This window comes from Vibrio sp. 10N.261.55.A7 (genome assembly GCF_002877365.1).
In the GTDB taxonomy this organism is placed as follows: Bacteria; Pseudomonadota; Gammaproteobacteria; order Enterobacterales; family Vibrionaceae; genus Vibrio.
Window position 1 is genome coordinate 1 of sequence record NZ_MCWZ01000334.1, and the last position, 57,671, is coordinate 57,671.

At 45.3% G+C, this 57,671-nt stretch carries 57 protein-coding genes (1 of these 57 running past the window's edge); 41 read left to right on the plus strand and 16 right to left on the minus strand.

All coding sequences use genetic code 11. From position 1 onward, the window contains the following. From BCU12_RS22015 to BCU12_RS22025, 3 genes are all read left to right on the plus strand, one after another. A partial coding sequence (locus BCU12_RS22015) for a TRAP transporter small permease subunit (RefSeq protein WP_102406751.1) occupies positions 1-435 on the plus strand: 435 nt, incomplete at its 5' end. Between the two features lie 9 nt (positions 436-444). Continuing rightward, entirely contained in the window at positions 445-1,728 is a 1,284-nt protein-coding gene (locus BCU12_RS22020; protein ID WP_102406753.1) for a TRAP transporter large permease, read from the plus strand. Between the two features lie 56 nt (positions 1,729-1,784). Then, positions 1,785-2,570, plus strand: coding sequence for an HAD-IIB family hydrolase (locus BCU12_RS22025; RefSeq protein WP_102406756.1), 786 nt, complete (start codon positions 1,785-1,787; stop codon positions 2,568-2,570). Positions 2,571-2,698: 128 nt separating this feature from the next. On the opposite strand, the gene BCU12_RS23370 is transcribed toward BCU12_RS22025, so the two are convergent. Then, positions 2,699-2,839, minus strand: coding sequence for a hypothetical protein (locus BCU12_RS23370; protein WP_157939898.1), 141 nt, complete (start codon positions 2,837-2,839; stop codon positions 2,699-2,701). A 105-nt stretch (positions 2,840-2,944) separates the two neighbouring features. Here BCU12_RS23370 and BCU12_RS22030 point away from each other — a divergent pair, with 105 nt between their 5' ends. The 9 genes from BCU12_RS22030 (at position 2,945) to BCU12_RS22070 (ending at position 9,656) form a co-directional block, all read left to right on the plus strand. Next, entirely contained in the window at positions 2,945-3,826 is an 882-nt protein-coding gene (locus tag BCU12_RS22030) for a DMT family transporter (RefSeq protein WP_102406882.1), read from the plus strand. Positions 3,827-4,096: 270 nt separating this feature from the next. Beyond that, on the plus strand, positions 4,097-5,050 hold the full coding sequence (locus tag BCU12_RS22035) for an L-lactate dehydrogenase (RefSeq protein WP_102406758.1): 954 nt from the start codon (positions 4,097-4,099) through the stop codon (positions 5,048-5,050). Between the two features lie 122 nt (positions 5,051-5,172). After that, entirely contained in the window at positions 5,173-5,949 is a 777-nt protein-coding gene (locus BCU12_RS22040) for an MBL fold metallo-hydrolase (protein ID WP_102406760.1), read from the plus strand. A gap of 376 nt (positions 5,950-6,325) precedes the next feature. Next, on the plus strand, positions 6,326-6,517 hold the full coding sequence (locus BCU12_RS22045) for a YqaE/Pmp3 family membrane protein (protein WP_102406762.1): 192 nt from the start codon (positions 6,326-6,328) through the stop codon (positions 6,515-6,517). Between the two features lie 261 nt (positions 6,518-6,778). Further along, the gene (locus tag BCU12_RS22050) at positions 6,779-7,339 is read left to right on the plus strand and encodes a VOC family protein (RefSeq protein WP_102406764.1); all 561 of its coding nucleotides are present in this window, start codon (positions 6,779-6,781) and stop codon (positions 7,337-7,339) included. A gap of 126 nt (positions 7,340-7,465) precedes the next feature. Next, complete coding sequence (locus BCU12_RS22055) at positions 7,466-8,056, plus strand: Crp/Fnr family transcriptional regulator (protein WP_102406766.1); 591 nt, start codon at positions 7,466-7,468, stop codon at positions 8,054-8,056. A gap of 60 nt (positions 8,057-8,116) precedes the next feature. Then, positions 8,117-8,563: an isoprenylcysteine carboxylmethyltransferase family protein gene (locus BCU12_RS22060; protein ID WP_102406768.1), complete on the plus strand. Its 447-nt coding sequence runs from the start codon at positions 8,117-8,119 to the stop codon at positions 8,561-8,563. A 348-nt stretch (positions 8,564-8,911) separates the two neighbouring features. Then, the gene (locus tag BCU12_RS22065) at positions 8,912-9,280 is read left to right on the plus strand and encodes a VOC family protein (protein WP_241909893.1); all 369 of its coding nucleotides are present in this window, start codon (positions 8,912-8,914) and stop codon (positions 9,278-9,280) included. A 91-nt stretch (positions 9,281-9,371) separates the two neighbouring features. Beyond that, complete coding sequence (locus tag BCU12_RS22070) at positions 9,372-9,656, plus strand: YciI family protein (RefSeq protein WP_102406772.1); 285 nt, start codon at positions 9,372-9,374, stop codon at positions 9,654-9,656. Positions 9,657-9,838: 182 nt separating this feature from the next. On the opposite strand, the gene BCU12_RS22075 is transcribed toward BCU12_RS22070, so the two are convergent. Then, entirely contained in the window at positions 9,839-10,357 is a 519-nt protein-coding gene (locus BCU12_RS22075; RefSeq protein WP_102406774.1) for a lipocalin family protein, read from the minus strand. A gap of 410 nt (positions 10,358-10,767) precedes the next feature. Between BCU12_RS22075 and nirB the strand changes: the two genes are divergently transcribed. The 9 genes from nirB to gndA all read left to right on the plus strand — a co-directional run bounded on the left by nirB (position 10,768) and on the right by gndA (position 21,268). Continuing rightward, positions 10,768-13,341, plus strand: coding sequence for a nitrite reductase large subunit NirB (gene nirB, locus BCU12_RS22080; RefSeq protein WP_102406776.1), 2,574 nt, complete (start codon positions 10,768-10,770; stop codon positions 13,339-13,341). A gap of 15 nt (positions 13,342-13,356) precedes the next feature. After that, positions 13,357-13,680 carry a nitrite reductase small subunit NirD gene (nirD, locus tag BCU12_RS22085; RefSeq protein ID WP_102406778.1) on the plus strand — a complete coding sequence of 108 codons (324 nt, stop codon included), beginning with the start codon at positions 13,357-13,359 and terminating at the stop codon, positions 13,678-13,680. 121 nt (positions 13,681-13,801) lie between these two features. After that, positions 13,802-14,650: a formate/nitrite transporter family protein gene (locus BCU12_RS22090; RefSeq protein ID WP_102406780.1), complete on the plus strand. Its 849-nt coding sequence runs from the start codon at positions 13,802-13,804 to the stop codon at positions 14,648-14,650. Between the two features lie 332 nt (positions 14,651-14,982). Then, positions 14,983-15,753, plus strand: coding sequence for a uroporphyrinogen-III C-methyltransferase (cobA, locus tag BCU12_RS22095; RefSeq protein ID WP_102406782.1), 771 nt, complete (start codon positions 14,983-14,985; stop codon positions 15,751-15,753). A gap of 396 nt (positions 15,754-16,149) precedes the next feature. Then, a complete protein-coding gene (locus tag BCU12_RS22100; RefSeq protein ID WP_102406784.1) occupies positions 16,150-17,166 on the plus strand; it encodes a TRAP transporter substrate-binding protein in 1,017 nt (338 codons plus the stop codon). A gap of 116 nt (positions 17,167-17,282) precedes the next feature. Continuing rightward, on the plus strand, positions 17,283-17,840 hold the full coding sequence (locus BCU12_RS22105; protein WP_102406786.1) for a TRAP transporter small permease subunit: 558 nt from the start codon (positions 17,283-17,285) through the stop codon (positions 17,838-17,840). Further along, positions 17,833-19,152, plus strand: a complete 1,320-nt coding sequence (locus BCU12_RS22110; protein WP_102406788.1) for a TRAP transporter large permease subunit — start codon at positions 17,833-17,835, stop codon at positions 19,150-19,152. Before BCU12_RS22105 ends, BCU12_RS22110 begins: the two co-directional genes overlap by 8 nt. Before the next feature lie 103 nt (positions 19,153-19,255). Further along, positions 19,256-19,756 carry a gluconokinase gene (locus BCU12_RS22115; protein WP_102406790.1) on the plus strand — a complete coding sequence of 167 codons (501 nt, stop codon included), beginning with the start codon at positions 19,256-19,258 and terminating at the stop codon, positions 19,754-19,756. Further along, positions 19,757-21,268 (plus strand): NADP-dependent phosphogluconate dehydrogenase, encoded by a 1,512-nt coding sequence (gene gndA, locus BCU12_RS22120; protein ID WP_102406792.1) that lies wholly within the window; start codon positions 19,757-19,759, stop codon positions 21,266-21,268. It begins immediately after the preceding gene. A gap of 66 nt (positions 21,269-21,334) precedes the next feature. On the opposite strand, the gene BCU12_RS22125 is transcribed toward gndA, so the two are convergent. The 9 genes from BCU12_RS22125 to gntH form a co-directional block, all read right to left on the minus strand. Further along, positions 21,335-21,961, minus strand: a complete 627-nt coding sequence (locus BCU12_RS22125; protein ID WP_102406794.1) for a LysE family translocator — start codon at positions 21,959-21,961, stop codon at positions 21,335-21,337. A gap of 107 nt (positions 21,962-22,068) precedes the next feature. Next, positions 22,069-22,524, minus strand: coding sequence for an NUDIX domain-containing protein (locus BCU12_RS22130; RefSeq protein ID WP_102406796.1), 456 nt, complete (start codon positions 22,522-22,524; stop codon positions 22,069-22,071). 75 nt (positions 22,525-22,599) lie between these two features. Further along, positions 22,600-23,139 (minus strand): hydrolase, encoded by a 540-nt coding sequence (locus BCU12_RS22135; protein ID WP_102406797.1) that lies wholly within the window; start codon positions 23,137-23,139, stop codon positions 22,600-22,602. Between the two features lie 55 nt (positions 23,140-23,194). Continuing rightward, on the minus strand, positions 23,195-23,677 hold the full coding sequence (locus BCU12_RS22140) for a GNAT family N-acetyltransferase (protein ID WP_102406799.1): 483 nt from the start codon (positions 23,675-23,677) through the stop codon (positions 23,195-23,197). Further along, positions 23,674-24,213, minus strand: a complete 540-nt coding sequence (locus BCU12_RS22145; RefSeq protein ID WP_102406801.1) for a GNAT family protein — start codon at positions 24,211-24,213, stop codon at positions 23,674-23,676. Before BCU12_RS22145 ends, BCU12_RS22140 begins: the two co-directional genes overlap by 4 nt. Before the next feature lie 35 nt (positions 24,214-24,248). Further along, complete coding sequence (locus BCU12_RS22150; RefSeq protein ID WP_102406803.1) at positions 24,249-24,671, minus strand: VOC family protein; 423 nt, start codon at positions 24,669-24,671, stop codon at positions 24,249-24,251. A gap of 233 nt (positions 24,672-24,904) precedes the next feature. Further along, positions 24,905-25,420 carry a hypothetical protein gene (locus BCU12_RS22155; protein ID WP_102406805.1) on the minus strand — a complete coding sequence of 172 codons (516 nt, stop codon included), beginning with the start codon at positions 25,418-25,420 and terminating at the stop codon, positions 24,905-24,907. A 127-nt stretch (positions 25,421-25,547) separates the two neighbouring features. After that, complete coding sequence (locus tag BCU12_RS22160) at positions 25,548-26,072, minus strand: hypothetical protein (RefSeq protein WP_102406807.1); 525 nt, start codon at positions 26,070-26,072, stop codon at positions 25,548-25,550. Positions 26,073-26,190: 118 nt separating this feature from the next. Next, entirely contained in the window at positions 26,191-27,810 is a 1,620-nt protein-coding gene (gene gntH / locus BCU12_RS22165) for a guanitoxin biosynthesis MBL fold metallo-hydrolase GntH (protein ID WP_102406809.1), read from the minus strand. A gap of 274 nt (positions 27,811-28,084) precedes the next feature. On the opposite strand from gntH, the gene BCU12_RS22170 reads away from it, so the two are divergent. From BCU12_RS22170 to BCU12_RS22180, 3 genes are all read left to right on the plus strand, one after another. Next, positions 28,085-28,924 carry a LysR family transcriptional regulator gene (locus BCU12_RS22170; protein ID WP_102406811.1) on the plus strand — a complete coding sequence of 280 codons (840 nt, stop codon included), beginning with the start codon at positions 28,085-28,087 and terminating at the stop codon, positions 28,922-28,924. Between the two features lie 136 nt (positions 28,925-29,060). After that, positions 29,061-29,777 (plus strand): hypothetical protein, encoded by a 717-nt coding sequence (locus BCU12_RS22175; RefSeq protein WP_102406813.1) that lies wholly within the window; start codon positions 29,061-29,063, stop codon positions 29,775-29,777. A gap of 70 nt (positions 29,778-29,847) precedes the next feature. Continuing rightward, positions 29,848-30,285, plus strand: coding sequence for a glycine zipper family protein (locus BCU12_RS22180; RefSeq protein ID WP_102406815.1), 438 nt, complete (start codon positions 29,848-29,850; stop codon positions 30,283-30,285). Between the two features lie 12 nt (positions 30,286-30,297). Here BCU12_RS22180 and BCU12_RS22185 read toward each other — a convergent pair whose 3' ends face one another. The 3 genes from BCU12_RS22185 to BCU12_RS22195 all read right to left on the minus strand — a co-directional run bounded on the left by BCU12_RS22185 (position 30,298) and on the right by BCU12_RS22195 (position 33,252). Then, entirely contained in the window at positions 30,298-30,495 is a 198-nt protein-coding gene (locus BCU12_RS22185) for a CPXCG motif-containing cysteine-rich protein (protein WP_102406884.1), read from the minus strand. A gap of 162 nt (positions 30,496-30,657) precedes the next feature. Next, complete coding sequence (locus BCU12_RS22190) at positions 30,658-31,770, minus strand: outer membrane protein transport protein (protein WP_102406817.1); 1,113 nt, start codon at positions 31,768-31,770, stop codon at positions 30,658-30,660. 81 nt (positions 31,771-31,851) lie between these two features. Next, positions 31,852-33,252 carry a DUF1254 domain-containing protein gene (locus BCU12_RS22195; RefSeq protein WP_102406818.1) on the minus strand — a complete coding sequence of 467 codons (1,401 nt, stop codon included), beginning with the start codon at positions 33,250-33,252 and terminating at the stop codon, positions 31,852-31,854. A 240-nt stretch (positions 33,253-33,492) separates the two neighbouring features. Here BCU12_RS22195 and BCU12_RS22200 point away from each other — a divergent pair, with 240 nt between their 5' ends. The 5 genes from BCU12_RS22200 (at position 33,493) to BCU12_RS22220 (ending at position 40,555) form a co-directional block, all read left to right on the plus strand. Further along, positions 33,493-34,647 (plus strand): anaerobic sulfatase maturase, encoded by a 1,155-nt coding sequence (locus BCU12_RS22200; protein WP_102406820.1) that lies wholly within the window; start codon positions 33,493-33,495, stop codon positions 34,645-34,647. An 11-nt stretch (positions 34,648-34,658) separates the two neighbouring features. Further along, the gene (locus BCU12_RS22205) at positions 34,659-35,555 is read left to right on the plus strand and encodes a LysR family transcriptional regulator (protein ID WP_102406822.1); all 897 of its coding nucleotides are present in this window, start codon (positions 34,659-34,661) and stop codon (positions 35,553-35,555) included. A gap of 153 nt (positions 35,556-35,708) precedes the next feature. Next, positions 35,709-37,247 carry a sulfatase-like hydrolase/transferase gene (locus tag BCU12_RS22210; protein ID WP_102406824.1) on the plus strand — a complete coding sequence of 513 codons (1,539 nt, stop codon included), beginning with the start codon at positions 35,709-35,711 and terminating at the stop codon, positions 37,245-37,247. 62 nt (positions 37,248-37,309) lie between these two features. After that, positions 37,310-38,692, plus strand: a complete 1,383-nt coding sequence (locus tag BCU12_RS22215) for a DUF1254 domain-containing protein (RefSeq protein WP_102406826.1) — start codon at positions 37,310-37,312, stop codon at positions 38,690-38,692. Between the two features lie 258 nt (positions 38,693-38,950). Then, complete coding sequence (locus tag BCU12_RS22220; protein WP_102406828.1) at positions 38,951-40,555, plus strand: ABC-F family ATPase; 1,605 nt, start codon at positions 38,951-38,953, stop codon at positions 40,553-40,555. A 93-nt stretch (positions 40,556-40,648) separates the two neighbouring features. Here BCU12_RS22220 and BCU12_RS22225 read toward each other — a convergent pair whose 3' ends face one another. Next, positions 40,649-43,117 (minus strand): diguanylate cyclase, encoded by a 2,469-nt coding sequence (locus tag BCU12_RS22225; RefSeq protein ID WP_102406830.1) that lies wholly within the window; start codon positions 43,115-43,117, stop codon positions 40,649-40,651. A 270-nt stretch (positions 43,118-43,387) separates the two neighbouring features. Between BCU12_RS22225 and BCU12_RS22230 the strand changes: the two genes are divergently transcribed. From BCU12_RS22230 to BCU12_RS22285, 12 genes are all read left to right on the plus strand, one after another. Next, on the plus strand, positions 43,388-44,284 hold the full coding sequence (locus tag BCU12_RS22230) for a helix-turn-helix domain-containing protein (protein WP_102406832.1): 897 nt from the start codon (positions 43,388-43,390) through the stop codon (positions 44,282-44,284). A gap of 202 nt (positions 44,285-44,486) precedes the next feature. After that, positions 44,487-46,655, plus strand: a complete 2,169-nt coding sequence (locus BCU12_RS22235) for a TonB-dependent siderophore receptor (RefSeq protein WP_102406834.1) — start codon at positions 44,487-44,489, stop codon at positions 46,653-46,655. Between the two features lie 151 nt (positions 46,656-46,806). Beyond that, positions 46,807-47,529, plus strand: coding sequence for a siderophore ferric iron reductase (locus BCU12_RS22240; protein ID WP_133153912.1), 723 nt, complete (start codon positions 46,807-46,809; stop codon positions 47,527-47,529). After that, positions 47,522-48,289 carry an ABC transporter ATP-binding protein gene (locus BCU12_RS22245; RefSeq protein WP_102406837.1) on the plus strand — a complete coding sequence of 256 codons (768 nt, stop codon included), beginning with the start codon at positions 47,522-47,524 and terminating at the stop codon, positions 48,287-48,289. Before BCU12_RS22240 ends, BCU12_RS22245 begins: the two co-directional genes overlap by 8 nt. Further along, the gene (locus BCU12_RS22250) at positions 48,283-49,278 is read left to right on the plus strand and encodes an iron-siderophore ABC transporter substrate-binding protein (RefSeq protein WP_102406839.1); all 996 of its coding nucleotides are present in this window, start codon (positions 48,283-48,285) and stop codon (positions 49,276-49,278) included. Before BCU12_RS22245 ends, BCU12_RS22250 begins: the two co-directional genes overlap by 7 nt. Before the next feature lie 14 nt (positions 49,279-49,292). Beyond that, positions 49,293-51,302, plus strand: coding sequence for a Fe(3+)-hydroxamate ABC transporter permease FhuB (gene fhuB, locus BCU12_RS22255; RefSeq protein ID WP_241909894.1), 2,010 nt, complete (start codon positions 49,293-49,295; stop codon positions 51,300-51,302). Between the two features lie 454 nt (positions 51,303-51,756). Further along, positions 51,757-52,548: a DUF3450 domain-containing protein gene (locus tag BCU12_RS22260; RefSeq protein ID WP_102406841.1), complete on the plus strand. Its 792-nt coding sequence runs from the start codon at positions 51,757-51,759 to the stop codon at positions 52,546-52,548. A gap of 23 nt (positions 52,549-52,571) precedes the next feature. Further along, on the plus strand, positions 52,572-53,945 hold the full coding sequence (locus BCU12_RS22265; protein ID WP_241909896.1) for a MotA/TolQ/ExbB proton channel family protein: 1,374 nt from the start codon (positions 52,572-52,574) through the stop codon (positions 53,943-53,945). Beyond that, entirely contained in the window at positions 53,945-54,478 is a 534-nt protein-coding gene (locus BCU12_RS22270) for a MotA/TolQ/ExbB proton channel family protein (RefSeq protein WP_102406845.1), read from the plus strand. Before BCU12_RS22265 ends, BCU12_RS22270 begins: the two co-directional genes overlap by 1 nt. Next, positions 54,475-54,879 carry a biopolymer transporter ExbD gene (locus tag BCU12_RS22275; RefSeq protein WP_102406847.1) on the plus strand — a complete coding sequence of 135 codons (405 nt, stop codon included), beginning with the start codon at positions 54,475-54,477 and terminating at the stop codon, positions 54,877-54,879. The genes BCU12_RS22270 and BCU12_RS22275 overlap by 4 nt, the downstream gene beginning before the upstream one ends. Further along, positions 54,879-55,502: an energy transducer TonB gene (locus tag BCU12_RS22280; protein WP_102406849.1), complete on the plus strand. Its 624-nt coding sequence runs from the start codon at positions 54,879-54,881 to the stop codon at positions 55,500-55,502. The genes BCU12_RS22275 and BCU12_RS22280 overlap by 1 nt, the downstream gene beginning before the upstream one ends. 8 nt (positions 55,503-55,510) lie before the next feature. Next, a complete protein-coding gene (locus tag BCU12_RS22285) occupies positions 55,511-56,710 on the plus strand; it encodes a hypothetical protein (protein WP_157939899.1) in 1,200 nt (399 codons plus the stop codon). Positions 56,711-56,818: 108 nt separating this feature from the next. On the opposite strand, the gene BCU12_RS22290 is transcribed toward BCU12_RS22285, so the two are convergent. Continuing rightward, on the minus strand, positions 56,819-57,671 hold the 3' portion of the coding sequence (locus BCU12_RS22290; RefSeq protein WP_102406852.1) for a mechanosensitive ion channel domain-containing protein. The gene runs 767 nt beyond the window's last position; only the last 853 of its 1,620 coding nucleotides appear in the window; its start codon lies off the right edge, out of view — the gene reads right to left on this strand; its stop codon occupies positions 56,819-56,821.

Genomic DNA, 57,671 nt, shown 5'->3' on the forward strand with positions numbered 1-57,671 from the left:
TCAATCACCATACTGGTTGTGATCGTCAACGTAGTACTGCGATACGGATTTGGTTTTGTTGTCCCGTGGAGTGAAGAGCTGTCTGTCATCTGCTTTTTATGGGCAGTGTATTTGGGTATTAGCTCTTGTTATAAGCATAAGCTGCACATGGGTGTCGACGTAATAGTCGCTATGTTGCCAAGTCAGGCGAAAACACCTTTTAAGCTGTGTGTGTCGGTTTTTCTACTCGCGCTGAATATCTTAATGTCGGTGCTTAGCTATCAGTACCTAATGCTTTCAAACAAAGTGACCCCAGTGATGGGCATGTCTTATTTTTACATCAACGGTGTATTGCTCCTTTGTTTCTCTTTAATGGCTATCCACACAGTGAAATTCATTGTGGATGATGTCGCTTTGCTCAGAAGTGACAATAAGCTTCGACGTTTAGATAAGTAGGTTTTGTTGATGGAAAGCTATCTGCCGATCATTATTCTTTTTGTTTTATTCTTACTCAATGTGCCCATTGCGTTTTCATTGATTGCGTCTTCAATGGTGTACTTCCTTTTTCTCAACGATTCGATTCCCGTCAGCTTAGTCATGCAGCGTTTCATTAGCTCGGCTGAATCCTTTCCTCTGCTCGCAATCCCGTTTTTTATAATGGTGGGATCTGTGATGAATTATGCGGGGATCAGTCGAAGTTTGCTCGCGTTTGCCGATTCGATGATAGGCCATAAAACTGGAGGCTTAGCGCAGGTTAACGTAGCGTTAAGTACCTTGATGGGCGGAATTTCCGGCTCTGCCAATGCAGATGCCGCGATGCAATCCAAAATTCTCGCACCTGAAATGACTAAGCGTGGTTATGATCTCCCGTTTACTGCCGCAGTGACCGCCGCGTCTTCAAGTATTAGCCCGGTGATTCCTCCCGGCATTAATCTGATCATTTTTGCGTTGCTGGCCAATGTGTCTGTGCATCAAATGTTTATTGCCGGTTATGTTCCTGCGTTCTTGATGGCTTTATCACTGATGGTGACCATTGCGTTTATCGCACGAAAGCGTAAATACAAACCTTCTCGCTCAGAGCCTGCTTCTGCAAAAGAGCGTTTTCATTACTTTTTAAAAGCCGTGCCTGCCTTATTGATTCCATTTGGCATCATTTTAGGTATGCGTTTTGGCCTGTTCACGCCAACAGAAGCCGGAGCCATTGCGGTTCTCCTGTGCGTGATCATTGGCGCATTTGTTTATCGTCAGCTTGGTTTCAAACACATTCCGCTGATTATGCGTGAAACCGTGCAAGGGACAAGCAGCGTCATGTTCATCATCATCGGTGCCATGGTGTTCGGTTATTACATGACCCTAGAACAGATCCCACACAATGTAGCGGCCGCATTAATCGAATTAACAGACAACAAGCTGGTGTTGTTACTGCTCATCAACGTTTTGCTGCTTGTGGTTGGAATGTTTATTGAAGGGGGCGCGGCGATGATCATCTTGACGCCACTATTGCTTCCCGCTGTTTTGAACTTAGGGGTAAACCCTGTTCACTTCGGCATCATTGTTATCGTCAACATAATGATAGGTGGGGTAACACCACCATTTGGTTCGATGATGTTCACCGTGTGTTCCATTTTAAAGGTTCGCATGGTTGATTTTGTAAGAGAGGTTGCGCCGTTATTGTTAGCGCTGCTTACGGTATTGATGCTGCTGACTTTCTCAGAAAGCCTAGTCATGTTCTTGCCGAATTTGCTTTAGCTTAATGACGAAAAGCGAAGTGAAGATAAGTTAATTTTAGAGTTTGAGGTGTCGTAATGAATTCGGTAGCGAATGAGTTAAACCAAGATTGGAAACAGATAGACTGGGTAATGACTGACGTGGACGATACCCTTACGTGGGAAGGTCGTTTACCGCCAGAAACCTTGATAGCCCTACAAAAATTACGCGACGCCGGCAAGAAAGTCGTCGCGGTAACAGGGGCATGTGCCGGTTGGTGTGATCACATCGCCCAACTGTGGCCGGTGGATGCGGTACTGGGTGAAAATGGTGCGTTCATCATGGAGAAGAAAGAGGGCTATTTAACGCTTCGTTCCGATGTTCCACTAGAGGCGATCCGTTCGCAGCAAGACAAGCTTAAAGAGCAGGTACTTGAGATCTTGACTGACTATGCGGATCTAGGGCTAACGCTTGATCAGTCGTATCGCTTGTGTGAAGTCGCGATTGATATTGGACAGAATCGCCCACGAGTCGAAGAGAGTGTCATTGAAGAAGTGGTGGCCAAAATTCATGCGCTTGGCGCACACGCAACCGCGAGTTCTATTCACATCAATGCGTGGTATGGCGAACACTCCAAAAAAGCCACGACGATGGCGTTTTTGGCTGAGAAAGGATTGTCTACCGAACAGATACTGGAACGGGCCTGTTATGTGGGTGATTCAATGAATGATCAATTTATGTTTGAAGTGATGCCGCGCAGTGTCGGGGTGGCGAATATCAAACACTATTGGTCTCGCTTAGCCCACCATCCATCGATTGTGATGGACAAACCGGGTGGGTATGGTTTTGCGGAATTTACAGAGCAGTTGCTCGCATTGAAATAGCGTTTGACTGCTTAGCTTGTCGAATGAAGAGGCGATGGTTTGAATGACCGTCGTCTTTTTCTTTATTGGTCGCCACACTTTCTTTATTGGTCGCCACGCTGCCTAGAGAACTGTGACTTAATTTTAGGTTAGCTGTCGCGAATGATGGTTAACAGCAATACAATGACGGCGAATGCATTTGTCCGTTTAATGTAAGAGTGATGACGGTACAAAATAATTGAAAACTCGGTGTAAAGTTGGTCGAATCTAGCCAGTAACTTTGGCATCATAGCCCGTACTTTGTCTTCGCTATTTTACATCAGCGGATACCCGAATTATTGAAGCTGACATGCCTAACTCAACACAGGCAACCTTCCTCTGTCGCCCGAGCGTGTATATTGAACACAGAACATAAATCCGCCTTAATTCTCATATTCACCACCATTCTTGCTGCGTTCGGCTGGATATTTTCAAAGGAAGCGATTCAAGGCTTACCGCCGTTTGCATTCATTGGTTTCAGGTTCTTGCTAGCGTCATTATGTCTATTGCCTTTTTGCTACAAACCTTTGTTCAAGGCCAAATTAAAAGACATTGCTTCTGCTGCCATGGTGGGTTGCCTATTAGCGGGCGCAATCATGAATTGGATCTACGCCATTTCAATCAGCGACACATTAGGCGAGGGCGCTTTCATCGTTAGTCTTTCAATGTTGATCGTTCCTCTGGTGGGGTGGCTGCTATTTAAAGAACGCCCTCAGCGTGCGTTTTGGGTATCGTTGCCCGTCGCCATGATTGGCCTGGCGTTCTTGTCGTTATCGGGAAGTTGGCAGCAATCGAGCAGCCAGTTTTTCTTCATTGGTTGTGCAACCATGCTCGCGCTGCACTTTAATGTGAATAGAAAATACGCTCAGACGTTACCTGTGCTGTTGCTCACCACGATTCAATTGTTCGTTGTCGGCTGCCTAGTGACGCTGTTTTCGTTGCTGACAGAAGATTTCCCAAGCGTTATTGCGCCGTCAATATGGGGTTGGTTTGCGCTAAGTGTGGTACTCGCGACAAGCCTTCGTTACGTCATGCAAACGCTGGGGCAAAAAAGCACGCCTGCTGCCACAGCAGCACTCATTATGATATTAGAGCCCGTTTGGACGGTTATTTTAAGTATCCTTTGGTATGGCGAACAATTGTCATTGGGTAAGCTGATAGGGTGCGGATTCATTCTACTGGCGCTTATCCTATATCGAACTCAAGGTCGCCTGTTTAACGTGTTCAAACGCGCTTAATCTTGCAATCTTGCTTACGCTAACTTTGCCTAGCGCTCGCTAAGTAGGGTCAAAAAAGTTGGCTTAGATTCGTTTTAGTCGGCTTTAAATCGCGAGGCTTCCCTAGCACGGCAGAGGATTTGTCTGCTGAGGTTCGCTATATTCCAATTTTAAATACAAATTCAGCACATAATTCTTAATTTATTTTTATTCGCAAAATAAAGTTAGCGTTGTTGATGTCCCTATTAGTAGACTAGATTTATACGTAGTAGTTTAAATCAAGGAATGACGATGAAAATAGGTGTGATAGGCGCAGGTGCCGTGGGTGTTGGGATCTGTAATTATCTGTTGACACTGGGCAGTGTTAGTGAGCTGGTGGTACTAGACCAAAATCTAGAACGAGCTGAAGGAGAGGTGCTTGATTTTCGCCACACGGCGGCTCTGACCTTTTCGAAGAACACACACATAGTCGGCAGTGACGATTACTTGTCTCTCATTGGTGCTGATATTGTCGTTATTACCGCGGGTGCACAAATCAAACAAGGGCAAACCCGCATGGATTTGGCTGAGATTAATGCCAAAATTGGTGTTGATATCGCTCAGCAGGTTAGCCGAGTCGCACCAAACGCAACATTGATTGTGGTGAGTAATCCATGTGACATTGTCACTCATTTCATTGTAAAGAATACTGACTTCGCGGCAAATAAAGTCATCAGCAGTGGCTGTGTGATCGACACTGCACGGTTAATGTCGATTGTTGCGAGTCGAGTGAACCTAGACCCGAAGAATGTCTTTGGCTACGTACTCGGAGAGCATGGTAGCAACTGTTTCACGCCTAAAAGCCTAATCAGCATTGCGGGTCAACCTGCCGATTATTATTGCGACACCAACCACCTTGCTCGAATTGACGCTGATGAATTACTTGAGTCAGTCAAACATGCTGGCTATGAAATTTTCAAACGTAAACAGAACACTACTCATGGTATTGCCGCGAGCGTGTTCCGAATCATCCAATCGATAAAAATAGACGAACGCTCTGTTCTTCCCATTGCAACCATGATTAGCGGTGAGTATGGGTTAAATGACGTTGTCATGAGCTTGCCGACCATTGTGGGGAAAAACGGTCGTGAATCGGTTTTGATTCACCCATTCACCTCAGAAGAGTTAACCGTTCTAGAAAGTATCGCTGAAACGATCCTGCAAGACGTAGTATCTGTGGCGAAAGCGACAGGCTTGGAACGCTAATAACGGTTTACTGACCAGCGTGAAATTCTGCATCCCTTGTTTTGTCATAGCGCCTTTTGCGTGCTACGTTATCTCTGGTCAGATGAGTTTCTGGCAAGGAGATCGACAGACAAGGGAATGTTTTGAAATTACACACATTGAAAGGTTACATTCAAGCCATTTATTTGGTGGAATACCCAGACAAATTGATGCTATTGGATGGTGCCAGCCGAGCCGATATACCCAAGATTAAAGATTACATACAGCTTGAATTGCAAAGGCCGCTAAGTGATTTAAAGCTTGTAGTCGTTACCCACATGCACCCTGACCATGCAGGCGCTGCTCACTTGTTGCGTAAAGAGATCGGTTGCCAACTCGCTTCCGCAGATAAAGAAAAAGATTGGTATTCTGGGTTTGATGGACTAGCCATGCATTGGACTGATTTGGCTTTAGCAAAGTGGATGGCCAATCGTATGGGTTCGAGAAAGTCGGCTTTGTGGTATCCGCGTCAGTTGAACCCAGATTACAAATTGTCTGACGGAGATGCCATTCCTCACTTTGAAGATTGGCAAGTTCTTGAAACCCCTGGCCATACTGATCGCGACCTGTCGGTCTATCACCCTGAAAGTCGCACCGTTTACGTTGGTGATTTGATGGTGAACGTGAAAAAGAGATTGATAGCGCCGTTTCCTATCTTTCATCCCAATCAGTATCGCCAGTCGGTTAAACGCATTTTTGATCTGCATTGCCACTCTGTACTGGCCGCACATGGTGGTGAAGTGGCATTTGATGACTCTGCTTATCAACACCTTATAGATACCGCACCACGTCGCCCAATTACGCACTGGCGAGTGACGAAAATCAAATTGAAAGGCCTGTTTCGTTCTATCTTCCTATTTAAAAAGAAGAAACCGTCATAGTCACTCGGCGCTCTTGCTGGGTATGATTGCCTCGTAAATACGTCCGGCATACCCAAATCACATAGTCACCATTTAAGTTTCATACTCTCTACCTTTCTGGAGGAGTTAAAGGGATTAATGCCGTATTTTACAACATGAACAACTGGATGAATCACATAACCTATTAATATATCTTGAGTTGTTTAAAAGGTTTAGGAAGATAGGTGGAAAGGCGTTTTGGAACAGTTCTGTATAACAAATGTTGTTCGACTCGCCGCTCACGAAATTGGAAGCACAGAATAATATGATGTGTGCTTCCAAGAGTGATCTAGATTTATTGATAGTAGGCAGTGCCTATTGATTGTATAGAATTACAAATTTTAATAAGGAAACTCAAATGAGACTTATACTTGCGATACTTTTACCTTGGTTGCAGTTCTTTACCATTGGAAAGCCAATAGCTGGGATTATATGTTTGATATTACAAATCACAGTTATAGGCTGGATACCAGCAGCAATTTGGTCGGTATATGCATTAAGTCAGTACAAGACAGATCAGAAAATAAAAAGTGCTTTGGGTGAAGAATAATTTGTAAAACAACGCGTGAAGTGCAACCACTAACGCGTCAGGAACTGGCCACTATAAAGTAGGGAATGGGTTCATCTCTGATGAAATGGAATCATTTGGAGACTATCAAGCAGCAATAGAATGGCTAACTGATCAACACAACAACGTTTAATTCGGACGCCCAACATTTGGCGCTTTATGGCCAAGGTTGGGTTTTGTGTTTTCGATGGAATGGTTTAAGTTAGGTGGCAGTGTGATTCACCACTTAGCAGGAGCTTTAGGATGAAAACAGCAATTGAAGATAAGCATGTCTTCCCAAATATGCGGCTCAGCCATATTGAATTGTATGTCGAAGATTTAGTTAAAATGGAAGACTTCTATACGGATCAACTAGGCTTTGTCGTCACTGATCGCGGGGAAGGTCAAAACGGCATGGTGTTTCTAAGCCGCAGCCCTGAAGAGCATCATCAGGTTGTTCTAAGCCCAATTCAATTGCGGCGCTCACAAGAAAGCCCTGTCGATCATATCTCTTTTCGAGTAAATGCAATCTCTGAACTGAGAACTTTTTATTCCTCTTTAAAGGCGGCTTCTGAAATCAGTTTACAGACTGTTTCACACGGCACGACTTGGTCTATTTACTTCCGCGATCCGGAAAACAATCGATTTGAAATTTTCACTGATACGCCTTGGTATGTTCATCAGCCTTGTAAATTTACAGTGGATCTAGATTTGGCTGATGAAGATCTCATGCGTTTTACTGAGAATGAAATCATGAATAGGCCCGGTTTTTCTCTGGCGAGTGACTGGAAAACGTCACATAAAAAGAACTTGGAAGTTTGTTAGTACTGAATGGTGGAAGCGGCTTAACTGTGGCGTTAACGTTGCCAAAGTATGGTTTGAGGTGTGTGTTCAAATGCACGCCCAAAACAACGGAATATACTCGCCTGCATTACTGCACGAGATGAAAATATGAAAAATACGAATGAGCAGTTGTTGCTCAATACTTTCTCTCAGTTAGTGCCTTTCTCACACGAAGACATGGCACTCGCTTTGCCGTTCTTCACGTTTCAGGATTACCTCCCGAAAGAATACATCTTTTCTAGTAACGAAGTTGTGGCCGATGTTCACTTTGTTCTCGAGGGAGTGGGTCGGTATTTTTACATTGATGAGGATGGCAATGAGCGCAATAAATCCTTGGTCAGAAAGGGCGGCGCTTACGCGAGTATTAGTTCAATAGTGGAGGGCAGCCCGAGTCCTTTTTTTGCGCAGGCTATTACACAGACGCGAGTGGCTTCGGTCAATTATGAGCATTTGGTGGAGCTGTCGAGAATCAATACTCAGTGGGGAGACTTCGTACGCAAGATGTTTGAACGCTTAGTCCTGAAGAAGGAGAAGCGAGAGGCTGGGTTTCTTATGTTGTCGGCAAAAGAGCGTTATCAGCACTTTCTCATCGAGTTTGGTGACGACAGCCTGCACATCCCCCTTCGTCACGTGGCGATGTATTTAGGGATCACCGACGTTACATTATCGCGCGTTCGCCGAGAAATGGGCTTAACATAGGTTAAGGTAACCACGATATAGAGTCGATATGCTCGAGTTTTCTCTGACTGGAGCTACAACATGAAAAAAATACTGCCACCGTTTCTGTTTGTACTATTTGTTTTTGCAATGGGCTTAACGTGTTGGTGGACGGGCTCAAACCATCAATTGCCTTATCCGTATTATCTATTGGGCGTCCCCATTGTTATCGCAGGGCTTGTCCTCGCAAAATCAGGTAAGAAGCTGTTTATAGAAAGAAATGTTAACGTAATGACGTTTAACGAACCCACAGGTTTAGTGACAGACGGGGTCTTCAAATACACTCGAAATCCTATGTATTTGGGCTTTGTTATCGCCATGCTTGGTTTTGCGGTCATCATGGGGGCGAGTCTGTCGTCGTTTCTGTTGACGTTTGTGTTCTTTGTTATCACCGACCGATGGTATGTCTTGTTTGAAGAAAAAATGATGAGCGCCAAATTTGGTAAAGACTATGAAGCGTATTGTCAAAATGTGCGCCGTTGGATCTAACGTATAACGCTCTAACATATCAAGCTCTAATGCATAACGTGCTAGTGCATATACCTTCCCGACCCTGACCTACTTCCTATAGATATCGATTTGGCTGTGGGCTCGTTGTCGCAGTAATTAGTCACACTCGTATTTAGGTACATTAGTGCTGTACAGAAAAGCACGACATGAATTATATCTATAGGGAGTAAATTGCGGCCAACAACTGGCTTCGGTTGACCATGGAAGCGTGGCACTTTCTAGTCTCATGAATGAGCGAAAAGTTTGTAGTGGAAGAGGTTTGTTTAGTTCAGTAGGCAGGTCAGTGCGCATCTTAACTAACGTAGAGTGACATTAACAAAGAGGTATATGATGAGAATTATAACCAATATATGTTCAAGTGACCTTGCGACAAGCAAGCAGTTTTACATCGACTTACTTGGGCTAAATGTGAAATACGACAGTGACTGGTACGTACAACTTTGCTCGCCAGACGATCCCAATATTGAGTATGGCCTCATTCAACAAGATCATGAAATAGTGCCAGAAGAATTCCAACAACCTCCAGGTGGCGTGTATGTGACGTTCGTCGTGTCTGATGTTGAAAGCGTTTATGCTCGTGCGATTGAAATGAAGTTGCCGATAGTTAAAGAGCCGACGAATGAATTTTATGGTCAACGTCGGTTTCTCACAAAAGATCCGAGTGGCTGTTTAATCGATGTAAGCTCACCTTATTAACGGCTGATAAACGAATAGATATCGCGCTTCGCCAGTATCGCTGAAACCAAGTATTGCTGAAACCAAGATTGACCAATAAAAAGGGCCACGTATGTTTATTGTTTCTTTGAGTTACCAAGTCCCTCTAGAAGAGGTTGACCGTTTTGTTCCAGAGCATATCGACTATTTGAACGAGCAATATGCTCTGGGGCACTTCATCTTATCTGGGCGGAAAGAGCCAAGAACAGGGGGCGTTATTCTCTCTACGATACAAGATCGCCGCCAACTGGATGATGTACTCGCGCTAGACCCATTCCACCGTGAAGGGATAGCAAACTATGAGGTGACAGAGATGGTACCCGCGAAAGCCTCTGAAGAACTGGCGTTTCTTGTATAGGTAGTTGTGCATTAGGAGCCAGCAATGATTGAACGATACGGATTCATTGTGAAAGCGGAGAACTACAATTCCAACAGGATAGTACCACTTTAGAGACCTCTGGCTTTTCGACTACAGTGGCGGGTGTCAGCAACGATGAAGAAGCGATGCTCGTCGCCTCAGCTCTCATAATGAGTGGGTGGTCAGTTGAATGGAAAAATCATATCGTCAGAGCTGAATCCCGCTTTTTCAGCGATCCGCAAATACTTATTCATTTTGTGCTGAGGAAGATCGTTGGTTCGTGATAACAACCAGAATTCATCGGCGCCACTTGCGACCATCGCCGTTGAATAATCGTCCTCAATGTAAAATACCACGTAACTTCCATAGAAAGGCCCAGAGAACGAGACATGCAGATGACCGACATCCTCTTCTTTAGCGGGTCTCGCTTTGCCGATAGCTTCTTTCCACTGATGAGATTCCTCACTCCACCCGCTATTCACCACGGTAATGGTGCCATCGTCATCAATGGAATATTGCGTTCTCGTGTGGGTTAATCCTTGTGCAAAGGTGTGATCTAACCTGGCAACTTCGTACCAGGTGCCCATATAGGCGGCAAGGTCAAATTCTTCAACCGGCAATAAGTAGCGAGAAATACTGCTGCATCCAGCGAGAAACGTACTCAGTAAACTAATGATGACGGAAATCTTAAGTGCTTTCATTGTTAACTCCTTGACCGCTGACCTCGATAGTCAAAATAGGATGCATATTTAGCGCCAGATCTGTACGTTTTCTGCTCGATTTATTTGTTTTATTTCGATTCCTGTTTTCACAATTATTCATATAACTTGTCATTTAATAACACAAATAAACGGAATGGATGTAATTTTATGACATAGATGTAATGAAGTTTTGGTGAATAGGTTAATAATTATGGTGAAAATAATACCCATAATGCTTGGAGGCCTATTTAGTATGTCTTTTGAGCTATTGTTGTACCCCTTTAGGGTAGTTTGAATTCGTAATTGATTTACATCATATGTTAATTTTCTTTCATAAATGACAATGCACTCAGTTAAGCAGCCAGGCATGAATTGACTTGGGTGCGAAAAATTAACCGCCAGGAATTGTTATGAGCAAGATGAAGCTAGTCGTAATCGGTAATGGGATGGTCGGCCATCGCTATATCGAAGATTTGGTCGAGAAAACTGATGTGTCTAATATGGATATCACGGTTTTTTGTGAAGAGCCCCGCGTCGCCTATGACCGTGTCCACCTTTCTTCTTATTTTTCACACCACACTGCAGACGAACTTTCTTTAGTGAAAGAAGGCTTCTATGAGAAGCACGGCATTAATATGCTGATCGGTGAACGTGCTATCAACGTAAACCGAGAGAAAAAGACGGTTTATTCAAGCACTGGTCGTGAAATTCAATACGACAAACTGATTCTTGCAACAGGTTCATACCCATTTGTTCCACAAATCAAAGGTAACGAGAGCAAAGACTGTTTCGTGTATCGCACGATTGAAGATCTAAAAGCCATCGAAGCGACGGCGAAGAACTCAAAATCTGGTGTTGTTATTGGTGGCGGACTACTTGGCCTTGAAGCGGCGGGTGCACTGAAAGCATTGGGCGTGACAACGCACGTGGTAGAGTTTGCTCCTAAGTTAATGGCTGAACAGCTCGACCAGGCGGGTGGCGATCAACTTCGTCAGAAAATTGAACGCATGGGCGTGAAAGTACACACCAGCAAAAATACGCTAGAAATTGCGGCTGAAGGGGAAAGCGCTCGTAACGTGATGCGATTTGCAGACGGTACTGAGCTAGAGACTGACTTCATCGTATTCTCTGCGGGTATTCGTCCACAAGACAAACTGGCTCGTCAGATGGGGTTAGGTATTGCGCCTCGCGGTGGTATTGAAATTAATGACAATTGCCAAACCACAGACAAAGACATCTACGCAATTGGTGAGTGTGCGTCATGGAACCAAACGTTCTACGGCCTAGTGGCGCCGGGTTACAAAATGGCGACAGTCGCGGTTGACCATGTAGTGGGTAGCGACAGCACATTTGAAGGTGCTGACATGTCTGCGAAGCTGAAGCTTCTAGGCGTGAAGGTTGGTTCTATTGGTGATGCGAACGGTCGTACTCCTGGTTGTAAGAGCTACGTTTACCAAAACGAAGAGCAAGAAGTTTATAAACGCCTAATCGTGTCTGAAGACAACAAGAAACTCCTTGGTGCGGTCATGGTGGGCGATACGTCTGATTACGGCGATCTTCTTCAGCTTATGTTGAACGAAATCGACTTGCCAGAACACCCAGATGCCTTGATTCTTCCTGCACACGCTGGCGCCGAAAAACCAACACTTGGCGCAGACTCATTACCTGAATCCGCGGTTATCTGTTCTTGTTTCGATGTAACCAAAGGAAAGATCGCTCAAGCGGTTGCTGAAGGTCATCACACAATCGGCGATATCAAAGCGGTTACTGGTGCAGGTACTGGCTGCGGTGGTTGTATTCCACTTGTGACGTCAGTGCTAAATGCTGAACTTGCGAAAGCAGGCGTGGAAGTGAAGAACGACGTGTGTGAGCACTTTGCTTATTCTCGTCAAGAGTTGTTCCACCTAATTCGTATTGAAGAAATCAAAACGTTTGACGAGTTACTAGAGAAATACGGTAAAGGTTACGGTTGTGAAGTTTGTAAGCCTCTAGCGGGCTCTATTCTTGCTTCTTGCTGGGGTGAGCACATCTTGAAGCCTGAGTTGGTGAAACTGCACGACACGAACGACAACTTTTTAGGTAACATCCAGAAAGACGGCACGTACTCTGTCATTCCTCGTATGGCGGGTGGTGAAGTGACACCTCAAGCGCTAAGCGTTTTAGCTGATGTGGCTGCGGAATACAACCTGTATACCAAAGTGACCGGTGCACAACGTATTGGTTTATTTGGTGCTCAAAAAGACGACTTACCAGCAATCTGGAAGAAATTGGTTGCCGCGGGTTACGAAACGGGTCAAGCGTACGCAAAAGCACTGCGCATGGCGAAAACCTGTGTAGGTTCAACTTGGTGTCGTTACGGCGTTCAAGATTCCGTTGGCCTAGGTGTCATGATCGAAAACCGTTACAAAGGCATCCGTACTCCTCATAAGATGAAGTTTGGTGTGTCTGGTTGTACTCGTGAGTGTGCTGAAGCGCAAGGTAAAGATTTGGGTATCATCGCGACAGACGCAGGTTGGAACATGTACGTATGTGGTAACGGTGGTATGAAGCCTCGTCACGCAGACCTACTAGCCGTAGACCTTGACCAAGAAACGCTACTTAAATACATCGACCGCTTTATGATGTTCTATATTCGCACCGCTGCGCCACTGCAACGCACATCGGTATGGATGGAAAATCTAGAGGGTGGGGTAAATTACCTACGCGAAGTGATTGTTGATAACAAACTAGGCATCAACGACCAACTTGAAGCTGACGTAGCGAAACTGGTTGAAGAATTCCGTTGTGAATGGACGGATACGATTAACGATGACGCACAACTGAAGCGCTTCTCGCACTTCATCAATGCGGATGTCCGTGATGAAAATGTTGTATTCGTTACTGATGGCCGTGAACAGCATCGACCAGCAACGTATACAGAAAAGAACCCTGAAGCGGTAGCTGCGAAACATCAAGGCGACATCATTCACGTAGAAACAGTGTAGTTGGGAGACAACATCATGGCATTTACTAAAGTTTGTAAAATCGAAGACATTGTTCCTGGTACCGGCGTTTGTGCATTGGTTAGCGGTGAGCAAGTTGCAATTTTCCGCCCAACAAAAGCGGAAGAAGTATTCGCGATCAGCAACACTGACCCGTTTTTCCAATCCAACGTGTTATCTCGTGGTTTAACGGTAGAGCACCAAGGTGAGCTTTGGGTAGCAAGCCCGCTGAAAAAGCAGCGCTTTAACTTAGTTACCGGCGTTTGTATGGAAAATGAAGAGTTCAGTGTTAAAGCGTATAAAGCGCGAGTGACAAAGGGTTCGGTAGAGATTGCGGCTTAACGCGAATTAATACGCATCTGCGAGCAAAGATTTGATAGTTCAAGGGTTCTAGCCTCCCAAAATGGCTAGAGCTCTTTCCTATCCAATTTTAACTTTTAAATTTATATTTAGGGACATAAACATGAATGATCTAAAACCTGCTGAATTCGTTCAAACCATGATCGATGTTGGTGAAGCAAAGGTGAAAACCAGTACTCGTGATCTGCTTTTACGCGGCGTCATGGCTGGTATCATTCTTTCCTTGGCTGTTGTCGTGGCAATCACAACGATCACGCAAACAGGAATAGGCATTGTTGGCGCATTGGTGTTCCCAGTGGGCTTCTGTATTTTGAGCTTAATGGGCTACGATCTTGTTACGGGTGTGTTTGGCTTAGCGCCATTGGCTAAATTTGAAAATCGCCCAGGCATCACTTGGGGTCGTGTTTTACGTTGTTGGGGCCTTGTGGGTCTTGGTAACCTGATTGGTTCATTGATTGTTGCTTTCTTAATTGCACTTTCATTCACGATGAATTTCAGCGTTGAACCTGGTGCGGTTGGTCAAACGTTTATTAAAGCAGCCACGGCTCGTACGGTTGGTTTTGAAGAGTTAGGCGCGAACGGTTGGATCACGTGTTTTGTGCGCGGTATTCTTTGTAACCTTATGGTGTGCCTAGGTGTGATTGGTAACATGACAGCACGTACTGTTGCTGGAAAAATTGCAGCAATGTGGCTGCCAATCTTCATCTTCTTCGCATTGGTATTTGAACACGCGGTTGTAAACATGTTCCTATTCCCACTAGGCATGATGCTAGGTGCTGACTTCGGTATCACAACATGGTTAAGCTACAACCTAGTGCCAACTATCTTAGGTAACTTAGTGGGTGGCTTACTGTTTACTTGTATTCCGCTTTACCTGACTCATGCTAAAACTGCGCCAGCACTGTCAAACGACACGGCTGAAAACATGGCGCCAGCGTTCGAAGCGAAGTAATCCAATCTGTTGGCCTGCATGTGATGTGTTGGCCAAGAGTCTAGATAGTTTGTTTAGAAAAAAGCCCTGAGTCGTATTACTTGGGGCTTTTTCATGGTCAAAATAATCGCATAATTGTTATATAAAAAACGCTTATAGAAGATTTAGTTATAAATACTGCAATCTTTTTCCTAATTAATGCTGATGTTTAGACACAACAACTGATAATCTTAGTTCCATAAGTTGTAGGGGCTTTATGGAAATAAGCCTCATTATAAAATTCATTTTATTGGCGTTAAAACGGCTCGACTATGAAGCAGTAACGACAATAGAACTTTTGCTAGGAGCACCGCATGTCAGACGTTTTTCATTCCAGTTCTTCTGCTCACCCTTCTGGTTTTGTGTCATTAGTAGGCTCAGGGCCTGGTGATCCAGACTTACTAACCGTTAAGGGCCATCGAGTGATTTCACAAGCTGAGGTTGTGGTGTATGACCGTCTGGTTTCGCCAGAAATTCTCGCCATTGCCAAAGAAGATGCAGAAATGATTTATGTTGGCAAGAAAGTGGATTTTCACTTTGTTCCTCAAGATAAAATCAACCAACTGTTGGTCGATAAAGCCAACGAGGGCAAAAAGGTTGTTCGCCTAAAAGGCGGGGATCCGTTTATCTTTGGTCGTGGTGGTGAAGAGCTTGAAACACTGGCTGAGAACGGCGTGAAATTTGAAGTGGTTCCAGGTATCACGGCTGCGGCGGGGGCAACCGCGTATGCGGGCATTCCACTCACGCACCGAGATCATGCTCAAAGTGTTCAGTTCATAACGGGTCATATTCAAAAAGATGGCACAGCCATTCATTGGCCATCATTGGCGCAAAGTAATAACACGCTGGTTTTTTACATGGGATTAAAGCAGTGCCCTCACATCGTGAAGAGCCTAATCGAGCATGGGCTAGCGGAAGAGACGCCTTGTGCAATCATTGAGAATGGCACCCGTAAAGAGCAAAAAGTACTGACGGGAACGCTTAAAGAGTTGGCTGACCTTTCGAAGCAAGCCGTGAGCCCTGCACTGATTGTTGTGGGCAGCGTAACGGGTTTACATGAGAAATTGAAATGGTTTAAAGAATAGCTATTTCTAGTAGAAAAACGAAAACTATCTAAAAAATGCAGTGTCTGATGACGCTGCATTTTTAATTATGTGCAAACAAACTTTCAAAAAAATACATCTCAAGCACTTTAGTGATCATCATCACTATTCAGATAATTAACTCGTGTGCCATCTGCCTGCTTAATCAATATCAAAAACGAATGCGCTTATCTAAGGTATTGATAAATTGTATCAAATCCTCTCTTCCTATTCATGAAATCATTTATTAACACCATGTAATGTTATTGATGGAAATCATTACAGTATTGTTAACTGTGTGATCGATCTCATAGACTATGGGTATTTGTTATCGGTAACATATGAATGAATGTTACCGATAACAATAATCGGACTATGTGAAAACAAAAGGACCCCCAGATGAAAGCTATAACTAAAACGTTTATCGCTGCCTCGATAACGAGCTTATTCTCAGTTTCAGCGCTTGCTGCAGACTTTAACTTAAAGATTCAATCATCCGATCCTTCCGGTGATCTAAACTATAAAGTTCAGCAAGATTGGGCTGAGCGTGTTGAGAAAATGTCGAATGGTCGTATTGAGGTCGATCTTCTACCTGTTGGTGCGGTGGTGAAGCATACAGAAACACTTGGCGCGATTAAGATGGGCATCTTAGATGGGCATATCACAGCAACGGGTTACTTCTCTGGTAAAGATCCTGCCTTTGGTTTGATCGGTAATATGGTCGGTGCATGGTCTGACACGACTGAGCTTCTTCAGTACATGAACTACGGCGGTGGTAATGAGCTAATGACTGAGCTTTACGCACCTTATGGCGTGCAATTTGTTGGCGCATCGACAACAGGCGTAGAGGCGTTCATCTCTAAAAAACCGATTGATTCAGTCGATGATCTTAAAGGTCTAAAACTTCGTGCTCCTGAAGGTCTTGTTCAACAAGTCTTCGCAGCAGCAGGTGCAACACCTGTAAACCTTCCGGGTTCAGAAGTCTTTACTGGCTTGAGCAAAGGGGTGATTGACGCGGCGGATTACACGGTGTTTTCAACGAACCAAAAAGCGGGTATGAACGATGTTGCCCACCACCCAATCTACCCTGGTTTTCACTCTCTGCCGCTGATCGATATCTCAATCAGTCAGAAGAAGTGGGACAAGATGCCAGAAGATCTTCAAGTGATGCTAAAAGCGTCGGTACGTGACTTCTCTTATGACATAACGACGCAACTGAAGATCGCTGATCAAGCTGCCGTGAAAGTTGCGCAAGCTAACCCTGATATTACCATTCATGACTGGTCTCAAGAAGAGCGCAAAAAGTTCCGTGAGATTGCAAAAGGTCAATGGAAAGTATTCGCAGAACGCTCTCCAAGTGCAGAAAAGGTATATGAATCCGTGACTTATTTCCTTCAGGATAACGGCTTACTTTAGTTCTTAAGCACCATCTATAACGCAGCGATTTCGATACTCAAACGCGAAGTTCAGTAGAGAAATACAGTTCAGAGGGCGGTGTTCGCCCTCTATTTCCTTTTTGGGATATTAGCGGTATGAATGACAATACTCCCGACATTAAAGTCGAACCAGAAGAGCAGCCAAGGAATCTATTGGATAAATGGATTCTCAAGCTTGGTAACGCTCTAAGCTTACTTTTCCTCATCACTGTTGTGATCTCTTTTTATGAAGTTGTCATGCGTTACGTCTTCGATTCTCCAACAACTTGGGTGCATGAGACGGCCTCTTTTGTTGGTGGCGTACTGTTTGTTTTTGGCGGTATCTATTCATTTGCAAACAACAAGCATGTACGTGTTGTGCTTATTTATGACCACGTTTCTGAGCGTACTCGACGTTACCTCAACTTAGTGCACCATACCGTCGGATTAGCATTTGCTGGATTAATGGCCTATTCAGCCTACGTCATGGCAGAAGGGGCGTGGTTTACTCCGTGGGGAGAGTTCCGATTAGAAACATCCGGTTCCGCGTTGAATCCACCTTATCCAGCACTTCTGAAAGGGATGATTTTCGTGACGCTTTGTGTGCTAGTGATTCAATTTATTTTACATCTTATCCAAGAAATTCAATGCCTAAGGAAGAATAACGATGTTTGACTTATCTTCAATGGGGATCGCATGGGGTAGTTTACTCATGCTGGCTTTGATGATCGGTTTACTGTTAACTGGTATGCAGTTAGCTTTCGTAACGGGTTTTGTCGCTATCTTCTTTACTCTCGGTTGGTTTGGTGTTGATGCACTGCCACTTATCGCGAGTCGTATGTACAGTTTCTCTTCTGGTTATATATTTTTAGCCATTCCAATGTTTGTATTGATGGCGGCATTGCTTGATCGTTCTGGTATAGCTCGTGATCTGTTTGACGCGATGAAATCTGTCGGGCGCAAAGTCCGTGGCGGGGTTGCGGTTCAAACTCTATTGGTAGCCGTACTATTAGCATCAATGTCTGGCGTCATTGGTGGTGAAACAGTACTGCTTGGTATTCTTGCGTTACCACAAATGCTGCGCCTAGGGTATGACCGCAAGCTAGCAATTGGCACGACATGTGCGGGTGGTGCATTAGGTACCATGCTTCCACCAAGTATTGTTTTGATCATCTACGGCATGACCGCGAGTGTTTCGATTGGTGACTTGTTTAAAGCGTCTTTCTTACCAGCATTCATTCTAGCGGCATGTTACATCGCCTACGTTTTAGTGCGCTGTAAGTTAAACCCGTCTCTAGCGCCAATTCCAGATGATGATGAGTTAGAAGATCTTGAGAATCAGCCGAGCTACTTTAAAGCTTTGTTCTTCCCACTGTTGTCTGTTGCAACGGTTCTTGGAAGCATTTATACCGGTGTTGCTTCGGTAACAGAAGCCTCAGCTCTCGGTGTTGTTGGTATCATGATTAGTGCGGTGATTCGCAAAGAGATGTCATGGGCAATGTTAAAAGACAGTGCCGTCGCAACGATGAAAACCTGCGGCATGATCATGTGGATTGGTATCGGTGCCAGTGCGCTTGTTGGCATTTATAACCTGATGGGAGGGATTGATTTTGTTGAGGAGACTATCCTTGCGCTCAGTGGCGGTAATCGCGTTGCTACGTTACTCATCATGATGGCTATATTACTGGTGCTAGGTATGTTCTTAGATTGGGTAGGGGTTGCACTTCTGACTATGCCGATCTTCGTTCCAATTATTACTAGCCTTGGTTATGATCCAATCTGGTTTGGTGTCGTTTTCTGTTTGAATATGCAGGTCTCATTCTTATCGCCACCATTTGGTCCAGCGGCTTTCTACTTAAAATCGGTAGCACCCAAAGACATTACCTTGGGTGAGATATTTACCTCACTGCTGCCATTCATCGGCTTACAAATTCTGGTTCTTTCTTTGGTTATTATTTTCCCACAGCTTGCGCTTTGGTGGCAGTAATCCGTAGCGTAACGCAATACCCGTAATAGATACAAAGAGTTGGAAACTGTATTAATAGATTGTCAGCCCCTATGGAAATAGAGGTTAAGGGAAGACTCGTCTTATGAAAAATAAAAAAATACTGGTAATGGGTGTTTCAGGCTGCGGCAAAAGCCTTGTAGGGAGCCGTATCGCTGAGGCTTTAGAAATCGAGTTCTTTGATGGGGATGATTTTCACCCTGAAGTCAATGTGGAAAAAATGCGTCACGGGGTTCCACTGACCGATGAAGATCGCCAAGGGTGGCTAGAAAAGCTTAATGAGATTTTCATTAACCAACCAAGTGCGGTCATTGCCTGTTCAGCTTTGAAACCACAATACAGAGATATTCTGCGCGCTAATAATGAAGAGCTAAAGATTGTCTATCTTCAAGGTAGCTTCGATACGATTTGGAGCCGACATAAGAACCGTGAAGATCACTACTTTAACGGGAAAGAGATGCTGAACAGCCAGTTTGCAACGTTGGTTGAGCCTACAATGAGTGAAGCGGCGTTCGTCGACATTACTCCAGATGTTGAACACGTTGTCGCTGATGCATTGTCTCAACTGCAAAAAGGAGTGAACTAAATGCCTTCTCTAACCTCCCATCATATTGCGATGATTGGCTTAGGTGTGATGGGAAAAAGCCTAGTACTCAACCTATTAGACAATGGTTTCGATGTCGTCGGTTATGATCTAAACGTTGATTATATTCAGCGAGCTGTAAAAGAAGCAAACCAACTTAAACTGGCTGATGAGAGCAAAGGGACATTTACCCCTGCGCCGAATTTGAAGCAGTTACTTAGGCAATTAACGAAACCACGCGTTATCGCTCTGTCCGTTCCTGCTGGCAAGCCGGTCGATTTGGTTGTTGATGGCTTATTGGAAGCCGGCCTAGAGAGTGACGATATTGTCATTGATACAGGAAACAGCTTATGGACAGATACCGAATCGCGTGAATCACACTATAAAAACAAGCTTCGGTTTTTTAGTACGGCAGTCTCTGGTGGTGAAGAAGGGGCGCGAGTGGGTCCGGCCTTAATGGCGAGCGGAGATCATTCAGCCTGGCAATATGTTAAGCCAATGTGGGCGGCCATTGCAGCGAAAGTTGATAACAAAGGCCTGCCTGTCGGTCAATTTGAGCAGGGTGAAGCGTGCGCTGCGTATGTCGGCCCTGCGGGTTCCGGTCACTATGTAAAAATGGTCCATAACGGCATTGAATACGCCGATATGCAGCTTATCTGCGAAGTGTACCACGTCATGCGTGATGTATTAGAGATGCCTGCGAAAGAGATTGGGTTGGTCTTTGAACAGTGGAATAAAGGGGTTCTGAAAAGCTACCTGATAGAAATCAGTGCTGACATTTTACAGCAACAAGACCCTATTACTGGAAAACCTTTTGTTGAAGTCGTTCTGGATAAAGCAGGGCAAAAGGGAACAGGATTGTGGACGGCAGTAAACAGTTTACAAGAAGGTTGCCCGACACCGACTATCGCGCAGGCCGTATATGCCCGAGCGATGAGTAACCAAAGAGACACGCGTCAACAAGGTCATCAACTACTGAAAGGGCGGATTACGAACTCGCGAAAGAATAACAAAGAGGACGTGATTGCCGAACTGCATGACGCTTTGTACTGTGCAAAATTGGTTGTTTATGCCCAAGGCTTTGATCTGCTGAAAACAGCGTCGGATAAACAGGGCTGGCAGCTAGATTTAAGCGAAATATCGAAGGTTTGGCGTGCAGGTTGTATCATCAGAGCTGCATTCTTGCAGGGTATTGTGGTGGCCTATCAAAACAATAGCTTACTGGCCAATTTGTTGTTTGATGGAACGTTCATCAAGCAGATTGAGAGTCGAGAGCTAGCGTGGAGAACGTCCGTTTCGAACTCAGTATTGTATGGGGTACCGGTGCCGGGTATTGGTTCAGCTTTGAGCTACTATGATTCGTTACGCTGTGACGTACTGCCAGCAAACTTGTTGCAAGCCCAGAGAGATTACTTTGGTTCTCATACTTATTCGAGAGTGGATGCAGCAGAAGAAGAGAAGTTTCACCTAATGTGGAGTCAAGCGACTAGGTCTCAGCACAAGGTGTCATCTTAATGGGTGGAAAGCACGGCCATGTTACAGAGGTCGTGCTTTATATTCAGTCTATTTCTTGATGGTGATTTAACGCTGCTTCATGAACGCGATGGCTAGCCCGGATGACACAAATGTCACGCCTGCGCCGATATTCAAACCTGAAACCAGTTTCGGCTTGTTCGTTAACCAACGAGACAATTTCGAAGAAAACACACCCATCAAGCTAAAACCGATTGCGGTCAACAGTGCAAACCACACACCATAGCCAATCATTTGAGCAGTGACCGAGCCCAAACTTGGGTTCACGAACTGTGGCAAAAACGCGAGCACAAACATGCCTGGTTTAGGGTTGAGCGCAGCAGACAGAAAGCCTGTCGTGAAAATCGAACCGATAGATTGTTTCTTGGCTGGCTCAAGTGAAAAAAGATTTCGAGAGCGTAATACCTTTATTCCCAACCAAAGTAAGTAGCCTGCACCAATCAGTTTGACCACATAAAAAGCGATTTCAGAGGTTTGAATTAAAAGCGTTAAACCGAAAGTTGCAGCAACCACGTGAAATAGAATGCCCGCTCCAGATGACATGCCAGACACTAATGCGGCGAGTTTTCCTTGGCTGAGACCACGACCGATTGCGAGTAAATTGTCTGGCCCAGGTGAGATAACCAATAGTAAACACGCGAGTGTATAAGCAATAAAGACGTCGAGAGGGAACATAGTACTTCCTTGTGTTGAAATGAACGAGCCGTTAATACTCGCTCAATTTGAGTGTGTAATCTACGAACAAACTTAAGAATGCATCGCAAAAACGTTTCTAACGTAGGCTATGACTTTTTGTAAATCAAGAGGTGTTTGTTCGGCTGGCGTTCAACGAATTGAGCCCATATATGGCGATAGACACCATGCTGACCAGGGAACGGGGTAAGTTCAAGGGCTTCTTCAATGGAGCACCAACGAAATTCGGTATGCTCATCATTCAAAATAACTTCTTGATTGTCTTCACAGTACACGGCAAAGACAGGGATAAGCTGCATCACATTGACATGAGGTTCATAAAAATTGTCGATGTAGTGGCCGTTATACAATGTAGATACATCGATCTGAGTCTCTTCTTTGAACTCTCGCACGATGGCCTCTACGCCTGTTTCACCTTCTTCTATCGATCCTGCAACGTGACACCAGTATCCGCCTTTCACTCGTTTCATCAGTAATATTTTTGGAACGCCGTTTATGTTTGAGATGGCTACGCCGGAAACGATGGCAGTGCTAAGAGGTATCATTATGTCTTTCCTTTGGTTAATGCTGTTATTTGGGTTGAATGCGCATGGATTATCAGTTCTGGAAATTGCCGCTGTCTATTTGATGAGTTTAAGGATCGTTTTAAATTCGCTGGCACGGCAGTCTTTAACGAGTTCATACAGGCACATTTCAATGCCGGTGGTTTCGATGCCATTCGCTGCCAGCCGATTTAACGCCAGCTGCTTGTTCTCTTCCGTTCGTGATGACACGCAATCACCCACAATCTGTATCGTCAAGCCTCGTTGCTTAAGTGCCATGGCCGTTTGGTAAACGCAGATGTGGGTTTCAATACCGCAGACCAAGAATTGCCTGACACCGCTATTTTCAACGGACTCGATAAAAGAGGGTTCGTCGCAGGCGCTAAAAGTGAACTTGGCCAACGGTGTTTGGGGGGCGAGTAATGTGCTCAGTGCTTCAACGGTTGAGCCCAGTTTCTCGGGGTTTTGCTCTACCCAAATGATAGGGAGATCAAGAGATTGAGCGCCTAGAATGAGCTTTCTGCAGTTCTCAATCATGGTATCGCTATCATGAACGGACTTGGCCAGTTTACCTTGAATGTCGACGACGATTAAGCCGGTGTTTTCCCGTTGCAACATGTGGCCTCCGTACGGTGTTGTGCTGCTTTGTATTCACGTTGTCTTGCCGTTTCGATTATGTGTTTGCCGCTTTTATTCTGGTACTCATGATATGTTGTGGGCCTGACGGGCCGGCGAGATACAACTCTCCAGAATCGATGAACCCGGTTTTAAGGTAACAGGCTCGTGCATTCTGATTCTTACAGTTTACGGTCAAGACAATGTCGGAGTAGTCGGTGTAATGATGATTAAGATAATCCAGTAATTCCGACACCGCTTTTGAGCCGATGCCTTTGCCTTGCATTGTTGAATCAATAACAAACTTTCTCAGTCCAATGGCGCGTTTTGGGCAAAAGTCATTGCTTAAAGGGTAGACGGTATCCAGTTTAAAAAAGCCAACAATCTCGTCATTATATTGAATAACATGTTTGTGAGTGCTGAGCGTGTGATCATTCAGAAACTCTTCGGCTGTTTCTGCAAACTGTGCTTGCCCGTCTAGCAAGGTGATTTTTCTTACGCTTTCACTGTCTGTTTCTTCAAATCGCCTTATTTGAATCATTTAAGTTCCTGCCATTCTGAACGCAACACTGCTAACACTATCGTATCCCACCATTGGTTTTTAAAAAATCGATGTTCTTTGAAATGCGCCTCTTGCCTCATGCCTAACGATTGACACAGCTTAATCGCTGAACGATTTTTGCTGATGGTTTCCGCATAGATTCTATGCACATTGAGCGTGGTGAAACCATAATCAACCAGCGCCAGAGCGGCTTCCTTTATCAGACCGCTTCCTTGAAAGTGTCGCGAAAGCCCACAACCCATAGACGCCTGCTGGTTCTCTTCCAATCGTAAGCAAACAATGCCGATGAACTGGCCACTTTGTTTGTGTTCTATCGCCAGTTGGAAAGCCTTTCGCGGTGTTTCTAGAGATTGCTCGACAAACAAGTGGGTCAACTCTTTATATTTTTCAGGAGTACAATCGGACTCTTCATAGAAACGTTGATACTTCGCGTCTTGAGACAAAGCCACAAAGTCGGCTTCGTCACTGAAACGCATGTCTCTAATGATCAGATTGGGTGTGGTGAGCTGAAACATTGTTTGGCCTATAAGTCGAGAAGGTGACATTCCAATTAGCGGTTTCTTGAGGCTAATGGATGATTGGGGCTGAGTTGTAATAGATCCCAAAGGTTGCCGTAAAGATCTTCAAAAACAGCAACGGTTCCGTAGTCTTGTTCTTGGGGATCTCTTATAAATCTAATCCCTTCAGACACCATTCGGTTGTAGTCGCGCCAGAAATCATCGGTACTCAAGAATAGGAATACTCGGCCACCAGATTGATTGCCAATGAAATTGTTTTGCTCAGGCTTTGAGGCTTTAGCCAGCAATAACGTCACGCCATTTGAACCAGGGGGAGAGACCACAACCCAACGCTTATCTTGCTCTGGTTGGTAGGAGTCTTCGATCAGTTCAAACTTGAGTTTGTTGACGTAGAAGTCGATGGCTTCATCGTAATCATTGACGACTAATGCGATATGAATAATGGACTGCTTCATTATCTTTACCTTATGGGTAGGGTGTCACTATTCCTGAGGGCTATAGGATAAAGAAAATTGAACTTAAGCGCATGGTTTGTTTTGGGGATAGAGAGAGAAAATAAGGGAAAAACCGAAGTTTTCCCCCTACTTAGGTGGAATCGTTTTCGATTGGAACTCTTGTGTTCCGTAGCGTTTTATCTCGAGCATTAATCATTGGCCAATGCTTGGTGTCGTGAGCGACGGCTAGTCGATTATTGAATGCTGAGCAGTCGACCTTGCTGAATGTCATGCTCTAACGTCTCTGCTGATACTTCAACATGTTCGCCGTGGCTGTGACCGTGATTGTGACCGTGGCTATGGCCATGATCATGGGAATGGTCGTGTTGTTGATTCTTCGTATGTGCGAGTTGATCGGTGTCCAGATACACCTGAGTTAAATCAGAGCAGTAGTCTTCTGTCCAAAGTGCGCTCGCGTCTTTGTCACCCATGATTTCTTCTGCTTTTGGCCCTAGCTTATCCATGTAAAACATTCCTAATTCTTCGCCAGATACGTCCGCGTGACTGATGAGGTTGGTAAAAGCGGGCTCTTGCTCTTCATCCGACAAGTAACCGTTTTTGTAGCAAACCGTTAGCCCAATAATATCATTGCCTAGCTGCTCTAACGCTGGGTTAAAGTGATTATGGCTATGATTATGTTCTGCGGAAATCGCGACCATTGGCGCCATGAGTGAGCATGTAAGAATAAGAGATTTAGTGATGTTTTTCATAGAATAGACCTTGCGTATTTTGTTAGTTTGTCAGGGATCAACCGAGTGTTGTGTTGATCCCTTTGCTTCCATTCCCTTGTGCTAGCGAAAACCTTTGTGTTAGTGAACATTCAGTTGTCGCGTTCGATCAATCAGCGCTGATTCTTGCTGGTGCGACGGTGTAAGTCATTGGTTTCATTTGCCATTCACCTTTAGCTTCAAGCGCAACGGCCAGTTCCTGAGCGTCTTTACATACGTTGGCTGGCTTACTGTCTGCCCAGTAAGAAGGACCAGACGTGTAACCACACATCACTGAGAAAGCGTTCTCTCCATTTTTTGTGGTGTAATCGGTCATGATGACGCCACCTTGACCATGAGTGATTTTCAATGAGCCAGCGTCAGCAACGTGTCGATCATCGCCTGGGTTTGGCTTTTCGTATGTGGAGTACGTTCCCTTTTCAGACATGTAAGGGTTGTCGTACATGGTGTAGCCTTCTTTCTCTGACGGCATGGTGAGTTGGTAGTTTGGGTCAATGTCTCCAAGGCGTTCTTGATTGTTAATAGCGCCTGGGTGGTAGTCTTGAGCGTTTGAAATAGTCGTTTCTTGAGCGCTTGCAAATGCAGTGCTAGACACCAATGCCAAAACGACCGTTGCGATGATTGATTTTTTCATGTTGAACTCCAATAGTGAGTAAGTACAAAATGTGATAGATAAATAAGCGTAAGTTTGGTTAGGAGAGGGCATGGCTCGCGGTAATGCGTTTAGCCCTCTCGTTCAGTGGTGTTTACTCTTAGTCTGTTGTGACCGCTTCACCGGGTTGGGTTGGGCGAGTCACTGACTGACGCTCCAAGCCGTGGTGTTCACGTACTCTATCCATGTACTCTTGCTTCGTGTTCATACCATCCTTCATCGACGCAGGGATTTGCTCTGCTGGCATAACAATATCGCGGTCGACCGGCCATTCTGTTAATAACTCAGGCATGTAGCCTTCTGGGTAGTACAGTTTCGGGTCTAACTCTAAATCACGTATCTCTTGCTCTTGAATGTCTTCACGGCTGTTTTTCGGCATTGGAATTCTGAACTCTGAGCCATCAGCCATATCAAATTGTGGCGCTCTTGCGTTCGGGAAGTCTGGAAGTATGCCTTCACGAACCCACGCGTTGTCTTTGGTCATGTTCACGACAATGCCGTCTGGCGCACCGAAGTGATATGGGCCTTGCCAGTGGTGACGAACTTCCGCGACCGTTTCTTCGTTGAGGTAAGGGTCAAACGTCATGTGTGTTGTCATAAATAAGCGCGGTTGTACTTCGTTTGCCACATAACCCGCTGCGTAAGCTGGCGTGTGGTGTGTATCGACTGTGTATCGTGCTAGGAACGGTGGTACACCTTGAATGATGGATGAAACACCAAACGTTTCTGTTTGTAATTCAGTAATGAACAGATCCGCGCCTTTCGCGTATTTCAGGTCGAGTTCTGTTGGTCGGCCGTCACCTGTCCATACGAACGACAGCACGCGTCCATCATCTTGTGTCCAGTTCAAACGGTAGCCTGATGCCCCATCTTTAGCGTGGCTGCGTCGCCAGTGGATCACTTCCACGTTGTCTTTGTCGTAAATCACACCGCCATCATCACGGAAATCGAATTCATGAACAACTATGTCGTTACCAGAAGGGAATACATCAAACGCATCTGTGTGCCAGTTCAGCATTTGTTGCATGCCTTCAACCATGTGTCGCGTACCGTATTCCGGTGTTGCGCCACTTGGCCCATAGATGTTGAGCGGTTTTTCCCAGCGGCCGTTCCAGCCACCGAATTGATACAAGTAAGGCAGTGAGCCGTAGTGATCAACGTGTAAGTGAGTGATGAAGATGTGGTCAAGCTCGTTCATTGCGACACCCGCGGCGACGTAGTTCGCGATTGATCCTTCACCCAGATCGAAGACAAAATTAGAGCCGTTGCCGAGTTCGACATAGATTGATGTGTTGGCTTGCCCTGGGCGAATCATTGGTGACGTACCCATGAAGGTGACGCGCATTTCGTCAGGTTGAACTTCTTCAGTACGAGGGAACCAGTTAGCGCCAGACACCATGTGGTCACCATACGGTGCGATGCCTTCAAACATTAACCCTTCTTTCCAGCCAGTGTTGGTTTCTTTACGGTAGTCACCGTTGTTTACACCGCCCATTAGAACCGCCAATACTTCTTCTTCAGACGAATACAGGTTGCCTTCAGGTTGCGTTGCCAAATACTCTTCTAATGTTTCACCATCGTGGTATTCGAATTTTTGAAGTTTCTGTATCTCAGAATTGGTTTGCTTTGTGTTGTACTCCATCATTGGGTCAGCAGCGAAAGCCGTGGTTGCAATAATCATTGCTGTAGAGATAACGGATAATTTTGCGTAAGTTTTCATAGTTCCACCTATCGGTTTGAGTCTTTAAAAGTTGAAATGAAGTTCCTTCCTCACTCCGATGCAAACAAGTTTATTGATAAGTGGAGGTTTGTTATATAGAGTGAACTATGCTTTAAACATAAACTGAATTTATGTTTCCTGGTTGATATTGCCTCAGTGTGTTTCGCTGTTTATAAGCAATAAGCAATAAGCAATAAGCTATGAACAATGAACAGTGCCTGTGATGATCCATTGCTAATGTGATGATTCACGATAATAAAAGTGAGAGACAAAATTGGACTTGAATCTACTGACGACATTCTTAGCGGTGTACAAACACGGCTCCATTACGGCGGCTTCTGATCAGTTAGACCTGACTCAACCTGCGGTGAGCGCAGCCATTAAGCGACTTGAATCGGTGGTTGGGAAAACCCTGTTTGTTCGGGAAGGCAGAGGCATTGCACCCACAGGGGCGGCGGTGTCGCTCGCGAATAAAATAGAAGATCCTCTGAATATCATCGGTACGGTTGAGCAGCAAACAGCCAATCTTAACGTCTATTGCACCGAGAGCTTGCTGCATTTCATTAGTGGTGTCGAAGGCGTGAACTTTACCGAAGCTCCGTTAGAAGAGAATGAGTTGTTTGACGCGTTGATCGCTCAGAAAGTGGATATTGTGGTTGATGTTATTTCTAGCAAGAAACACTCTTTGATTGAAGAGGTCTTATTTGATGAAGAGCCAGTCTGCTTAACTCGTATTGACCATCCACGTATTGGCGAATCATTAACGAAAGAAGAGTATTTTCACGAAGAGCATATCGCCCTCAAAATAAGACGTGCAGATATGAACACCGTAGAATTTTTGTCTGAGAGTGATATTGAGCCACGTAACGTGCGAATAGAAACCAGCTCTATTTCTAGTATGTTGATGTTGGCGAGCTCAACCGATTACATTGCTGCATCGACTCGTTCCTTAGCTGAAAAACTCGCACCAGCGCTAAACCTTAGGGTGCACACATTTCCCTTTAAGCTAAGGCCAATCAAATTCAGAATGCTCTATCACCGACGTTACGCAAAAGATGAACAACACATGAAAGTTCGTGAATCGCTAAAGTCGGCACTCATGCAAAACAGATAAAGTGAATCAAAGTGCCTAGATGGTCTTAACCATAAATAGCGTTGATGTTTCATCTAAAGTTGACCGTCTTAATTAAATCAAGCTTACGTTTCATAATCTCCAGCAGTTAATCAAGCTCAACTGCACTGGAGAATTCATGAAAAAAAGAACCTTAATCGCCCTATCTCTTTCACTGGCAAGTAGCGCCGCTTTTGCCAGTTCTACTCAAGTTTATGTGGAACAAAATGTGGCTTCGAACGCCGCTGACAAGGGTGTTTATACAACAGAAGCGGGCGCGCTGATTGACACGTCTGAAAATGGTCAAGTCTATATCGGCTTTGATGATCAAGGCTGGTTAGCCGCGGGTTATGGCCATGACTTCCAGATAAACGACTCACTCACATTTAATCTTTATGGCGAATTAGGTAAGTGGGAAACAGGCGAAGAAATTTTGGTTGAAGGTATTCTGGACTACCAGTTTACTGAGAACCTTTATGTACTTGGTGGTTTGGGATACAAACAATCTGGCCAGGTATTAGAAAACTTGAGTGACACGAGCATCAATACCAACAAGTTTTTGGCCGGTGCTGGGTATTCTCTAGGTGGCTGGAATCTTGATTACCTATACACCCACGAAAAAAGCGATGGCTCTAATGGCTATATAAATTCTTCTATCGGTGATGGTTTCATACAAGGGGATTATCGCACCAATGAACATGAGTTCGTGCTTTCTAAAACGATCAATGATTGGACGCCATACGTGAAATACACCTATTTCAATACCAATGAAGGGGAGCTACTTATCAACGGCGCGTCAATGGGCCCAATTGACAACGACAATGTTGTTACGCTTGGTCTTTCTTACGATTTTTGATCACTTAATCACTTAATCACGACTATCTAATAGGCAGACGGATTTGCCACCTTTGTGAAGGGGCAATCTTATGAAAAACGAATCTCTGCGCAACCGAATCATTAATGCAGCGGCCGCCATTGGGGTATTGCTGTTTGCGGCTATGCCGACGTATGCCAATGCTCATAGTATTATTTTTGATCAGTCTCAGTATGACGCTACCGAGTTCAATGACGATCATCAGCAGTGCTATCACTTACTGGATAATGTCGGTCACAACGAGGGGCAAGGCGCAGTAGAGCAGGGAGTAAAACGAGGCCTGCGTGGTGCCACTGCGGGGGCGATAGCAGGCAGTGTGTCTGGAAACTCAGGAAGTAGCGCAGCAAAAACGGGCGCCGCGATTGGAACGACAGTGGGGGTATTGTCGGGCAGAGGATCTAAAAATGCCGCTGCGTCAGCCAATCAAAAAGAGCGTGACGATCTTATGCGTAACTGCATGCAAGGGCGAGGGTACATCGCACTCAACTGATCACTGTCGCATTCAAAATGATTCGTCTTCACTGAAAACACTGACATGGTAATCTTCGTCTGAATCTTCAGTGACAAGAAACGTAATGGGACGGCAACACACTTGGCAGTCTTCAATGTATTGAGTGCCGATATCGGTTGTATCGATGAGAACGTGTAAGTGCTCCCCACAGTATGGGCAGTCAATGGATCTCTCAACTAGTTGATTCAAATGCAACTCCTCATAGCAAACGGAGGCAAGGTAAAAAGCCTTTATAAGTGGCATGTTTGCGCACTGATACAGAAAGAATAACTGATACAGAAAGAATAACTGAAACAGAAAGAATAAGCATAGCCCACCTTCAAGTGGATGGGCTACTAGCAAACTTACTCACTAATATCGAAGTGAGAGTGCCAAGAAATGGACTCTGTTGGTCGAATAATGGCCGTTTGGTTGGAACAGTCCAGAATTGGCATTGATTTCACCGTCGCCGAGGTGCTGGAATTGATAACTCAGGCCTAACTGTAAATCATGGGATATCTTGCGTTCCGCACCAAACCCAATACGCCATTGTTGATCGAGTGGCAATAGAACGTCTCTATTTTGGCTATCAACAGAGCTTGTATCGCCACTTACACCACTGTAAAGCAGCCAACTCTCATACGCATACTCTAAGCCAAAGCCAAAAGAGTAGGTGGCCGAATATTTGTCATCGTAATCCTGCCACGCTTCCATATTCGCGCTAAGCAGCACATTTACGTCTTCATTAAGCGCGTGACGTAATCCTAGGCTCAGAGTTTCAACCCAGGTGAGTTCGGTGTTTAGCCCAAAACTATTTAGCTTCTCGATGGAAAGATCGTGGTCAAACTGACCTTGATAATTGACTCCTAATTGAGTGTCTTCACTGATGTTATGACTGAGGCTCAACGCGAATCCGAGATCAACGCTGTCACCTTTCACTTCAAGTCCATTGAATCCTCTGACTTCAAGAGCGGCGTGCTGCAATATTAACGACCCGCCCAACGATAGATTGTCGTTAACTTGATAAGATAAAGACGAGGTGAGGTTCAGCGCGGCAATACTATTCTCGTTAATCAACTGAGCGGAATTCGCCCCCACACCTTGAGAGTACTTTACGCTCACGCCTCCGGCTGCGTGGAGTGCAACGCCGCCAACCCATTTATCATTTATTCGGGTTGCGTAAGAGAGGTGGGGAAGTATGTCTGAGCTGCTGCCCGTTGTTGACGAGCCGTTATCACTTCGAACAAAGTTGGACTCGACATCTAGGTACTGAAGGCCAAGTATCCAGGAGCTTTCATCAATCCCAGAAAGGTTAGCCGCATTGGTGATGACGGCAGAAGCGTCGTTTGAGGTGACATTACCGGCACCGGCTGTGCCAACACTTTCTGTTGTGGCGATTTGAGATAGATTGAGTCCTCCCGCGTATGCGAAAGAACCCGCTGTTTCAGCTAAAAGCAGAGACAGCGTGATTAGGTGAACTTTCAAGAATTAGGTCTCAAGTTAAGTGGTTAATATTATTAATAGTGATATCAGTGAAATGCCAACCGTAAGCGTTGGCGTTTCAAGCTAGATCTTGTTGACTTGTGGCAGCGGATATTCATTATCGAGAACAGCTTGTGTCGGTTCATACAAACGCAAGTGCAGATAAAAATCATCTTGTGGTGCGGGTAACCAGTTACAAGTGGGGTCAGTTGGTTTGGTGTATTGAATACAGACTGGAAGCGTCCCGTCTTTGGCGTACTTCAGCTCTGATTTTCGATTGGTTGATATTGAGTAACGTTGTATAAAGTTTTCTACCATAAATAGATTTTCGGCGTCGTACATGGTTAATGACCAGAACGCCTCAGCAGGTGCGTTTGCTGGCATAGTCATTCGATACCCATGCTCACCAGAAAGCTGCTCACCTTTAGAATCTGTGTAGCGGTTTGGATACAGTGCACGCTCTGGAACGTTAAGACCTGCTGCACGCAAATTGATGCTGGCACGGCTTAAATAATCGTTACCGTAGCGGCCACCTTCGAACATCATTGACCAGCCGTTATTGACATCGCCAATGCTTCTACCTGCGTACTGGATGATCTGCTGTGAAGAGGCCAACGCGCGCATGAGCCCTTTTTTCTGAGCATCAGAGAGAGCGTCTGGGTCAAATGGAGTTACTCCGCCAATACCGATTTGTTTGAACTGATCCACAATGGCGGCATCTTCCGGTATCGGATTTTTACGCAGTTCTTTGTCAATCAACGAATACCACTCTAGCCCTTCTGGTTTTGACATTGGCGGGATGCGACTTGTTGATTTTTCCAACTCAATGACACCATGGTCCTCACCGAATTGCGCGAGTGGGTAGCTGATAAATTGGTCATGTACGGCTAACGCATCTTCAAGATCTTGTTCACCGAAAACACCTGTACGATGAATTAACCAGACCATAGGGGTACGAGACTCAACAATACGATCAATGCCTTTAGGTATGTCTCCTGACCAGCCTTTTTTGATCAGTAAAACTTTTGAACCTTGGTCTCCGACATTGTTTACATACAGATCATTGATGGAATCAGAATAGGCGTCGAGCAGTTGAACGATGAAGTAACGGTCATCAGTCGGCGGGATATCAATCACCATCGGGCCGGAAAGATCCAGGTCATAATGGGCTTGCGAATAGAGCGTGTCGTTGTTCACGGTCGGGACGATTCTGTCTTGTGGGCCAGATAATTCGCGAGTCTTGCCCATCTTATTGAGGGGTGCCATTGCGTTGTCCATAGGGGCATCGACGGAAGTTGTCGTTTGCCTTACTGCGGCAACCGTTAATGGTCCGGTACCATAGATAAAGGCTTGAACACCTAGATTGTATGCGAGTTCCTCTTCTGGGGTGATCGTTTGTTGCGCTAACGATGGCATCGCCATTACGCTAGATAGAGAGCAGACTAGGCTTGTCAGTACACTTTTCTTATAGAGCAGCTTTCTCATGGGGTACCTTATATCGTTGGAACGGATAGGTGACCATCATATTAAGAACCCAGATTAATGAGTGTAATAGCCGATATTAAAGATGTTAATACACTTGATGTGAATCTTAAATATTTGTTTTATAAGTTTATTTTTGGTGTTTTTGCTTGGTAGTGAAGTCTAGGTGAAGCCAATGACAAGAACCGCTATTGTTTCATCGAATCGTGGTTGTTATGTTGACGAAAAATTACCGGAGTCAATATGAATGCACCTAATCATCCCTTCAGTTTATTCATAAAAGCGGAAGGCGCTCAATGCAATCTAGATTGCAGTTACTGCTATTACCTCAATAGACAAGACACTGAGAATCGCTCATCAATGCCAATACCAATGATGGAACAGATTGTAGAGGCGCATATTGATGCTCAGCCCGAATTATCAAAGCAAGTTGACTTCATCTGGCATGGCGGTGAACCCATGTTAAGAGGGTTAGAGTTTTATGAAGCTGCCGTTTTGGCTCAGAAAAAACACACCAGTAAGAAACGTTTTGTGAATACCCTGCAAACCAACGGCACCATGATCAATGAGCGTTGGGCGGATTTTTTTGCAAAGCATCACTTTATGTTGGGTGTGAGTATTGATGGGCCGAATCTGCTCAATGATATTGCTCGTATTGATAAAAACGGTCATTCCTCGTTTGAGCGCACCATGCGTGGCATGCAGCATTTAAAAAACAGTGATGTAGAATTTAATACCCTAACGGTTGTGAACAACAAAACATACCAACACGCGAAAACCATCTATCAATTTTTGGTTGAGAACGGCAGCGGCTATATGCAGTTTCAACCGTGTATCGACCACGAATTAGACCGACGAACAGGGCATGACTGGTCGTTAACGGGAGAACAGTGGGGGCGATTTTTGTGTGACTTGTTCGACGAATGGAGTGCCGCGGATGTTGGCAAAGTGTATATTCAATTTTTTGAGAACTGCTTAATGGTATTGATGGGGCATGCAAGCCAAATGTGCCATCATAGTGAAACCTGTGGGCAACAGTTAATGGTTGAACACGATGGCAATGTTTATAGTTGTGATCATTATGGGTATGAAGATCATCAACTTGGCTCTATGAAGAGTGATAAGCTTATTGCTATGGCCAATTCGCCGACTCAAGTTAAATTTGGCACTGATAAATACCATGAGTTAAACGATGTTTGTCGTCGATGTGATTTTGTTCAGTTGTGTCAAGGCGGTTGCCCGAAGAATAGGCTAGCCACCACACGCGATGGCCAACCCATGAACCAATTGTGTGAAGGATACAAAATGTTCTTTCATCACGCGTTACCTAAGCTATTGCCAATGGTTGATGCGATGAAAAAGGGGTACTCACCAGCGTATTTCCCGCTTTTTAATTAATGGAGTGCGACATGACTAAAGATCTTAACTTACTGCAGCTGATATTGGTGCTGAATGAAACTCGCCAAACGGTCAGTGCGGCGAAGGCGCTTAACGTGAGTCAGCCGACCATCAGTGTTATGTTGCGTAAGCTAAGAGAGCAGTTCAATGATGAGCTGTTTGTCAGAGACAAGAATAAGCTTGAACCAACGCCAAAATGTCTAGAGCTGATTGACGCATTACCCGTGTTACTGGAGCAGCTTGATAACCTCTATATACCGAGCGAAGCGTGGACACTTGCTGATTTAAAGGGTGAAGTTCAAATCATGTTGCCTTCGCCACTGATTATTCCTATTGGTGTTCCGCTTATAAAGAAGCTCGCTACCGAAGCGCCGCAAGTCACGCTGCAATGTTCTCCATGGCTCGATAATGGCGCACAAGCGTTAGAAAGCAATCGAGCGAGTTGGGGGGTCAGTTACCTTCCGATGGAGGTCAATAAAACGCTGACCGAAAGAGCGCTAGGGTTTGATAAGTTTATGTTGGTGCTGAGGGCTGATCATCCGTTGAAAGGAAATGCACTGGAGGATATTTTACAGTATCCACTGTGCATTAATATTATTCCGGGCTATATCCAGCCATCGAAAACAGAAATGCTGATCAAGAAGTACGACCTAGGCAAGCATATCGCACTCAGAAGCAACAACATGAACCTGATGTTAGAGATGGTCAAAGACAGCGATTTTATCTACATTACGTCCACTAAGTGCCACTCCGTTCTTGATGAATCTTATCGTTGTGTCGAACTACCATCCGAGTTATTGAAAGACACCTATCGCCGTGAGTTGGCTCTGTTTACGCATCAAGCCAATCGTAATAATCCGTTTACTGACTGGCTCCATAAAGAACTCATTTCTCTCGTTCAATCCTAATCTTTTCCTAACCACTATTAAAAAACGTAATAGTGGTTATCACGCTATTTTTGACCTCTTTCATATACCATTTATTCCTACAACGGTTCGCTAAAGTTTTCACTATTTTGTGTCGAACTTCAGCAGTTTACTCGTCGTCCAAGAGGAATAAAAATGTATCAGTCTTTTGTTAAATCGGCTCTAGCGCTATCTGTGCTAGCCAGTGTCAATGTACACGCATCAGGCCAACCGAATGTGGTGGCTATCATGCTTGATGATGTCAGCCCAACGGATATTTCCGCTTACCACCGTGGATTAGGCGCAGTTGATACGCCTAATATTGACCGAATAGCGGAACGCGGCATGATGATCAGCGATTATTATGCACAAGGCAGTTCAACGGCTGGCCGCTCAGCGTTCATTACGGGTCAATACCCATTTCGCACAGGCTTAACGTCAGTTGGTCAACCAGGCTCTTCTCTAGGGCTGCAAAAAGAAGACCCAACGTTGGCGGAAATGCTTAAAGACAAAGGCTATGCCACTGTCCACGTCGGCAAAAGTCATTTAGGTGATAACAACAGCCATCTTCCTACGGTGCATGGGTTTGACGAGTTCTTTGGTTTCCTATACCACCTCAACGTAATGGAAATGCCGGAGCAACCTGAATTTCCAAAAGATCCTAACTTTAGAAGTCGCCCACGTAACGTTCTTCATACTGTTGCTACCGATGTCGCAGACATGACTGACGATCCACGGTTTGGTGTGGTGGGTAAGCAAACCATTGAAGACAAGGGTATGTTGGGTGCGAAGCGCATGCAAACGGTGGATGGCGAGTTCCTAGACTTCGCCATGTCATGGCTGGATAAGCATGAAGCCGAGAAAGACGAACAGCCTTACTTTATGTGGTACAACCCGACTCGAATGCACCAAAAAACGCATGTACGTCCTGAATACCAAGGTGCGAGCCAAATAAACACATACTACGATGGCATGATAGAGCTTGATGACCAGATTGGCGTGCTTCTCGATAAATTGGAAGATTTAGGCGAAATGGATAACACCATTATTCTGTTTACGTCTGATAACGGTGTGAATTTGGATCACTGGCCTGATTCTGGTTCAGCGTCGTTCCGTGGTCAAAAAGGCACAACGTGGGATGGCGGTTTCCGTGTTCCAATGCTGGTAAGTTGGCCTGATAAAATCCCTCAAGGTGAATACACAGACGGTTTCATGACCTCTGAAGATTGGGTGCCAACCATCATGGCCGCTGTTGGTGAAGACGACATCAAACAAGAGCTATTGGAAGGGAAAGAAATCAATGGTGAAGAGTACCAAGTCCATCTAGATGGTTATAACCAGTTAGAGATGCTAACGGATGGTGCCCCGAGCCAACGCCATGAATTCTTCTTTTACAACGAGCAAGACCTCAATGCATTCCGCGTAGATGAATGGAAAGTTCACCTAAAAACTAAGACTGAGTGGATTGCGCCACCTGAGGAATGGCCATTAGGTATGCTCATTAACATCAAGGCTGATCCCTATGAGCGTAGCTCTGATACACGTGGTTGGTTCCTATGGATGAAAGAGAAATCATGGGTGTTGCCAAAGCTACAAAGAGCCGCAGCTAACTACCAGCAATCGCTCAAAGCGTTTCCGCCAAGACAGAAAGCGGGTGGTATCGGCATGGCAGACAAATCTGTCGTTGCAGAATAATTGACGGTTAGAGAGGGAACCATTGTTGTTCCTTCTCTCGCTTGTTTTTATCTAGGAATATTATGATGAAAAAAACTCTTTTGGTTACCGCCTTATCTTGCGCATGGTTGGCAGCATTGCCAACGGCCGTGTTCGCTCAAACGGTAGATACCATTGCTGTATCTACCGTACCGTTCGAAAAAGCGAGTGTGGCTTACAATGAAAACGATGAGCAAAAATTAGCGCAATTGGCTTACGAATATGCTTTCTCTATCGACGAAGCATACAAATACTTCTACGAAACGGTTGTGGAGTCTGATTACCCACTTAATCAATTTCAAAATATCAGGGTGTTGGCAGACGATACCTATACCGCGCACCCAACGATTAATAACGACACATTGCACTTAATGGGTTGGATGGACTTAGCGGCTGAGCCCGTCATTATTACCATTCCCGATCACGATGAAGACAGATACTGGCTGTTCCATACCATGAACATGCAGCACTTTACGGATTCTGCGTTTGGTTCCCCTCAAAGAGGAACGAAAGGTGGGAGCTTTATGTATGCCGTTGAAGGATGGCAAGGTGAAGTACCTGCCAGCGTCGATGAAGTGATCTACGTTGAACACCCGCTTGTGAAAATGATGGGTCGCATTATGGATCTAGGCGGTGAGGATTCTGTTACGGCTCAGAAATTGATGGACCAGTGGAATCTACGCACTTTGTCTGAATACCTTGGCCAAAAAGGACCAGAGCCTGTGGTTCGACATTACCCAGACCCTGAAACGTCGAACTGGGTAGAACGAACCAATTTCGTGCTATCTGAAGGAACAATGATCAAACATGACAAAGCGCTAATAGAGCAATTTGAACTGGTGAACCTTGGTCAATTCAATAAACCAATAACCCCTCAACAACAGTCACTGATTGAGTCAGCGCAAAAGACAGGCGGTGAGCGAATCACCAATGCGGGTTTTGATGATTCTCGTGACGTACTCGGAACACGCGAAGAGATGACTCAAGTACCAAGTTATCAACACGCATACGGCACCTTAATGGGGCAGTGGGGCTTACCGGCGAAACACACCATGTACAGTGGAGACTTTTTTGATCGAGATGGTGAGCCGCTTGATGGCAGCAAGTTTGACTATACGGTAACCTTCGATGCTCCAACGGTCGAAGAGGGCGGATTTTGGTCGTACACTGTCTACAGTGGTGAAACGAGGTTGATGGAAAAGAACAACTTAAACAGGCATTCGCGCGGTGATCGAACGCTCACACCAAACGAAGATGGCAGTTACACCATCATCATGAGTAGTGACACCAAAGGTAATGAAAACAACCCTAACTTTTTGCCTATTCCTAACCATCAATGGTATTCGGTGCTGCGCATGTATACGCCGGGCGAAGAAGTAAGAACCGATCAATGGAAGTCGACGCCTTTCACTAAAATCAAAAAATAGACCTAGAGCTCTGCCAACGAATAGGTCGCGATAGAATCGAATCTATCTCTATATGGGCGCTATCACGAACTTCCGTGATAGCGCCCTTTTCAATACTTGCCTCCGCAATGAAAATTTCCCGATGTGACTTAGCTCACGCATCTATTAATTACGCAATAAGTCTGTATAATCCGCCGCCTATTACCCCATACTTTAATCGCGTTGATTTACATTCTTTACTCGATAATAAATCAGCCTTAAACACTAGGAATTTTTCTTTTGATTTCAACTGCTAACATCACCATGCAATTTGGCGCTGAGCCTTTGTTTGAAAATATCTCAGCCAAGTTCGGTAACGGCAACCGCTATGGTTTAATCGGCGCGAATGGATGTGGCAAATCAACGTTCATGAAAATTCTTAGTGGCGCACTGACACCCAGTTCTGGCAATGTTTCTATCACACCTGGATTAAAGGTTGGCGTATTGAGCCAGGATCAGTTTGCGTTTGAACAGCACAACGTGATTGATACCGTCATCATGGGCGATCGTAAGTTGTGGGAAGTAAAACAAGAGCGTGACCGCATCTATTCACTCCCTGAAATGAGTGAAGAAGATGGCATGAAAGTCGCTGATCTTGAAAGCGAATTCGCTGAAATGGATGGCTATACAGCCGAAGCGCGTGCGGGTGACATTCTCATTCAAGCGGGTATCGAAGAAGAGCTTCATTTTGGATTGATGCAGCAAGTGGCACCTGGTTGGAAACTTCGTGTGTTACTCGCGCAAGCCTTGTTTGCAAACCCAGACATTCTGCTTCTTGATGAACCGACCAACAACCTGGACATTCACACGATTAACTGGTTGGCCGAAGAGCTGAATCAGCGTAAATGCACCATGATTATTATCTCGCATGACCGTCACTTCCTAAACTCAGTCTGTACGCACATGGCGGATATAGATTACGGCGAGCTGCGTATCTACCCAGGCAACTACGAATACTTCTTAGAAGCGTCGGGTTTGATTCGCGAGCAGTTGTTGTCGAGCAACGCGAAGAAAGCAGCGGAGATCAGTGAGCTCCAAGACTTCGTCAACCGTTTTGGTGCAAATGCGTCTAAAGCCAAACAGGCGAGTTCACGTGCTAAGAAAATGGATAAAATCAAGCTTGATGAAGTCAAAGCGACCAGCCGAGTCAGCCCATCGATTGATTTTGGTGAAGGCAAGAAATTGCACCGCCAAGCGCTTGAGTTGCAAGACCTTGGTCACGGCTTTGATGGCGAGGTGCTGTTTGAAAAAGGCAACTTACTGCTAGAAGCGGGCACGCGATTGGCGGTTATTGGTGAGAACGGTGTGGGTAAAACCACGTTCTTGCGCTGCTTAGTGAATGAGCTTGAGCAAAACCACGGTGTCGTTAAGTGGTCTGAAAATGCGTCGATTGGTTACTGTCCGCAAGACAGTACGGCAGATTTTGACAACGATCTGAGCATTTTCGATTGGATTTCGCAATGGCGTACGGTTAAACACGACGACCTTATGGTTCGCGGTATTTTAGGTCGCTTGTTGTTTACGGCCGACGATGCGAACAAGAAAGCGAAGAACTGCTCTGGTGGTGAGAAGAACCGTCTATTGTTTGGTAAGTTGATGATGCAAGACATTAACGTTTTGGTTATGGACGAGCCAACCAACCACATGGACATGGAAGCGATTGAAGCGCTTAACAACGCGTTAAAAGAGTATACGGGCACACTGATCTTTGTCAGCCACGACCGTGAGTTCGTTTCTTCATTAGCGACATCGATCATTGACGTAAAAGAGAAGCAGTTGGTGAACTTCCAAGGGACTTACGACGAGTACCTAGCGCACCAAAAGAAGCAGCTGGCCATCAACTAGTCTCTTCTCAATCCCTCCTTAAAGGTTCGTAGTTCGAGTATCACGTCAACAAGGTTGTGATACTCGAATAATCAAGACCGAGTGGCGAATAACTCAAATCAGAGTGAGCGCCTCAACGCGATTTCTTCCTGCGTGTTTGGCTCGATACAAGGCTGCATCGGCGGCTTCATAGAGTTGGTCCATGCTACTTTCTACCTCTTTGGTTGTCACAACTCCAAATGAAGCCGTGATGACTATCGCTGCGTTGCTGCTGTCTTGTACTACTTTAAGATCCTCGATACTGCTTCTTAGCTTCTCGACAAAAAAGGTCGCTTCATCAGGGGATTGCCCCGAAAAGATGATGCCGAACTCTTCGCCACCAAGACGGAAACAATAGTCGGACGCTCGATTACAATTTGTTTTGAGCACGTCTGCTAACGCAATCAACATGTTATCACCGTGATGATGTCCGTAGCTGTCGTTGTACTTTTTGAAGTAATCAATGTCGAGGATAACGAAACTTAACCACGTTTGGTGCCGCAGTGCTCGGCTTATTTCGTCGGGGAAGACTTGATTAAAATGGCGACGATTAAATAACCCCGTCAATGAATCGGTGATGGCCAGTTTCTCTATTTTGGCCTTTTCCTCTCGCAGTTGTTGTTCTACCAATTTACGCTCAGAGACTTCGCGGTTGAGCATCTGGTTTAAACTTGATAGCTTGTGCGTCCAGTACCCGAGCAGTGCCAAAATAACCAAAGAGATAAGAATGGTTCGCCATAAAATTGTGTAATCGACTCCGTGTTCGTAGCGCAATGTGACCCATCGAGAGTAAATGGCCTTTCTTTCATCTTCCGAGATCGAGTCTAGCGCTTTTTGCATAATACTGTGCAGAATGGGCCAATCGCTGCGAATGGCCATGCTGATTTCAAAACGGTAAGGGGTGACGCCTGATACCTTCAAGTTGGTATAGCCTTCTTTCGCGATCACATAGTTAGCCGTCGCTATATTGCCGACGTAAGCTGCCACCCTGCCCGAAGAGACGGCTTCAAGGGCTTCCGTTACGTTTTTAGCGGTAAAGACTTTGATATCAGGATGATTTTTTAAGAGGATTTCCTGAGGCGCATACCCGCTGACCACAGAGACGATTCGTCCATTCAAAGAGTCAATGTCCGACACATACGGAATATCTTGATTGGTAATGATCATCATAGGAAAGCTTAGGTAAGGGTGGGTAAACTTAAGGTAACGTTGACGGCTATCGGTTATTGCCAGAGCAGCGAAGAGATCAAGTTCTCTTCGTTTTGCTGCGTTGACCACGTCCTCCCAATTCATATTGACACTGGGCTTGAACTTTACGCCTAACCGCTCACCAATCAGGGTGATATAATCAGCGGCAATGCCCTGGTAGTCGACTTGATCGTTCACATACTCGAAGGGTGGCCAATTCGTGTCTATCGCTAGCCTGAGATTGTCATGTTGTGCTAGCCATTGCTTTTCTTCTTCGGTCAGGCGCAGTGAATTACTAAACTGATAGTAGTTATCCAGGAGGTACTTGATACTAAAATTATACAGTTCTCCATCTTCATGATTTTTAGACAGATCGTTAAAGTTAATACGTTGCCAGTTATCCCCAATAAAATTTTGGAATGAATCGATATTTTGTTTGTTAATGGCATACATTCTTGAATAAAATTGTGTGGACTCGGCAACAAAATCATTCTCATTTAGGTAGTCGTTGAGCAGAATAACTCCCCAGGCGGCCTCAGTGAAATGTCCTCCAATGGAGATATACGGTGCTCCGTCGTTAATGATTTTGAGTGCTTCTGGAAGCCAATCAATACCACCAATGATGATGCTGTCTAATGGTATAGAAAGCTCTCGCATGGCGTCTCTGGCGCCTAACGCTAATGTATCGGAAGCGGCCCAAACCATATTGATTTCAGGGTGCTTCTGGTAGTGTTGTTTGAACAACTGCTTCGCTTCGTATCGGCTCCATTCAACCCCTGTATTTCCTTCCGCGACGATTTGAGCTTTTGAATGGTGTTTGATGAATAATTTGAGGCCTTGATTACGTTGCTGTGCCGACGCTTCATTCATGTTTCCGTTGATGACAAGCAATTTAATTTGTTCAACCTCTCGCTTTTTCGCGATAAGAAGCAGTTGCTCAGTGAGCAGTGAACCGGCTTTTTGGTCATCAGGGGTAATGCTGCCAATCCATGAACTGTACTTTGTACGTGGTAACAATTCGCTCGCAACAAAGCCCGTATTATAAACAACACTCGGAATATTATTCCGTTCAGCAATCGCCAGTATTTGCTCACCAATCTGCTCGTAATTCATGAATAAAATCCCATCGACACCTTTCTCTGTTGCTTGATGCACTTGGAAGAGCATTTTCTCTGATTCATTATTGGCGTTGTAAACGTGCAGAGTGATGCCCAAATCGTCGGCGGCGGCTTGTGCAAAACTAATCTGAGATTGCCAAGCCGGAGTTTCGCTGCGTGGAACGAACAGTGCGACTTCTAGGGCTAAGGCTTGAAAAGAAGACAACAGAAAAAGAAGCAGTACTACAAAGTGTTTCATCGCTACGCTTCTATCGATGGATTTTTTAAAGTATAGCAGCTGAATTTGGCTGCTGTTTACGTTCTTCTAAAGGGATTCATTGAGAACAAACAACCTTGTTCAGTCCTCCGAGTTTGCAGTGAATAACAAAGATTGACCACAGAAACAGATAAGAGTAAATTACAAACGCACTTATAAATGAGTGTTATTATCATTTAGATTTGTTGTCATCCATCTGTTACTGAGATGGTTGTTTGTTGATCCTTCGAACCTCACTCAAGGTCTTTCATTATGAATCCATCTAGCGGCTATGCCCTTAATCGAATTGAATCTGTTATTGAGTATATTAACAATCACTTAGATGAGACATTGAGCGTTAGTGACCTTTCTTCGGTGAGCTGCTGGTCACGCTGGCAACTTCAGCGCGTTTTCCAAACCTATACAGGACAGAGCGTCGCGCAGTACGTACGTGAACAAAAGCTCTCGCGATCGGCAGAGCAGGTATTGGAGCGAAACAATAAAATGGTGGATATTGCGTATCGCTTTGGTTTTGGCTCTGAGGTGGCGTTCAGCCGAGCGTTCCGTTCCTTTTTTGGTATTAGCCCCAAGCGTTACCAGCAACGTGGTACGCGAGATGGAATTAAAGCTTCCTGCATGAGACCCATTTCAGATTTCCCCAATTGTGACGCTTTGGCGGAAGGTTTTTTTCAGGTTCGAATTGAACATGCCTTCGCACAGCGTATTTATGGGGTGAAACAACCGGTTAGAGGGCTTCTCTCTAATGAACCCGATTTCGATATTTCTGTCCCTAACGCTTGGGAAGCGTTTAAGCATCAATGCCCCAATTCGCTGGATTACTCTAACCGTTGGGTCGGCGTGATTGAAGTGGGATCAGGGGATGAAGAAGGGGATCTGACCTACCTTGCCGGGACGGATAATCTCGCTCAAGTGAGCAGTGATCGCTGCGAGTTCGACAGCATCTTAGTGGATGAAAATGATTTTGCGGTGCTGCCATTTAGCGGCCAAGTGGCTCAATTTTCACAAGCAGTCGAGTGGCTTGTTTTACATTGGCTCCCTAACTCAGGTTATGTGGCCGTTGATGCGCCTGAACTCGAGGTGTATAGCGTACAGACAGATCTCCAGACAATGGACATAGAGTACTGGCTGCCAATCAAAAAGGTGTCGTAAATTGCGTGTCCTGACACGAATATTATGAGCCTGCGCCCCTATCAATCATTAGTTAATTAACTATCGATAAGCATGATGCACCAAATTGTTATGTTTTTTCTTCGCCAATTCATAAAATTGCAAACGATAATAATTCGCAATTAGATTAAGGCAAGAATGCCTCCCTTTGATTGCACAAACTAATAAGAAAAAGCAGGGAATCATGAATACTCAATCGTTTTCAATATCACCTTTAAGCGCTGCAATTGCCAGCGTGCTTGTGCTCTCCTTTGGAGTCAGTGCAAATACCGTAGATTCGGGCACAACAAATTCAAACCAATCAGAGATTGAGACGATCTCTGTACTTGGACAGACATACCGTAATACCGCGACGAAGACATCGCTAGAGCCGGAGGAAACACCTCAAGCAATTACTGTCATTGACAGTGAAGAGCTTGAAATTAGAGGCGTTAAGTCACTGAACCAAGCACTTCGATACGCGCCAGGTGTGGTCACAGAAAACAAAGGTGGCTCGGTGACCATGTATGACACCTTCAGTGTCCGCGGATTTGCCGTTAAACAAAGCTACTATGACGGCCTTGCCCTTCAGTTTCTAAATGGCTGGAACTTACAGCCGCAGATTGATCCGATTGCGATTCAGCAGGTTGAGGTGTTTAAAGGCCCAACATCGGTACTATACGGTTCAATGCCACCGGGTGGAATGGTTAATATGATTGCCAAAACACCACAGAAAGAATCGAACACAGACGTTGGCCTTGCTACAGGTTCACGTAATTTGATGGAAGCTTCTATCGATACGACAGGCCAAATTGGCGACAGTGATTTTTCATACCGCATCATTGGTTTGGCTCGAACGCGTGATGGTCAAGTGAATCACACGGAAGAAGAACGCTACGTTTTTGCTCCTTCGTTGAACTGGGAAGTGTCGGATAAAACCCTTATCAACTTCAATCTGTACTACCAGAATGATCCTGCAATGGGCATGAACTCAGCGATGCCGGCCTCTGGTTCTATGATTGATAATCCTAATGGCAGTACCACACCCAACACGTTTGTCGGTGATAAGAACTGGAGTAAATTTGAGCGCGAAGTGTTGATGCTAGGTTATAAAGTGGATCATCAATTCAACAGTAATTGGGGCTTCTTGCAGAACTTCCGTTATACCGATGCGTCTTTGTATCAAGAGAATACCTATCACAGTGACTATTACGGCCACTGGGACCCTTCAACAGGTAACTTAGACAGAAACATCTACAGTACTGACGAAGAATCAAAAGGCTACACCGTCGATAACCAACTCTCTGGTTTTGTCATGACGGGCGATGTGGAACATAACCTATTGTTTGGCTTAGATTACCAGCAGCTAAAAGGTTCATCGATTTACGCTGAATACGGCAGCACAAGTCAGTTTGGCGTGTTTAACATCTTCAATCCTAACAACGATCTCATCAACCGAGATTCGCTGACAAAAGCGTTTGAAGTGAAAGATGACGTGACGCTAAGACAAACCGGATTATACGTTCAAGATCAGATGCGATTCGATCGTTTAGTGGTGATTGCTGGTGGACGTTACGATAACTATAAAACCACAAGTGACTATGCGGGCAGTTATACCGAAGCCGATGACAGTGCGTTTTCATACCGTGTAGGCGCATTGTACGAGTTTGAAAATGGGTTAGCGCCGTTTGCTAATTACGCAACAAGCTTTGAACCGGTCACTGGTGTCAGTAGCTTCGGTGAAGCATACAAACCAGAGACGGGTCAGCAAATTGAAGTTGGCTTGAAATACCAGTCGTCTGACTACAGCAAAACGGCTTCTGCATCGCTGTTCCGTATCGAGAAGAACGATGTTCTGGTCACTGATCCAACGTCGGCTGATTTCCAAGATCAATTACAGGTTGGGCAAGTTCGCTCACAAGGCCTAGAAGTGGAAGCCGGATTGCAAATCACTTCAGGGCTCGATGTTGCTGCGAATTACACGTACACAGACATGGAAATCACCAAAGACAGCGCAAATGGACTTCAAGGCACAACACCTATTTACGTCCCTGAGCACGCTGCGAATCTTTGGTCTAACTACCACTGGTACGAAGGCGCGCTGTCTGGTACTCGTTTAAGCGGTGGCGTTCGTTACACGGGTGAAATGCAAATGGATGCGACCAACAAGCAAGGTAAAGTGCCATCGTACACACTGGTCGATCTATCCATTGGCTACGACCTTGGTTCGGCTAAAGAATCGCTTTCGGGCGCGACCGTTAACTTATTAGCGACCAACCTGTTTAATGAAGAGTACTTCAGCTGTTTCGACCAAACTAACTGTTGGTATGGTGAAGAGCGTACAGTCGAACTTAATGTTAACTACAACTTCTAGCGTTCACGTTCGGTGTTAAGTCAAAGCAGCCTGCAAAGAAAGTAGGCTGCTTTCGTTTTTTCAGATGCGTATTGGGTTTTGAGAGATGCAGACCTTTAGGTGCGCAATTTGAAAAGCCAGTATAGATAAAGAGAGAAAGGACCCAGACGGCTTGAATGACATTCAACAATTGATGGACGCTGCGAGGCAAGTAACGCCTTATTTGAACGGTAAAGTAGCGCCTGCTGAGACGGGCATGTTGCTTGTGAATGACGACAACAGTGCGTTGCTTACCAAGATGTATCAAGAGATATCACGTCTTCACCCGGAAGCTAAGCACGCTTATTTCTTAACACGCACTTTTAGTTTGCTCAGCTGGCAGCCTATCTATTTGGCGTTCATTGGTGTCTATGGCTTTAACATGATCCCCGATTTTTCATCAATGAGTCAGAACTATCGCAATGGTCTGATATCCGGGTTTCATTTCGACTCGAGCGAATGCCGTCGAGGAGACAAAGCGGATCTTATTGCTGAAGTAGGGCAGACGCTAGGTGACATTGTCATGTATTGGCAGCAAGAGCTGGATGTTCTTTATCGTTGTCGCCCTGGGTTCAGTCGTCAGCTAATGGCGGACTTCCTGTTGATGTCTTTAATGAAAGTCCATCATCATTTTGATGCATTTGAACGGGATGATGTCATTGAAGACGCGAAACTTTGGTTAGAGGCATTCCAATTGCCAAAGCAAACGATAAAAGGATTTTCTGTCGAATCCCCATTAAGTTACACGCGAAAAAGCTGCTGTTTGGTCACCCAAACAAAACACGGTGAGCTGTGCGCCGATTGCCCAAAGCAGCGAGTTGCTGAAGATAAACAACGAAAGAGATCCCATGTATAAATTACGTGATATTGAGGTGATTCGAGATGGGCGAAACATCCTATCTATTCCCGATTTAACCATTGAAAGCGACCAATTTACCGTTGTGCTCGGCCATAACGGCTCAGGGAAATCGACGCTTGTGAATTTGCTATCGAATCAATTTTCTCCAGAAAAGGGATCGGTATGGTTGAACGACAAGTTGGTCAATGACTATAAGCCGAAACAGCTGGCCAAGAGTGTGGCTTACCTACCGCAAAAGTTACCTGAAGTCGCGGGGTTAAGTGTCTCAGAATTAGTCAGGCTGGGTCGTTACCCTTGGCGAGGTGTTTTTGGGCGATGGAATGATCAAGATACAGAGCTGATTTCTCAAGCCATGGAAATGACTGGCGTTACCCAGTATGCCGATACGATTGCAGAGCAGTTGTCGGGCGGTGAAAGGCAGCGGGCGTGGGTGTCGATGCTGCTTGCCCAGCAATCTGACATTTTGATCCTAGATGAACCAACCTCAGCGTTAGACATTCAACATCAATATCAACTCATGCAGCTTTTAAAAGACCTCAACGAGCAAACGGGGAAAGGCATCATTGTCATTATCCATGATTTGAACCTTGCGCTTAAGTACGCGAGTCGTGTTGTGGCATTGAAAATGGGCTCGGTGTTTTTCCAAGGGGAAACCAAGCTTCTACACAATGAAGCAATGTTGTCCGAGTTGTATTCGACGTCAGTTAAGTTGATAGCGCACCCAACGCAAAACCATAAGGTGGCGGTCGTATGTTAAAGACAAACAGGTTAAGAAAATTGACCCCATCAGCAAAGTTCAACACCTCGGTTTTTCATTGGGTGGGGAAATTGATTGCACTGAATATAGCAATAACTACGGCACTGTTCTCATGTGTTGTCAGTGCTCAACACACCGCGGAAGATAGTGTTGGCGTGCATACCCTAGAAGCAGTGCCACAACGAGTGGCGGCATTAAACTGGGATATTGCTGAACAGGTCATCGAACTTGGCATTACGCCTATCGCGATGCCAGATATCGCGGGTTACCAAGAGTGGGTTGTGCAACCTGCGGTTGATCCTAGTGTTGAAGACATTGGTACACGAGTCGAGCCCAATTTTGAACGCTTGGCGGAGTTGAATCCCGATGTCATCGTTATTGCTTCACCTCAGTTGGATTTGAAGGAACGCCTAGAGCAGATCGCTCCGGTGCTCTATTACCATACCTACAGTGACAAACACGATAATGCACAGGCCAGCATTGACAACTATCGTTTGTTGGCCGCGTCGCTAGGAATAAGTGACTTTGCAGACGCGAAACTCACGTCAATGGAGTCACGGTTTACTGAAATGTCGTTGCAGCTCGATAGCGCCTACCCAGATGGAAAGCCTAAAGTGAGCGCTTTTCGCTTTGCGAGTACAACCGCCGTTTACCTCTATGGTGATAACTCAATGACGCAGTATGTGCTGCAACGGTTAGGGTTTGAACCCGCCATTGAAAAACCGGCGACTCAATGGGGAGTAACGCAACTACGCATAAACGAACTTAAGAATGTGGGTGATGGTGTCGCGCTGTATTTCAAGCCGTTTGACCAGGAATCGCAACTTAACCGCTCTGTACTTTGGAAGGCGATGCCATTTGTTCGAGGTGGGCGGATTAACAGCGTAGAGCCGGTTTGGAATTACGGTGGAGCCATGTCGTTGCTTTATACCGCTGAAGCGATAACCGAAAGCCTGTTAGCCATCGCGCCTGTCGAAGCAAAAGAATAAGGTAGAGTAAACTCGTGTTGAAAACTTATTCATTGTCTCTGTTTCTATTGGTTAGCATTGTTGCATTGAGTCTTGGTCATCTCGGGTGGGCGACCGAGTTATCGATATTTGAGCAGCTAAATCTGTTGGGTTCGTTGTCGTTGAACTTTGATGATTACGACGATTTTGAATCCATCGTGTTCACCCAATCTGCGTTGCCTCGATTTGTCATGGCATTGATGGTTGGTGGCGCTCTAGGGCTTGTTGGGAGCGTATTGCAACAGCTCACTCAGAACCATTTAGTGAGCCCATTAACGCTAGGTACGTCGGCCGGAGCATGGTTAGCTATGGTGATAGGGAGCGTTTGGTTCCCATTAGCTATGGCAGAATATTCGTTGTTCGTGGCCTTATTGGGTTCGATGTTAACGTTTGGTCTTGTCATTGCGATTGTTGGTTTGAAGAACCTATCAGGGTTGCCGATCATTTTGGCGGGCATGGCAACCAACATTCTGATGGGTTCTATCGCAACGGCCATCATTCTTCTTCATGACCAGTATGCAAGGAACCTGTTTGTATGGGGGGCCGGTGATCTTGGTCAAAATGGTTGGGAAAATGTGCTTTGGTTAGCGCCTAAACTCATTCCTGCGTTTTTCCTGATTGTGTTTGCACCAAGAATTCTGGCGCTGCTGCGTATTGGTCAGAGTGCGGCTAAGGCTCGCGGCTTAAGCATAGTGCCCGTTTTTGTTCTTATTTTGGCCGTTAGTCTATGGCTGGTTTCCGCTTCGATCAGTGTCGTTGGTGTGATTAGCTTTATTGGTTTGTTAGCGCCCAATATCGCGCGTGCGGTGGGTGCTAGAACCCCTCAAAGTGAACTGGTAATGAGTACCTTGCTTGGCGCGGCTTTGCTTATCGCGACAGACTGGTTTGCCATGTTCATTGGCAATTTCACCCTTGATATGGTTCCAAGTGGTACGACAGCGGCACTCATCGGTGCGCCAGCGTTAATATTCTTCACTCGGCGCAAACTCAAAGCCCAAGATCAAGTGTCCATCTCGCTACCCAAGACCAACACTGTTTTCACATCGCGCCAGTATTTAAAGCTCATCGGTCTATTGCTAATGAGCTTACTGGTGGCGTTTGTCGTGACAAGAAGCAGTGCAGATGGCGTTGTAGCATGGGTCATTCGTTTTCCCGATGCGTTTGCAATGGGCCTACTTTGGCCACGTGTATTAACGGCAATCTGTGTGGGTGCTGGGCTAGCTGCAGCAGGGGTTCTATTGCAGCGACTCATTTATAACCCGCTAGCAAGCCCTGATATTCTAGGGTTATCGGCCGGGGCAACGTTGGTTTTGGTAGCGGCCAGTATTTTTGTGGGCGTGAATATTTTTGAATCAGCGCCACAGCTCGCATTCTTTGGCAGTATGTCGGTGCTGGTGTTGCTATTGGTATTGGGAAGAAAAAATCACTACGCACCATCAATGCTGATCTTAACGGGGATCTCGTTGACTGCTTTAATTGATGCTTTGGTTCAATTTACGTTAGCGAAAGGCAATGAAAATAGCTTTACCATTCTTGCTTGGCTAGCAGGCTCGACTTATAGAGTTACCCCTAGTATGGCAGTCAGTTTGCTCATTGCTATGCTGATGATGTGTGGTTTGGCGTTGGCGACACATCGCTGGCTAACGATGTTGTCTGCAGGCCGAATGTTTGCAAAGGCAAGAGGTGTGAATGTGCCAATGGCGTTTATTATTTTGTTTGTATTGGTCGCTCTAATTTGCGCAGCCACTACAGCGGCTATGGGCCCGGTAGGATTCCTCGGCTTATTAGCGCCCCACATGGCGATCATGCTTGGCGCAAAGCGGGCGAAAGAACAACTCATAGTGGCTATGCTACTTGGGGCGACATTGCTTCTCGTCGCCAATTGGTTGGGGCAAACCATTCGCTACCCATCTGAAATAGCGGCGGGTACCATCGTATCGGTTATTGGTGGGAGTTATTTCCTATTGCTGCTGTTGAAAGGTCGTAAGACTGAATCTGTTGTCTAATTTCCGCCTTGAGAAAAGTGAGTGTCAACGTTGTTTGGTTGCCATGTAAAAAGGCCATCAGCTTCAGTGATTCATTCACTTTTGAGTTCTCGTTTGAGCACGTTAGATTTCCAGTAACGTGATTGTCTATAATGCGTTGGCAGTTGTTACAATTGAGACATTAGTTAAGCTAACGTTAATCAATGATTACAGTATGTTAGCGCCAAAGGTGGAGAAGAGGGTCAACAAGAATTGTTAGGGTGAAAATGGTATTTATTCGTTTTCAATACATTAACTTAATGGTATTGTTTCTCATTAGCATTAAGCGAAATGCAGTGAACAAATTTGAATGAAAGCGGTAGCTTAAGTCTTAGTTACCCGCCTTTTATTGCTAGTATTGATGTGCCATTACTCAGTTTGTTGTGTGAACAACAACTACTCGATAAACGTGATATTTTTAAAGTGAAATTCAGGTATGAAATTAATTAGAGCGTGCAGCCTAGCTGTGTTAACCACAGTGTCTTGCTCGAGTCTAGCGTCCACGCTTTCCGACGCAACCGCGGTACAAAATGACACACACAAGAGTGCCGCTCGAAGCCAACAGTTGATTGATAATAGCTTCGATTCTTCTCAACAATTAAGAACGGATATAGAGCAACTGGAACAAGAGTTGAAAAACTTACAAGTATACCGTCAACACCTTGAGTCTATGGTCGCAAATCAACAGCTTGAGGCGGTCAGTCTAGAAGAGCAAATTGACCAAATTCAAGACACGAGACAAGGCGTTGTTCCTTTAATGTATCGCATGCTTGAAGGACTGGAGCATATCGTTGATAACGATAGCCCTATTCGCCAACAGGCAAGGGTAGAGCGTATTAACGGATTGACGGATATGATGCGCCAATCTGATGTCAGTGACGCTGAGAAGTACCGTCGAATCCTTGAAGCGTATCAAATAGAGATCGATTACGGCACCAAGCTTGGCGTCTACTCTGGCGAAATAGCACTCTCTAATGGGCAGGTTATTGATGCGGAAATGTTCTATCTTGGCCGTATTTCTTTGATTGCACGTAACCGCTCTGGTTCAGAATACTGGACTTGGGATCGCGTGAACAAGCAGTGGAACACGGTCAGCACTTCTCACAATAAACAACTTGATTCAGCATTTAAAATGGCGAATAACCAAACGGCTCCAAGCCTACTCACTATCCCTCTTTCCTTTGAACCGTCGTCGAATGTGCTGACTGACCGCAAGGAGGCTTTATAATGAAGGCGCTTACATTATCAGTCATGTTACTCTCCACTGCGCTTAGCGGTGCCTATGTTGCTCCTGTTCAAGCTGAACAAGGTTTAGTGCAAAAGGCCAAAGCGGATAATCGTCAACAGAAGAAGCAAGATGAAGATCGTGAACGTTCTTTTGAAATGACGGAAGAGAAGCTTTCCCGTATCAAAGCGGAACTGAAAACCAAGATTGAGCACGAGCAAAACCGTACGGATGAGTTAGCGGAGTTATTCAGTAATAACGAGGATAAGCTTGCTCGACTTGAAGAGAACCTTCGATTGGAAACAGGAAGTCTCGGTGAACTATTTGGTGTTGTTAGACAAGTAGCAAAAGAGATGGAACCGAATGTAGAAGAGTCGGTTACGGCGATCGACGCCAATCGTTACTCTTCATTTGTGGACACCATCATAGAAGCGAGAACCTTGCCATCGATGCCTGAATTAACGGGCTTGTGGCTTAGCCTAAGCGAGCAGATTGATGCCAGTGCGCGTTTGTCTTCTGTTGAAGTGCCAGTTGTCGCCTTAAATGGTGAAGTGAATAACGAAAAGGCCTTCCGAGTTGGCGCTTTTGCTCTGGTCGGTGATCAGGGTTACTTAAACTGGGACAGTGTAAGAGAGCGCGCTGTACTTTATAGTAATCAACCCAACCTAGTACCCACTGCCTCAGCGTTTCAATCGATATTAAGCGATTCGGGTGCTAACCAAGCTCAAGTATGGGAAGTCGATCCTTCACGTGGGGTGATTTTGTCACAGCGAGAACTCAACCCTACGCTTCAAGACAGACTTGAAGCCGCAGGTGTGGTGGGTAAGGTCATTCTTGGTCTACTCGCGATTGGACTACTCATTGCATTATATCGCGGGCTGGCTTTAGCGATTGCACAGGTCAAAATTCGTCAGCAACTTAAAAATCCAGAACACATTGGGAATAACCCATTGGGTCGAATTCTTTCTGTCTACAACAAAGAGAACAATCGAACAGTAGAAGCATTAGAATTGCGTCTATTGGAAGCGGTGGTGGATGAGCAAACCCATTTGGAAAAAGGGTTGTCCATGCTTAAGTTGTTTGCAGCACTTGCACCAATGCTAGGTTTGTTGGGTACGGTAACAGGCATGATTGAAACTTTCCAGGTGATCACACTCTTTGGTAATGGTGACCCTAAAGTGATGGCAGGTGGTATTTCAATGGCACTGATGACAACGGTTCTAGGCTTAGTTGCCGCGATGCCGTTACTTCTGGCCCACAACATCTTGAGTACTCAAGCCGAGAACATTCGAAATATTCTTGAGAAGCAGGGGATTGGCCTTGTTGCACAGCAGGCAGAGCGCGATGATCAAATCGAAGTGTTCTCTAAAGGCGCACAGCTTCAAGAGACACCAGCGTAATGACAGAGGTGTTAGCAAGACTCGAATTTGACGCCGTGCTTGGATTTATGAGCCAAGGCGGACAGATCTTATGGTGGTTGGCTGCGGTTGTCGTCGTGACATGGTTGTTTGTTGCTGAACGAGTGATCTATCTGGTGTGGTCTTTTCCGAAAGAGAAGCAGCACTGGATCAAAGCATGGCAGCAAAGAGAAGAACATGCCTCTTGGCATGCGTTAGCGATCCGAGATGGATGGGTGTCTCAAGCCAATCTAGCCTTGTATCAACATCTCAACCTCATCAAGGTATTGGTGGCAATATGCCCAATGCTAGGTTTGTTAGGTACGGTGACGGGAATGATTTCAGTGTTTGATGTCATGGCAACTCAAGGCAGCAGCGATCCAAAGTTGATGGCGTCAGGCATTTCTCTTGCAACGCTGCCGACTATGGCCGGAATGGTTGCGGCACTTGCAGGGGTGTTTGTCCATTCACGCTTAACGAAAGCGTGTCAAACCACACAGTTAAAATTAGAACAATCTTTAAGGAGTCAACGATGAGATTAGGCCGTCGCCAATCCAAGCAAGAAGACGCGCAAATCGATATGACCTCTATGCTCGATATCGTTTTTATAATGCTGATCTTTTTCATCGTGACAAGCTCATTCGTTCGAGAGTCTGGTGTTGAAGTGAATAGGCCGCAGGCATCGAATGTTGTGAGCCAAAAAGACGCCGGTATTTTCGTGGCGATTACATCGGCCAACGATATCTTCATTGATAAACGTTTGATTGATGTGGAACGCGTGCAAGCCACGTTAGAGCATTTATTACTTGAAAAGCCGGAAGCGTCGCTTGTTATTCAAGCTGACGAGAAAGCCTACAATGGCACGGTTGTGAAAGTGATGGACGCGGCGAAAGGGGCAGGAGTCGTCAACATCGCGTTGGCTGCGGAGAAGTCTTAATGTTTCGTGTGATGATCGCGACACCGCTCGCTTTAACGATTGCATTTGGTCTATTTAGCTTTATGGCTTGGATGGTTCAGCCAAAGCATGCGCAACCAGCGCAGCAATCTGAGCCACTGCGATTCGATATGGTAATGATGGAAGAGGAGTCTCTGACGCAAAGAAGAAAGCGCAGTGTTCCTGAGCCACCAGATCCGTTAGATCCGCCGCCACAAGCACCGCTGTCTCGTCAGCAGGTTCAGTCTCAAGATATGTCGCATAGTGCTTTAGAGATGCCCGCTCTAGAGATGGCGACTTCGGTTCAAGGGTTGCAACTCTCTTTACCTTCCATTGGCGAAGTGAGTATGGATCAAAATGCAATGCCACTGCACCGAGTCGAGCCAGCTTATCCTGCAAGAGCATTGCGACGAGGGCTTGAAGGCTATGTCATTATGCAGTTTTCCATCGATGAATTGGGGCGTCCGATTGATATTGAAGTGGTAGAGGCCGATCCTCCAAGGCAGTTTGAACGAGAAGCGATGCGTGCACTAAAGCGTTGGAAATACCAACCGAAAGTGGTAAATGAGAAAGCGGTTGTTCAGCATGGTCAATCCGTAAAGCTGGAGTTTAGGTTGTCTCAATGAGTATAAAGTTGAATAAAAGAACGGCGCCAGTGAGCAATAGAATCATAGGCAAAGCGGTGCTCTTTGCCGCTTTAACTGTTATGCCAATCGTAAATGCAGCAGCGAATGAATTGAGCCATTCTACGGCGCAACGGGTTCAAAGCGCACACGTTCATTCGCTCGAGGGGGAGCTTACTCAGGCTATTGAACTCTTAGAAAGCATTTCAACCAGCCGAGATTACGATAAAGCGTTTGTCGCGAGAATGCTGGGTGTATTTTATTGGCAGAATGATCAAATTGAAGCGGCGATTGCACAGCTTAGGTTTGCAGTAGAGAGCGGCAATCTGGATGAAGAGCAAACCGTTGATACAACAAAGATGTTGGCTGACCTTTATTTGTCTAATGTGCAGTTTGAAGAAGCCTTGGGCTTTTACCTTCGCTTAGTCAATTCAGGACATGCCAATGAGATGACTTGGTTGCGTATTACTCAGTCTTACTATCAATTGGCAAAATGGCCTGATGTACTGAACTCTGTTAAACAGTATCAGACACTTGAACCGAGGCTGGATGTCGCGATGCTTTCGATGCGATTGGGTGCGGAGTTTCAGTTAAAGAAATGGTCAAGTGCGTCGAATACGTTGGGCCTACTGATTGAGTTAGAACCCGACAACGCTCGTTGGTGGCAGCAGTTGGTGAGTATTGAAATTCGCCGAGAAAGATCGAATTCCGCACTCAATGTGCTGACACTGTCGAGACTTCAGGGAATCCCTCTTAGTCAGCATGAAGTAAGACTACTTGCTCAGCTTTATGCCACTCAAGGTATCCCTCTCAAATCAGCGCAGACCCTCGCATTGCTTGACGACGCTAAGACGGATATGAATACGATTGTTCGACAGGCACAGCTTTGGCAGCAGGCTAAACAGTGGAAGACAGCGGTTGAATATTGGCAACTCGCCGCAACGCGCAATGCTAAATATCATTGGAACGTTGCTCAATTGTTCTTGAGTCAACGAGATTATGATTCAGCGCTCATCGCCCTTGAACAAATTCCAGAAAAGCAGCTCAGTTCTATTATGATGTTTGCGAAAGTGCAATCGGCTTATCGCACTCAGCAACTTAAGCTGGCGCTAACTTATGCAGAGAAGGCGAGAAGTTTTGAGTCAACAGACGAGAGCGAACATTGGGTTGCGTACTTATCCAAGCAAGAGGAACTCAGCAAGCAACTGTAAGCCAGTATTTGAATTTTAAGGCTCCTTGCCTACATAAAAAAGAGTCGACTATTGAGGTCGACTCTTTTACTTTTGTTTTCACATTAAGTGCTAATCAGGTTGTCGGTTTTAAGAGGATTTTTCCCCTCCGGTTTGATAGATATGCACATCTCGTTGCGGGAATGGAATTGTGATGTTTTCTTCATCAAAGCGTTTCTTCACTTTCTCTGTGACATCCCAATAAATATCCCAATAGTCTTCTGTTTTGACCCAAGGTCTGACGACAAAGTCCACCGAAGACTCATTAAGAGTGTGAAGCTTGACCATAGGAGCTGGGTCACTGAGGATGCGTTCGTCACTGGCTAAAATATCGTTAAGCACAACCTTAGCTTTGTCTATGTCATCGGCATAGCCAATACCAAAGACCATGTCGACACGTCTGGTGGTTTCGGCCGTAATATTGTTGATGACATCACCCCAAATCTTGTTGTTTGGTATAACAAGACGCTGATTGTCTATGGTTTGAACGGTGGTGGAAACCAGACTCATGTTTTTTACTGTCCCTTGTATTCCAGAAACCTTCACCATGTCCCCTACATCATACGGTCGATAAATCAGGATCATGAGTCCTGAGGCGAAATTGGATAAGGTGTCTTGTAGAGCAAAACCAATGATTAAGCCAGCTACACCGAAACCGGTGAGTAGCGGGGCCAACTCAATACCAATCTGTGACAGCGCAATGAGGATCCCGACAAAGATGACGGCTTTAGATGCGACCGATACAAAGAAGTCTTGCATTAAGACGCTAAAGTCCATTTTTGAATGTTTTACGCTGCGTTGTACGCCTTTACCTACAACTTTTGCAAGCGTTTTTGTTCCATAAAGTATGGCTAAGAACAGGCACAGTTTAAGGAACATTGATGGCGTGTTTTCAAAAGCCCATATTTTGAAAGACTCTAGCCACTCTTCAAACAATCCAAGC

Bases quoted from the DNA above. Each gene is read 5' to 3' on its own strand.
- BCU12_RS22020 (WP_102406753.1), top strand. From the start codon at position 445: ATGGAAAGCTATCTGCCGATCATTATTCTTTTTGTTTTATTCTTACTC.
- BCU12_RS22025 (WP_102406756.1), top strand. From the start codon at position 1,785: ATGAATTCGGTAGCGAATGAGTTAAACCAAGATTGGAAACAGATAGAC.
- BCU12_RS23370 (WP_157939898.1), bottom strand. From the start codon at position 2,839: ATGATGCCAAAGTTACTGGCTAGATTCGACCAACTTTACACCGAGTTT.
- BCU12_RS22035 (WP_102406758.1), top strand. From the start codon at position 4,097: ATGAAAATAGGTGTGATAGGCGCAGGTGCCGTGGGTGTTGGGATCTGT.
- BCU12_RS22045 (WP_102406762.1), top strand. From the start codon at position 6,326: ATGAGACTTATACTTGCGATACTTTTACCTTGGTTGCAGTTCTTTACC.
- BCU12_RS22050 (WP_102406764.1), top strand. From the start codon at position 6,779: ATGAAAACAGCAATTGAAGATAAGCATGTCTTCCCAAATATGCGGCTC.
- BCU12_RS22055 (WP_102406766.1), top strand. From the start codon at position 7,466: ATGAAAAATACGAATGAGCAGTTGTTGCTCAATACTTTCTCTCAGTTA.
- BCU12_RS22060 (WP_102406768.1), top strand. From the start codon at position 8,117: ATGAAAAAAATACTGCCACCGTTTCTGTTTGTACTATTTGTTTTTGCA.
- BCU12_RS22065 (WP_241909893.1), top strand. From the start codon at position 8,912: ATGATGAGAATTATAACCAATATATGTTCAAGTGACCTTGCGACAAGC.
- BCU12_RS22070 (WP_102406772.1), top strand. From the start codon at position 9,372: ATGTTTATTGTTTCTTTGAGTTACCAAGTCCCTCTAGAAGAGGTTGAC.
- BCU12_RS22075 (WP_102406774.1), bottom strand. From the start codon at position 10,357: ATGAAAGCACTTAAGATTTCCGTCATCATTAGTTTACTGAGTACGTTT.
- nirB (WP_102406776.1), top strand. From the start codon at position 10,768: ATGAGCAAGATGAAGCTAGTCGTAATCGGTAATGGGATGGTCGGCCAT.
- nirD (WP_102406778.1), top strand. From the start codon at position 13,357: ATGGCATTTACTAAAGTTTGTAAAATCGAAGACATTGTTCCTGGTACC.
- BCU12_RS22090 (WP_102406780.1), top strand. From the start codon at position 13,802: ATGAATGATCTAAAACCTGCTGAATTCGTTCAAACCATGATCGATGTT.
- cobA (WP_102406782.1), top strand. From the start codon at position 14,983: ATGTCAGACGTTTTTCATTCCAGTTCTTCTGCTCACCCTTCTGGTTTT.
- BCU12_RS22100 (WP_102406784.1), top strand. From the start codon at position 16,150: ATGAAAGCTATAACTAAAACGTTTATCGCTGCCTCGATAACGAGCTTA.
- BCU12_RS22105 (WP_102406786.1), top strand. From the start codon at position 17,283: ATGAATGACAATACTCCCGACATTAAAGTCGAACCAGAAGAGCAGCCA.
- BCU12_RS22110 (WP_102406788.1), top strand. From the start codon at position 17,833: ATGTTTGACTTATCTTCAATGGGGATCGCATGGGGTAGTTTACTCATG.
- BCU12_RS22115 (WP_102406790.1), top strand. From the start codon at position 19,256: ATGAAAAATAAAAAAATACTGGTAATGGGTGTTTCAGGCTGCGGCAAA.
- gndA (WP_102406792.1), top strand. From the start codon at position 19,757: ATGCCTTCTCTAACCTCCCATCATATTGCGATGATTGGCTTAGGTGTG.
- BCU12_RS22125 (WP_102406794.1), bottom strand. From the start codon at position 21,961: ATGTTCCCTCTCGACGTCTTTATTGCTTATACACTCGCGTGTTTACTA.
- BCU12_RS22130 (WP_102406796.1), bottom strand. From the start codon at position 22,524: ATGATACCTCTTAGCACTGCCATCGTTTCCGGCGTAGCCATCTCAAAC.
- BCU12_RS22135 (WP_102406797.1), bottom strand. From the start codon at position 23,139: ATGTTGCAACGGGAAAACACCGGCTTAATCGTCGTCGACATTCAAGGT.
- BCU12_RS22140 (WP_102406799.1), bottom strand. From the start codon at position 23,677: ATGATTCAAATAAGGCGATTTGAAGAAACAGACAGTGAAAGCGTAAGA.
- BCU12_RS22145 (WP_102406801.1), bottom strand. From the start codon at position 24,213: ATGTTTCAGCTCACCACACCCAATCTGATCATTAGAGACATGCGTTTC.
- BCU12_RS22150 (WP_102406803.1), bottom strand. From the start codon at position 24,671: ATGAAGCAGTCCATTATTCATATCGCATTAGTCGTCAATGATTACGAT.
- BCU12_RS22155 (WP_102406805.1), bottom strand. From the start codon at position 25,420: ATGAAAAACATCACTAAATCTCTTATTCTTACATGCTCACTCATGGCG.
- BCU12_RS22160 (WP_102406807.1), bottom strand. From the start codon at position 26,072: ATGAAAAAATCAATCATCGCAACGGTCGTTTTGGCATTGGTGTCTAGC.
- gntH (WP_102406809.1), bottom strand. From the start codon at position 27,810: ATGAAAACTTACGCAAAATTATCCGTTATCTCTACAGCAATGATTATT.
- BCU12_RS22175 (WP_102406813.1), top strand. From the start codon at position 29,061: ATGAAAAAAAGAACCTTAATCGCCCTATCTCTTTCACTGGCAAGTAGC.
- BCU12_RS22180 (WP_102406815.1), top strand. From the start codon at position 29,848: ATGAAAAACGAATCTCTGCGCAACCGAATCATTAATGCAGCGGCCGCC.
- BCU12_RS22195 (WP_102406818.1), bottom strand. From the start codon at position 33,252: ATGAGAAAGCTGCTCTATAAGAAAAGTGTACTGACAAGCCTAGTCTGC.
- BCU12_RS22200 (WP_102406820.1), top strand. From the start codon at position 33,493: ATGAATGCACCTAATCATCCCTTCAGTTTATTCATAAAAGCGGAAGGC.
- BCU12_RS22205 (WP_102406822.1), top strand. From the start codon at position 34,659: ATGACTAAAGATCTTAACTTACTGCAGCTGATATTGGTGCTGAATGAA.
- BCU12_RS22210 (WP_102406824.1), top strand. From the start codon at position 35,709: ATGTATCAGTCTTTTGTTAAATCGGCTCTAGCGCTATCTGTGCTAGCC.
- BCU12_RS22215 (WP_102406826.1), top strand. From the start codon at position 37,310: ATGATGAAAAAAACTCTTTTGGTTACCGCCTTATCTTGCGCATGGTTG.
- BCU12_RS22225 (WP_102406830.1), bottom strand. From the start codon at position 43,117: ATGAAACACTTTGTAGTACTGCTTCTTTTTCTGTTGTCTTCTTTTCAA.
- BCU12_RS22230 (WP_102406832.1), top strand. From the start codon at position 43,388: ATGAATCCATCTAGCGGCTATGCCCTTAATCGAATTGAATCTGTTATT.
- BCU12_RS22235 (WP_102406834.1), top strand. From the start codon at position 44,487: ATGAATACTCAATCGTTTTCAATATCACCTTTAAGCGCTGCAATTGCC.
- BCU12_RS22245 (WP_102406837.1), top strand. From the start codon at position 47,522: ATGTATAAATTACGTGATATTGAGGTGATTCGAGATGGGCGAAACATC.
- BCU12_RS22250 (WP_102406839.1), top strand. From the start codon at position 48,283: ATGTTAAAGACAAACAGGTTAAGAAAATTGACCCCATCAGCAAAGTTC.
- BCU12_RS22260 (WP_102406841.1), top strand. From the start codon at position 51,757: ATGAAATTAATTAGAGCGTGCAGCCTAGCTGTGTTAACCACAGTGTCT.
- BCU12_RS22265 (WP_241909896.1), top strand. From the start codon at position 52,572: ATGTTACTCTCCACTGCGCTTAGCGGTGCCTATGTTGCTCCTGTTCAA.
- BCU12_RS22270 (WP_102406845.1), top strand. From the start codon at position 53,945: ATGACAGAGGTGTTAGCAAGACTCGAATTTGACGCCGTGCTTGGATTT.
- BCU12_RS22275 (WP_102406847.1), top strand. From the start codon at position 54,475: ATGAGATTAGGCCGTCGCCAATCCAAGCAAGAAGACGCGCAAATCGAT.
- BCU12_RS22280 (WP_102406849.1), top strand. From the start codon at position 54,879: ATGTTTCGTGTGATGATCGCGACACCGCTCGCTTTAACGATTGCATTT.